The organism is Streptomyces sp. CNP082 (assembly GCF_059570535.1).
This window is the reverse complement of sequence record NZ_JCANSZ010000030.1, coordinates 1-49,455: the sequence shown is the minus strand read 5'-3', so window position 1 is coordinate 49,455 and position 49,455 is coordinate 1. Positions and strand designations below refer to the sequence as shown.

Genomic DNA, 49,455 nt, shown 5'->3' with positions numbered 1-49,455 from the left:
TTCGGTCGGGGCAGCCGTTGCGGGCGTGCTCCTCGCATGGCGGACACGGCTCGTTCTGAGGCCCGAAGCCCCAGTTGCCCTTGTGCAGTTCGGCGTGCTCCTCGCACTGCGCGCAGCGGTCGTCGTCGGCGGGCATCTCGAATCCCTCCCGTCAGATCGCGGCGAGCCCGGCCGCAGCGCCGCATCCACCGCACGACTGGGGGTTAGTGCGCCACTTGTTGCGGTCACCGCAGCGGGCGCACTCCCACCAGTCGCGGTCGCCTTCCTGAGGGCGCCGCGCAGCCCAGTACCGGACGGCCTTCTGGTGCCGTCGGTCCGCCCGCTTGCGCTGCGCATCCTCGATCCGTTTGCCCCACTTGCCCATGACTGATCTCCTCTCAGATCCGCAGTCCGTGCTTGCGGGCGGCGCTCTCGGCGCGGGCCAGTGCCTGCTCTCCGTCGCGGACCGCCTTCCGGGCCGCGGACTTTCCGGAGCCCGTCGCGGACCGAAGGGCGACCTTCGCCGCGGCGACCCGGCTACGGGCCCCCCGCACCTGCGCCTCGTGTGCGTCGGCCTCGTCCTCCCACCGCCGTTCGCCGCGGTCGTCGATGCGGTCGATCTCCCGCTCCACCCGCGGGTCGGGGAGGTGGCTGCCGTCGGTGTACTGGTCGGCGCCGCGGGTCTGCCAGCCGGCCTTCGCGACGAGCCGGGCGCGGCGGAGGCGCTCGCCGGGGGTCAGGGACATGGGCATCGGTGATCTTCCTTTCGGTCAGAGAGGGAGGCGGATTCCCTCGGCTGAGGGCTCAGTTCTGTGCTGTTTCCGGGTGCGTTGGAGGCCGCCTCCCTGTCTCCCTGACGGATTGTTTGTGCAGGTCAGGGAGAGGGAGGCACCTCAGGGAGGCGGCGGGCGCGGATCAGGGAGGACTCCCTGCCTCCCTGTCGTCCTCCCCGCGGTCCCGAGCGCGTTCTGCGAGTGCTTCGAGGACCCGGTCGCGGCTGACGACCATCACGCCGTCGGACTTGTAGGGGGCGGCGCCGACAGGCTCCAGGACGGCTTTGAGGTCCGCGAACGTCCACTCCCGGTACACGCCCGGGTTGCGCTCCTCCAGTCGGTGCAGCACCTCCTGCGTGCGCACCCGAGGCTCCTTCGCGCCGATCACCGCGGCGATGTCCGCGAGGTGGTCGGGCTTCTCCTCGGCTGGCGGTGCGGGTGCGGCCTCGATGCCCTCGCGCAGCGACAGGGCGCGCTCCACGACCGGGGTGATCTGGTCGACCTCGGCGTCCTTGCGGACCCAGTAGGTGCGGACCAGTTCAAAGCGGTTCTTGGTAAAGCCGGTGGTCAGGCAGGTGCCGATGTCCTCGGAGGGGTTGAGGGTGGTGGCGGTGATACCGGAGCTGTGCTTGCCGACACCGAGTAGCCCGTCGTTGGCGACGTGGTCGCCGACGGCGAACGCCACGTTGTTGCTGGTGTTGCGGGTGACGTCGCGCGGGATGCTGTCCTTGACCGGGGAGACCGTCGCCCAGATGATCGTGATGCCCAGCTTGCGGGCCTTCTTCATCACCTTGACGGCCAACTCTTCGGCCTCGTCCTTGTACTTCTTGTGCATGAACAGCTCGTGGCACTCGTCGAAGACGACGACGCGGGGCCGCATCCGCGGGTCGCGCTCGGCGAGTTCCCTGGTCAGAAGCACCGACTCGCCGCCGAGCGACTCCAGGAGCTTGCCGCGCAGAGTCACCTCGTCGCGCAGTTCCCGCAGCGCCTCCACGGCGGCCTCAAGCTGCTCATCCTCATCGCCCTTGACCAGCGTCCGCAGCCGGGGCTTCAACGGGTCGTAGTCGACGTTGAACGCCATGCAGTACACGTCGATCTCAACCAGCGGGTCGAGCGCGGCCCCAAGAAGAAGCTCGATGACCAGGGAAGACTTCCCCGTGCCCATGATCCCGCCGACCATGTAGTTCTTCGCCATGAGCTTCCCGGAGATCGTGTCGCCACGCTGCGAGATGCCGATCGGCACGCCCTTGAAGTAGTCGGTGACGCCCTCCGTCAGCAGCGGCCACGGCGGTACCGGCGCGGTCAAAGAGCCCTGGTCAGCGACCCAAAGGTCCAGGGTGCCGGGGTTGTCGCGCGGCCGCGTGGGCCACACCTCGATCGGCAGGCGCAGCAGGTTGTGCGCCAGCACGCTCTTCTTGTCGCTGATCATCTCGACGGTGACACCCATCGGGAGCTGCAGTTGAGCGCCGTAGCCCTTACCGACCCGCATGGGCGGCTGCTCCCACCGCGGCAGCCAGCCGTCCTTCAGCGCGCTGTTCAGCGGACCCAGACCGAGGTGCCGCAGCGCGTTGAGAATCGCGCTCTCATCAGGCACAACGCCCCGGCCGGCCTGCTGATCCTCAGGCAGCGCCCACTGCGGCGCGGCACGGTTGCGGCGGCCGACGTCCCACAGGGCTATCAGGCCCAGCAGCGGTGCGGCGATCATCAGCGGGCCCCACACGACGGTCGCGATGACCACGATCCAGCGGATCGTCTCGATCGCCAGATTCAGCGGAACCAGCAGGTCAGTGGGCTCGCGGGTGGCCACGGCCATGATCCCGCCGAGGACCAGCAGGCCGGCGGCGGAGGTGAACGTTGCCGTGGCCGCACCCTTCGCGACCTCCTGCGGCGCCTTCAGCAGCTCCATGCGCCGCTTGTGGCGCTCGTTGCGGAAGCGGTGCTCCCGCTCCTCCCACTCCGCCGCTTCGTCAGTGCGGCCCGCGGCCTCCGCTGCACGCTGCAACCGCTGGTAGCGGGCGGTCGTCCGCGCATCCCACGTGCGGCGCGCCACGATCCGCGCGCCGCCGGCGACGTACATGCCGTGGCGGGCGGCCAGGCGGGCGCCGTCGCGGGTGCGCTCATGGCGGGCCGCGTGCCACACGACGCGCGCAGTGCGCTTCCACGATGCGTCCCGCGGCGGCGGAGCCGTTGTGATGGGCGCCGCGGGCGTACCGCGCTCCACAGTGGTGACCCGGGTGATCCTCACACCGTTCGGGCGCGTCGTGCCGTTGACCGGCTTGGTCTCGATACTCACTGGTCAGCTCCCGGTCTTCTCAAACGGGCGGACGTTCTCGGTGCCCAGAGCCGCGAGCCGCGGTTCGCTGGTCTCGATCTCTGCACGGAGCTTCTGCGCGAACTGCCGGGACGTGTGGGGCGACTTGATCCGCTCCAGTTCGGCGGTCATCTCGCCCTCCACGGGGCGGCGCTCCAAGGAGTCGTAGAGCGCCCTGATGGCGTCCTTCGCATCGCCGCGCGTGGCGCCACGAGAGCGCTTTGCCGCGGCCTTCCGTGGCGCCTTCGTGGCGCCGTCGATGGCGGGTGCCATGGCGCCTTCGTGGCGGTCGCTGTGGCGCCCCGTGGCGGGGGTCTGTGGCGCCGCCGTGGCGGTCGCTGTGGCGCCACGGTCGGGGGCCGCCATGGCGGCCAACTGCCGCCGCTGGGCCTCGGCCGCGCGCCTGCGGTCCGACTCCTCGCGCTCGGCTCGCATCGCCTCGACGCGGTCACGGGCAGCCTGAGCGAGCCGTTCAGCGTGGGCAGCCTCGGCCTCCTTACGCTGCCGCTCGGCCTCGGCTTCCGCGCGCAGACGCTCCTGCTCGCGGCGCCAAGCCTCTGCCCGCGCCTGCTCCTCCGCCTGCTGCTGCGCCCGCTGGATCTCCACGAGCCGGGCCTCAGCCTCGGCGTCCGCGATGCGCTGCTGCCGCTCCCGTTCCTCCTCCAGACGGCGCTGCTCCAGCCCCCGACGCCACGCCTCCTCGGCGCGCTCAGCGTCCCGGCGCTCCTGCTCTTCCCGCTCCTCCTTCAGCCGCTGCTGCTCGGCGAGCTGCTGCTCGCGACGCTCCCCGGCCTCCCGGCGGGCCGCCTCCTGGCGCTCCTGCTCCGCCTGCCGCGCTTCCTCGGCGGCCTTCGCCGGGGCGTCCAACGTCTCCTGGATCGGCACCCCGTGGCGGGACAGCCGCAGCGCAAGCTGCTCGGTCGCCAGCTCCGGGCGGCGCCGCCACCGGCGGCCATGCTGGGCCCGCATGCGGGCCCGGAACACGGTCGCTTCCCGCCGCGCGGCCACCACGGTGCTGTAGTCGGTGGTCTCCCACAGCCGCATGTACCGCCACATGACCGCGGTGGAGATCGGCGACAGCATCCACCGGATACGCCGGATCTTCTCGATGCGGGCGCCGTTCTCCTCGGAGATATACGAGGCGTACACGTGCCCCGCGATCTCCGAGAACACCACCCAGAGCAGCGTCAGCGCCGCATGCCCGACCTGGCCAGGGAGCGTCGTGGACGCCTCCCAGTTCAGGTAGACCGTCACCCCGGTCAGCAGCCGCGGCACCCACGCCACCCACACCAGGGGCATGTCCACGCGGATCAGCAGCAAGCCGGCGAGGGTGAACGCCGGGATCGACAGGTCGATGCCGGTGGGCAGCATCCACGGCCACTCCCAGCCCCACTTCTTCGCCTGCGCCTCCAGGGCGGTGAACGACGACAGCAGGCCCAGCACCGACACCGCAGCCGCCAGCAGGCACGCGGCGACGAACAGCACCTTCTCCGCCGGCTTCAGCGGGCGACGGGCCGTCATGACCCCTCATCTCCGTCGAGGGCATCAAGGAGCCGCCCGAGGGTGATGGTCAGCGCGGTGTACGCCTCGACGAGGATGCGGCGGTCGTGGACGTCGATGCCGACGTACCGGTCGTACATCTCCCGGGCGGTGGCACGGGCGGCGGGCAGCAACGACTCCCGGTTCTCCTGGTGGCTGCGCTGCTCCGGCCGGGTGCGCGGGGCGTCGGTCAGCCAGGGGAACGGGCGGATACCGCCGCTCGCCTTGAAGACGCGGATGGCGGCGCCAGCGGGGGCGTCCGGGAGGGCGTAGACCCGGCCGCCGTCCAGAGAGGCCAGGAGGCGGGCGGCGTGGTGCTCGCAGCCGTTGACGCCCGCGTTGCGCGCGTCGATGACGGTCACGACAGGCGGGCCGTCACACGGCGTCGGGTCGTCGGGGTGGGCGGCGGGGCAGCGCGCGGTCGGGTTGTCAGCCATGACCGCCACCCCGCCGCCTCTCGGCGTCCGCGCGGTGCTTGGCCGCACGGGCGCGATGCTTGTCGGCGGACTCTCGCGCCTTGGCGGCGCGGGCCGGCGTCGCACTGCCGGCCCGGACCTCCGCACGCGCGGCGCGAGCCTCCGCGAGGGCAGCCTTCTCGTCGCTCGCGTTGCGGGCCGCGACCTCGGCGGCGTACCGCTGCTCCTCGGTCTGCTGGGACTTTCGGCCGAACATCAGACGAACCTCCCAGCGGCGGTCTGCTTCTGGACTCGCAGCCCGAGCTGGCGCAGCCCGAGGGCGGACAGCCCGGTGATCAGGGTCCACGGGGTCGTCAGCGCGTACATGGCCGTCTCCACGAGTGCGACGGTCAACTCCGGCCACGCGACGAGGAGCGCAACGATCAGAAACCAGGTGAGGAAGCGCATCTCACGCCACCGCCTTCGCGGCAGCCAGCCGCAGCGCGGTGTGCGCCTGCTGGGAGCGCCGCCGGACCGCGTCCCGCTCCGATTCCGTCGGGTCGTCCGGCAGGTCGCCGATGGCCATCGCGGCGTCGATCGCCTCCTGCGCGGTGGCGAGGAGCGCACGGTCCTGGGTGGCCATGTGCAGCGCGTCCATAGCGGAGGTGACAGCGGACCGGGCCGCGTAGCGGGCCTCGCGCGCCCCCTCGGCGTCGCGGACCCCGTCCCGACGGGCGGCGACCTTCAGCCACTGGCGCTCCCGATGGGTGACGATCGCAGCCAGCAGCGCGGGGACCGCCTCGGCGAGCTGCTGCCGGCGCCGCTCCGCTCGCTCAGTCTGCTCCCGGCGGGAGGTCGTCAGGTGCTGCATCAGCCCCGCGGTGAGTGAACCCGCGAGCGTGCCGATCACAGCGATGATCGCGGCAGTCATCACGCCACCGCCTTCGCGGCGTCGACGATCCCGCGGACGTCATCCATCAGGCGAGGCTCGCCCGGGTGCGCCCAGTCCTCGTCGGTCGCGATCAGCTCGATGTCGAGGATCGTGGCCCAGTCACCGCAGGCGACCGCCGCGCGCAGCTCGGCAAGGAGCGCGGCACGGGTCTGGGGCGGGAGCGGGGCAGGGGTGCGGACGTAGGAAGCCGCGGCGTGGGCGGCGACGTCGGCGGGCGACTTGGGGGTGGGGGTCAGCATCAGGACACCGCCTCGGGGGTCGGAGTGAGGGCGCGGGTGATGGCGGAGCGCGGGATGCGCACGCCGCTGCGTCGCTTCGTGCTGGCGCCGACGCTGAGAACCTGCAGCCGGCCAGCGTTGATCATTCGGTAGACCGTGGCGACGTGGACGCCGAGGAGCGTGGCGACCTCGTGCGGCTTGAGTGCGCCATCGAGTTCGGCCAGCACCTCCGTGAAGGGGTCGCTCCGCTCAGGCACTTGATCCTCCAAACTTGGATATCTAAGTGCGACGGTAGCGAAGCCAACATAGATATGCAAGTACTGCGACGGGGGCCCGGCACACGAGAAAGCCCCCCAACCGCAGTGCGGTTGGGGGGCTGCTCGGGCGGCGGCCTACGGGATGTCGATGACGTACCTGAAGTCGTAGCGGTCGCTCGGCAGGATGGCGTCCTGGACCTCTAGCACGTTGCCAGCGGAGTCGTAGGCGGTTCGGAACACGCGCGCGACCGGCGTGCCTTCCGCGATGTCGAGCTGTTCTACCTCGTGGGGATGAGGCATCCGGATCTTGAGGTCTTCGATGAACTGGCTGACACGCTTGGCGATCGGCCCATCGGGATCCTCGATCACACTGTGGGCGCCGCCCTTGATCCGACGAGGCACCGCCAGCCGGGTCCCTGCCGCGACCGACGCCTCGTAGTAGGAGTCGCAGAGCTGCATGGGCGTGTCAGCCTCACCCTCCGCCCCCTTCATGACGAATCGAAGGCGCCGGACGACCATCGGAGTACCGGGAGCAACTCGAAACAGCTCCGCGACGGCCTCGGGAGCCGGCGCTTCCACTACCTCGCGGATCTCCTGGCTCGCCGTCTGCCCCTGGGCCCGCGCCTCGGCGTTGAAGTTCGACTCTCCGGTGGCGCGGCGCGCCCGGTAGATGCTACCCGTCTGACGCAGGCTGACGTTGGGCCGCGTGCGCACAGTGGGCTGCTTCCCCTGACTGCTGGTGATGTGCCCCTCTGAGCGCAGTACGGCGACCGCCTTGCGCACAGTGACTCGACTCGCCCCGAATCGCTGCTCAAGCTGATTCTGCGACGGGATCTTGTCTCCTGGAGCAAGGTCGCCGCGAAGAATCTCGGCGCGGATCTCATCCGCGATCTGCCTGAAGAGAGGCAACTGAGGCGGGTTGGCTGACATGGCGCTCCTGACTACTTAGATACCCACTGTGAAGCGTAGCGGGATATCCAAGTTACGCATCAGTTGGCGCTTGCCACCCACCCTGACCAGCGATTTACCTCAATCAGGATCACCGGTCCGGCGGGCCGGTGATCCTGGTACTGCTCGTACTTAGCTTGAAGAGCTGATACAAGTTCGCTGGCGCTGGCGTTCTCCAGCACCCGGGCGCGCCCGTCAGCCCGCACCCACCAGAGACGATCCCAGTCCTCCTCGAAGTGATCGACGAGGAGCGCGACAGCGGGATTCTCCGCGATGTTGCGGAGCCGCTTCAGGTTGGTGTGGCGCTTCGGCTTGTGATCAACCGCGATGCCCACCGTGCTGCCGAGGACTGCGAAGGTCGCGGGCACGAGGTGTGGCACGCCACCAGCATCGGCCGTCGCGAGCCGCAGCGACCGAGCCCGCGAGAACCGCTCACGCGCCTGACCCTCCACCATCTCCATGATGCGACCGTACTCGGACCTGCCCGTGTCGCACGTCTTGCACGATCCGCATCCATAGCGCTACGTTCGTTGAGCCAGCCTGGATATCCAAGTTGGTTCTAGGTGGAGGAGTCGCATGCCCGAACCCGAGCGCACCGCGCTTTACAACACCACCGACTCAGGTGCTTGCGTCTGCTGCCTCTGGGGGTTCGCCGGGGGATGGGGTTGCGGCCTCGTTCGTCGGCCGGTCGTCGATGACGATGCGGGTGACCGGACGTTCCGGCTCTTCGCCATTCGATGCGGGCTGTTCGGGCATGTCGTCGCTGGGGCGTACCCGGCTGAGGGCCTTCTCGATGCGGCTGTAAATCTGTGCTGCGAGGTGGCGCGAGCCGTCACTGCCGCGGCCGGGTTGCATCGTCTCCCGCATGGCTTCAATCGCGGCGATCAGGGTGCGGCCGGAGATGTCGGCTTCGATGGTGCCGTCGCCGTTTTCATCGACGTCTGCGGGCAGCCGGAAGTGGTCGCGGCGGCTGGCCTGTTCGATGAGGAACGCCCAGGTGTCGCGGTGGCACACCATCTCGGCGTAGGCGATGCCGGCGGCCCGTCCGAGGAGGCCGTCGATGCTGCTGGTTTCTCCGTCTCCTTCAGCGGCGATCGGTGTCTGCGGCGTTGCCGCGGCGGCTCGTTCTTCGGCGGCCTCGGTACGGAGTTGCTGGATCTCTCGCCGGGCCGCGGCGGCATCGGCCTGGGCCATCTCGACGCTGCGCCGCAGTTGCCGAGTCTCTTCGAGGAACTGGCGGAGCAGTTCGGCGTTGTCGTGCCGCAGTTCTGCGAAGCCGTTGCTAAGGATGTCACCAAGCTCAGTGCGACTGTTTGCAATGTCCGTTCGGATCAGGTGGGCGTCGTTCCTCCTGGGCACGTGTTTCCCTCCCCCTCCTGTGGTGACCATGCGTGGCCACAGGAAGGCTCCCCGTGTACACCGCAGATGACGCACCACCTTTCGGCCGTTACGTACAACGAATGCGTGATTGTTTCCGGCCATCCTCGCCCCGGGCCGGACACACGCCGCGACCTCTGGAGACTCCCCGAGCCTCGTTGCGCCTCGGTCCGACTCGCTTGCCCCGCACGCGGGTTGACGACCAGCAGATTCGACCACGTCGGCGGCTTCTGGTCGGTGAACAGGAACACGCGATCGAGTGACGGCTAAAGTCCCGAGCAGCACAGCGGCCGGGTGCTGGAACACCCGGCCGCCGATTAGACCGAGCGGGCTGCGACCCGCTGATCACTTCACCTCTGGAGGGTGACTCTTATGACACTACACGCGCCTCGGTTAGGGCATAGCTCCGCTACCGGCCTGCTCGACGCTGAGCGTGCCCGTATCGCCGCGATCGTCGCGTCGCCCCCGCCGCCGGATCTGACGTTCGAGGAGCGCATGTGTGATCTTGCGATGGTGGGGCGTATGTTCCCGTCGTTGAAGGAGCGGGCGTTGGAGCTTGTCGGGGTGCTGGCGCGGATGGAAGTGGACCGCATGCGGTTGGACCACCTGGAGGTGAACGGATGACCCCCGAGGAGCTGACCTGGGCGTACCAGTCGGCGGTGGAGGCGGTGATGCGCAGCCCGCGGTTCGGTGCACGCCTGGCCGCGCTGGAGCGCGCGGCCGGCCTGGCGCCGGATGAGGCGACGTTCCGGCGCCTGGGCGTGGAGATCCGCGGCCTGCTGGATGAGGTGTTCGCCGTGGTGGATGCCGAGTGGGTAGCGGCCGGGCGGCCGGTACCGGTGCACGGAGGCGCCTGAACGCGCGCGACGAAGCCCTCTCCCCGAGCCGGGGCGAGGGCTTCAGTCTGCGAAGGGGTGGAGCAGGTTCACGACGGTGACAGTGCGCTCGTCGTCGTTGACGGTCACGACGACGATGACCGCATCGACGCCGGTGGTGCGCATGTGGACTGGTCCGGACTGCGTGCCGCTCCATGGGTCCGTCTGCCGAAACGGGTCGTCGGCGATGTCGTCGATGCGGCTGCGCAGCTCGTGCTGGAGAGGGACGGGCAGCTTTCTGATCTCCCGGCGCATGTCGGGCGGGGTGATCAGGCGGTAGCTCACGCTGCGTCGGTCTCCGCTCGCTGCAGGCTCTCGGACCACTCTTCGAGCCACCGGTCGGTCTGGCCGTCGTCAGCGTACTCGGGCGGCAGCTCCCCGTTGTGGCTCTTGGCGTATTCGAGGAGCCGGTCCATGCCGGGCTTGGAGGCTTCCCACTGCTCGGCGAGCCGACGCCAGCGGGCGATCACGTCGGGGAGCTGGTCGACAGGCGTGAGGTTGACGTCCCGCCAGAACGCCTGCCGGTTCTCAGGGTGCGGAAGTGCGTGTGCGATGGAGTCGATGGTCCACGGTGTGTCGCTGCTCATGACTCGACTCCAGACTCGTGGCGCTGTGACCTGCAGCGTCGGTGCGGCTGGCACATATTGCCGTGTGCCCAGAGAGTAGCAAACGCGACTGTCGGGTTTCCGACAGTTGGGCTTCTGTGCGACTCGGAGACGACGATGCACTGCCCCGGCCCGATGGGGCCGGGGACCCGTCACGCGGCGCTCCTCTCCGCGAGCGGCAGCTCCCGCAGCTCCGCCCACGTGTACGACGTCGAGCATCCCGCACACCGCTGCCCCTCCGTCGACAGCGTGATGGCGAGCGTCCCCCCGCAGGGGCAGACGACGCGCACCCGCCGCTCGGGCCGCTCCCCGGTGGCCTGCGCCCGGCACGCGGCGTGCACCTGCCGTATCTCGCCGACGAGTTCACCCCACGCGGGGTGGTGCTCGGCGGCCCACGGCAGGTTGCCCCGCAGCCGGCCGACGACCTGATCGAGCTGGCCCTGCAGGTCGCCCTCAAAGCGCGGGTGCAGCCAGCCAAGCAGGTCATGGAGGTCCGACAGCCACGTCTGCAGCACGGTCACCACGCCCCCGCGGGCGGCCAGCGACAGCGGCTCCAGGCGCAGCGGGAGGGGTGCGGTGCGGCTGCCGGAGACCCGTCCGTCGCCGCGGCCCGAGCCGGGGGTGAGGGCGCCGGAGAGCCGGGCGTACAGCCCGTCCGGGCCGGCGAGTTCGGCGAGACGGCGGTCGGTTGCGCGGAGGCAGACACCGCAGCCGAAGTGATCGAGTTCCGACTCCCAGAGGTTCCGGCCGCAGGCGGTGCAGCGGGGCGTGTCCGTGTCCATGGTCGTGCTCCGTTCGACGTGCGGGCGGTTCAGTGGCGGCGGGCGGGCGGCCAGTAGGGGCTCTGCCAGGCGGGCCGGTCGGTTGTGCGGGAGGGCTGCGGCGGGGCGAGCGCGAATTCATCGGGGCCGCTGCCGGCTGCCGCCCTGGCGGCTTCGGCGAGTTGCTGCATGGCCCGTCCGGCGTTCTCCATGACGGGTCGCATCGCCGCGGCCATCCGGGTCAGGTACTCCCGGATCGGCCCCACGAACTCGTCGATGACGGCTTGCGCTTCGGCGCGGGCGAGGTGCGTGTGCGGTCCATCGAGACCCGCGGCGGCTTCGTCGACGGCGTCTCCGGCTTCGAAGCTGTCGAGGCCGTGGTTGGCGATGAGCCGGCCGATCAGGTACAGGCGGGCGGCATGCCGGGCGCGCGGCTCGTCGTCCGCCACCGGCCCGCAGCGCATGGCGTCGGGGCTGACGAACGGGTCGCCGAGTGCGGCGTCGATCTGGTCGAGGATGCGGTCGGTGCCGGTCACGGGGTGACTCCCTCGGTCTTGATCAGGACTCCGTTGGGTCCGCGCCGGTAGGTGCGGGCCTGGTTCTTGGCGAGCTTGTTCTCGACCTCCAGGCCGAGGTCGATACCGGTCATCTCGGCGATGGCGACGAGGTAGAGGAGGACGTCGGCCAGTTCCTCGCCGAAGTCGGGGAGGCCCTTGTGCCAGGCGGCGAACGCCTCGCCGAGTTCGCCGGTGAGCAGGCCGAACTCCAGCGGCACGTCGGTGGTGTTGAAGCCCTTGGCGATCTTGTTTTGCCATGCGGCGGACTGGATGGCGCGGAGGGTGAGGGCGCCGTCCGCGTCGACGTGCCCGATGGCGATGTCCAGTCCGGCGGCGGTCCCGGAGTGGACGAGGGCCGTGTCGTCGCGGCGGGAGGCGCGGGCCGCGGCGTGGGCGCGGTCCCGCTCGGCGACGAGGCGGGAGCGGAGGGCGGGCGGCGGCGCTGTGGGCCCGTCTGCCGCGCCCCGAGGCTCTGTACGCCCCTGTGACGCGTTGGGACGCGCCTCTGCAGCCTGAGTCTCGCCTGAGCGCTTCTCGGCGCCCTGAGGCCCGTTGTGGCCGTTTCCCGGGCCATGATTCGGGGTGAGAGAAGATGCCGTCACCGTCCATCAGTCCCTTCTGGTGTGTTTCGTGGCGGTTCGAGGCCGAGTTGGGCGGCGGCAAGGTCGATCGCCTCGCGGATCGACAACTCGCCGTCGGACGCCGCGCGCAGAGCGAGCGCCCGCACATGCAGGTCCTCGGCGATCCGCTGCTGCTCCGGCGTCAGGGCATACGGCCCGCTACGCCGATGCGGCGCGGGCTTCCGCGACGGGCCCCAGCGGTCGACGTCGGACGTCACAACGCCCCCTTCGGGTCGCTGTTGAGTTCGATCTCGTCCAGACGCATCAGCCCTCGCCTCAGCGCCACCACCACCGCATGCGTCCGGTCCTGGGCGCCCAAGTGCCGGTAAGCCCGATCCAGCAGGTCGTTCACCGAGTTCGTGGAGATGCCCATCCGTCTCGCGATCCCCACGTTCGTGCGACCCGCGGCGGCATGGCGGAGCGCCTCAAGCTGGCGACGGGTGATCCGGGTACGCAGCACCGCGGGCCTGCGCTCGTACACACCAGCCATCGCGGCACCGCGCACCGGGGCCGTCACTGTCCGCCTCCGATCGCGCGGGCCACCGCGAGGGCGTCGACGACGCTCGGGTTGGTCTCCGGGATCGGCCGCCCGCGGACGTCCTCGCACGCATCGCAGAAGCGGGCGATCTTCCGCAGCCACACGGCGAGCGGCTCGCGGGCACGCACCAGGCCGGCCACGGCAGGAGTGGCGGTCACGGCGCCGCCGAACTGTGCCGACTCCAGCACCTCAGCCGCGGCGCGCAGTTCGGCCGCCGCGGTCACGACGCCTCCCCGTTCGCCAGGCGCAGCAGCACCGCTCCGTGGCAGTGGTCGGGCTCGCCGGGCTCGGGCAGCGGGCACCAGCACGCCAGGTCCCGGCCGTACAGGAGTTGGCCGACGAGGGCCCGCAACTCCGCCTGGCCTGGGGCGGCCAGCCACGCCCTGAACCAGACGCACGCGATGCGCCGGGCGTCCACGCTGCTGGCCCTGGTGGCGATCACCCCGCCGCGGTCGTCCAGCACCGCGAAGCCCTCGGTGCCGCGGTCCACGACGCGGAAGGGGTTCCCGAAGCGGGTGCGGCGGCCGACGTAGCGGGCGCCCTCGGGCATGCGCCACCCGCGGGAGCGGCGGCGCTGGATTCGGGTCGGCATGCGGGTCTCCTTCGGGGTCGGGGTTGTGTGCGGCTGGGTTGGCGGGGTGGTCACGCGGCGTCCCGGAGTTCGGCGCTCCACCGCCAAGCGGTGCGCTCGGCGACCTCGAGGCGGTCAGCGACGACACGGATCGACACGCCGCGGGCGAGGAGCCGCCGCCCGGCCGCGCGGCGCTCCGCGCGGGACAGGACCGCGGGGGCGGTCGGCTCGTTCACCGCCCGGTCGACGAGCACGTCGTCGAAGTGCTCGATCACGACGCCTCCCGGGCTTCGGCGAGTCGGGCGGGGTGGACGGCGCCGTCACGGAGCGGCATGCCGTCGAGGTGGCACTCGACGCCCGGCTCGACCTGGCACAGCGGGCAGCAGGCGACCGACCGCACCCACGCCGAGATCCGAGCCGGGTGAGGCAGCGGCAGTTGGCGGGAGCTGGTCTTCGTCACGCACGGCCGGTGCTCTCGGGCGGCACACCACGGGCAGGGCACCGCGCGGGCCGGATGCTGCCGGGCCCGCAGCATGTGGCGCAGGTCGTCGGGCATCGGGGCGGAGTAGCGGCGAGTCACGAGCGGGCTCCTTCGTCGACGATCTCGGCGTCGTGGATGTCGTCCTCGGGGTCGGCTTCGCGAGCGAGGTGGCGGGCGGCCATGGCACGCACCCGCGCCTCCTCGGCGGCCCGCTCCTCGGGTGTCGGTTCCGGGATGCCCTCCGCGGCCCGGACGCGGGCACGGTGGGGCCTGCCGCGCTCCTGGCCGAGCGGGCGCTTGTCGCTGCCGCCCGAGGTCTTGCAGCGACGGCCGACCGCAGCGCGGCACGCCGGCACCGGGCACACCACGCCCAGCGGGCCGGCGCGGCGCACCACCTCGCGGGCGGTCTCCTCGTCGGAGTCCGGCACAGGGCGGCCGACGCCGGCGAGCGCCTGGGCCACGTCCGGGTGCGGGCCACCGGTAAGCGCGGGCCGCTCGGTCGGGGCGGGCACCTGGCCGGAGGCGATCGCGGCGACCTGGCCGCGCAGACTGGCCAGGTACTCGGGCACCGTCTCGTCGCCGACAGGCTGGTACTGGAAGTTCTCCAACCTGCCGTTGCGGATCTTCGTGCGGAGGGTGCGGACGTGGTGCGGCAGGATCCACAGCTTCGCGTCAGGATCCTTCGGCGGCGTCGAGTAGTAGATCGCGACCGCGGCCTTCGCGTCGTCGTCGAGCGGCACGTCACTGAGGGCCGAGGCCCAGGCGATCGCGGCGCCCTGGCTGGGCTTGCGGTTGTCGAACATGGCGCAGTGGCCGAGGAGTTCGGCGGCCTCTCGCGGGTTCATGCGGAATCTCCGGTGTCGGTGGAGTCAAAGGAGGCGGCGACGGCGGCCCAGCCGGCAAGGTTCGTGTCCGGGCCGGGGAGCGGCTGACCGGGGAGCGCGAGGACGTTCGTCGGCAGCGCCGAGTTCATGGCGCCATTGACGAAGCTGGCGATGGCGGAGGGGTCGGCGCCCTTGCGCATCCACTGGGCGAGGCCGCGGCGGATGTCGTCGGGGTCGATGTCCTCGGCGAGGAGCTTCTTGATCTGCTTGCCGACGCGGCCGACGACGTTGCCGGGCGGTCGCTTAGCGCAGCGCTCCAGCCATTCGCCGACGATCGTGCTGGCGTCTACGGGCTGAGCCTCAGCAGGCGCATGTTCAGTCGCACCGACGAAGTCGGTGGGTTCCACGACGACCAGCTCGCCTCGCCCGCCCGACCCGCCCGAAGGCTCTTCTTCTGGGGTAGGGGTAGGGGCAGGGGCAGGGGAACGCGCGTGTGACGTGCCCGCGCGCCCGCGCGTTGAGGGTTTCGGACCCCCCTCGGGAAGGGTTTCGGAGGGGGTTGCCGAAGGGGTTCCGGAGGGGGTTACGGAACCCCTTCCGGAGGGGTCGTCGTCGGGGCTGCCGAACGCCTTCCGGAGGGTGTCGATGCAGTCGGAAACCTGCTGCCAGATCGACGGCCCCTGACCCCCGTTGCGGAGTTTCGTCGGCTCGCCGCTCAACTCCTCCAGCGGGATGCGGTCCATCTCGGCGAGGAGAGCCCGCTGTAGCCGGCGCGACGTCATCTCCAGCGCGCCGGACACCATCGCGCCCATGACCTTCGGCATGCGCCACACGCCGTCGTTGCGGACGAAGGAACGGATCAGGAGTTCTTCCGTGTCCTCGTCCACGACGACGAAGCGGGCGTCCTCCAGGTCGGCGATGCGCTTCTCCAACTCGGCGACCGTGAGACCGCGAGCCTTGCGCGCCCACCGCCGGAGGGTGAGGTCGAGCAGGCCGGCGTGGTTCAGGTTCGGCTGGGAGATCAGGAACAGGTAGAGGCGCTGCGCCCGCTCGTCCAGCGCCAGGAAGTCCGGGTCCTCCCAGATGGAGGTGAGGATCCTGCCGTGGCCACGTGCCATGAGCTGCTTCTTTCTGACGATTCGGATTGAGGTCAGCAGGCGCCGGTCATCGGCTGGCCTTCTTGTTGAGGTACGGCTTGTGCTCCTTCAGGAGCCGGTCCTCAAGTCGGTAGGCGTGCTCGCGGTCGCGAGCCGGATGTGCCTGCCAGCGGACGAAGTTCTTGCCTTCGCGCTGGTGGGCTGCCATGCGGGTGCGGAATGCGTCGGTGGAGCCGACGTAACAGGGCTCGTTCGAGGCGTCGAAGAGCACGTAGACCACGGCCAGCCCGCCCTTCGGGGCAGCCGACTTCTCGTCGAGCGGGTACTCGCCCACCCAACTGCCTTGAGGGCCGTTGGGCAGATGACGCGCCAGGTAGGGCAGCGCCTTCCACTTGATGTCGATGTGCTCGTCCCACCGGGTCTTCCGCCCGACGAATCCCAGAGCGCTGTAGCGGGCGTAGATAGCGACGAGGTGGTGCAGGGTGATCTCGCCTGCGCGCAAGGCGACACCAATCCGGTGCAGCACTTGGTGCTCGGCTTCGTGTCGGGCGGCCTCCAGCTTGAATTCCTTCTCTCGAAGGAGTTCGACGTGCTGGAGGCTGTCGGTGATCGACCGCCCGACGTCGCCTCCGATGTGCTCGGCGAGTTCACCGAGGCCGCTCTCGGCGGTGTGTCCGTCGTTCACGCCGCCTCCCGGTCCCGCGGCGCCCCCGGCCCCGGCTGCGGCTGCTCACGCCCGGCGAGGGCCCACGGCGCATGCCGGTCGCACCTGATTCCGCAGGCGTACAGCCGCGCCCGTTCGAGCCCGTGGGGGAACCACGGCATCCCGCACGGCGGGGTCCGGCGCCGGGCGCTCACGCCGCACCTGCCTGCGTCGTCCACTTCGCCCGCCGGCGCCGCGCCTTGTCGTCCTCCCGCGCCTGCGCGCAGAGTTCGTCGACCGGCTCGCCTTTGGCGACGTGCCGGCGGTAGGCGGCGTCGGTGCCGCAGGGTGCGAGCTTGCGTCCGCCTCCGTGGCGCCGGCCGGACTGCCGTGCTTGGCGGCGGAGGATGGTGGCGCGCTGCCTCTCGTCCAGCCCGCCCCAGATGCCGTACTCCTGGCGGGTCGCCAGCGCGAAGGACAGGCAGGCGCCACGCACGGGGCAGATGCCGCAGACGGCCTTCGCTGCCGCGGACTGCGCCCGGTCGGCGACCGGGAAGTGAAGCTCCGGATCCTCATCGCGGCAGGCGGCGGCCATGCGCCAGTCGTTGCCGCTCACGCCGCCTGCTCCGTGTCGTGCTGGGTGAGCCCGCTGCGGTTGATGGCGGTGTCGAGGGTGTTGCGCTGGACACCAAGGCGGTCGGCGGCCTGTGCGCGGGTGTAGCCCTGGGTTCGGATCAGCCACAGCGCGTCTTCGACGAGGGAGACGGACCGGGGGGTGGCCTCTCCCTGGTCTGGCTGGGCGTCGGGGTCTTCGATGCGGTCGTCGTCCCATGCCGCGGGGGGCGACCACTTGTTGCGGCGTGCCCAGCGGCGTGACCGTTCGGCGGCTGCCTTGGTGACGCCGTGGTTCTCGGGGCGTTCGTCCCAGAGGCGGTCGTAGGTGCGGGTTACCGCGGCGGCGGTGGTGGCGTAGAGCCGCGGCTGGCGGAGCAGCCGGCTGACGGTGGCGCTGGCGAGTCCGGCGTGGGGGGCGAGGGCGGACATGGGCCAGCCGATGGCGGCGAGGGCTTGGAGGCGCCGGTGTGTGCCGGTGGCGTCGACGATGCCGGGGGTGGCGGTGTCGGGTTTGATGGCGAGGATCTTGTCGGCGGTCTCGCGGGTGGCTCGCTTCTTGACGGGCCGGCCGGGTCCCGCGGGGTAGAGGAAGCCGCCGACGGTCGCCGGGTACAGTCCGGCGATCTCCGCTACGCGGGTGAAGGAGATGCCGTGGTCGCGGAGCATGAGGAGGTGCCGGCGGATGGGTTCGGCGTCGACGAAGGGCTGCCAGGTGCCGTATGCCGTCTTGCGGTAGCGGCGATTCTGGTAGTCGCGGTAGTTCTGGCGGCACGCCTGGCATTTGCAGCCGTGGTACTTGTGCCGGGAGAGGCTGCCGTGCGGGGGCAGCGGTTTCGCGGGGGTGGTCACAGCTCCTCCTTCCGGGGCTGGGTGTTGCGCCGCCTGGCGGTGCGCCGCATCCGGCGGTCCATGGCGCGGGTCCAGTCGTCGTCGCCGACGGGGGTGGTGTCGGCGGGGGTGGGCTCGGGCGGCGGCCCGAGGGCGTTGAAGAGGCGGTCGAGTCCGCGGTCGACGGCCTGCGCGGCGGCGTCTTCCGGGGTGGTGTCGGCCCGCTCCCGCTGGATGTCGCCGAGTTCGCGGCCGGCGCGGCGGATGCAGTGGACTGCCGCGGCGGCGAGCAGGGCCGCCAGCGCCAGCGCGGTGATGGCGTAGGGGGTCATGCCTCGATCACCTCCACGGGGATGCCTGCGCGCTTCGCGAGGCGGATGCAGCCGCGGGTGCCGTAGCTGGCGCCGTGGGGGACGGCGAGCATCCGGTCGGGCCGCGGCGTCTTGGCGACCATGAGTGCGTTGCGGCGGGGCCCGGCGCCGGGGCAGTAGGTGTCCAGCAGGCCGGGGTGGTGGATGTCGCCGCGCTTCTTCCACCGACGGTGGCGGCGGCCGGAGAGTGGTCCGTCGTCGGGGCATTCGGGGCCGCAGTGGTCCCAGTCGGCGGGCATGGGGTCGGCGGTGACGCGGCAGAGTTCGCCGTTGAGGCTGATGAACTCGGCGGCGGCTTGGTCGGCGGAGGTGTCGCCGGGGCAGTCGCCGTGCCGGACGATCAGGTCGCGCGGGCCGATCTCCGCGGCGATGTCGAAGATGCGGGCGCCGACGATGCCGGGCTTCGGGAGCGCGCGGGCGCCGGAGAAGAGGAGCACGAACGGGGTCATCACGCCGCCCTCCCCTGCTGTGCCGCCCGCGTCCCGCGCCACGTCCGCACCCCGCTGTGCCTGGTGGTGGGTCGGTCGCTGGCGGCCCAGCCGGCGGTACGGATGTAGCCGTCGGCGGCCAACAACTCCATGAACCGGCCCCAGTGCGCGCGGGGGTTGGGCGGGTCGGGGAGCTGGTGCTCGTCGGCGATCTCGTAGCAGGTGAAGGTGCGGCCGGACTGTGCGGCGTCTATGTACGCCTGGCGGACCTTGTCGGCCCACGTGTCGAAGTCGTCCGCTTCGGGGACTTCGGCGCCGGTGATGTCCTGCTGCCCGGGGCCGGGCTGGCGGCGGGCGGTCACCGTTCGGCCCTCGCGGTGAGCGTGCCGCTGGAGCGTCCCGGGGTGCGGCCGAGGATGCGGCGGAAGGTGTCCCCGATGGCCGCGTACAGCTCGTCGTGGAGATGCTGCCGGACGGTGTCGGTGAGGTCGTCGCCGGTGGCGATGTGCACGGCGAGTTCGATGGTGCCGTCGGGCAGGCCGTAGGCGTATGCGGGTCCGGCGACGAGGTCGTGGATCTCGACCGCGTGCAGCCACAGGTCGGTCGTCAGCGGGCGAGGGGTCTCAGTCATGGCGGTGTGATCTCCTTGTGTGGTGGGCCGTCCTGCTCGATTTGGGCGGGCAGGACGGCCCGCGGGGTCAGGCGGTGGTGTCGGGGCGCAGGCCGAGGTTGGGGATTTCGCCGCCGTGATTGGCGACGGCATCCCACAGGCGCTGCCGGGCTCGGACGCTGGTCGAGCCGTGGTCGAGGAACCCGGCCCGGATGTCGTCCAGGGGTGCGGCCCAGTCCGCGAGTGACGCGGCGTCGCGTGCGGCCTGTGCTGCGGCCCGCTCGTCGGGGAAGTTGGCAATCACCACGCCGTGCGAGAGGCCGAGCGACCAGCGGTGGGGGTTGCCGACGGAGACGTTGTCCGGCTTTTCGAAGACGAAGAGGTTCGGTGCGGCCTCGGTGGCGGTCACCGTCTCCGGGCCTTCCTGGCAGTGGATGACGAGGTTCACGGGGGACATCAGTTGCCACCTTCCGACTGAGCGGTCTCGTCGTCGGCCGCGTCGTCGCCGAGCTGCACGCTGTAGTCGGCCGCCGGCGTCGGCGCGGTGAGGGCGGCGACGGACAGCGGGGCCCGCGCGGGGACGACCTCGGCGTGGACGGTGCCCTCCAGCTCTTCTGCGACGTAGGGCATGCCGTGGAGGGCGTCGGAGGCGATGAGGCGGGAGAGTTCGCCGGTGGCGCGGGCGACGAGCATCGCCTGCGGCTGCTTCTTCCACTGGTCCTTGCTGGTGAGGCCGAGCTGAGCGGCGCGCTCGATGGTCCACTCGACGGTCTGCCACGTCTCGGAGCCCTTGCGGCGACCGCGCATGACGCAGCGGGCCGGGGTGGACTCGACGAGTTCGATTTCGTGGCCCTGCTTCTGGACGACGGCGCGCATGGCGTGCGCCCGCAGCGCCGGGGTTCCCTGGATGACGTCGATGCTCTTGAGCGTCGCCATGGGCTTCATGCCGAGTTCGGCGCCGGCGAGGATCGCCGCGGTGATGTCGCCGGGCTTCCCGCGCAGCGACTGCGGCACGAAGCTGGTCTGCGCCAGCTTCTCGGCCATCTTGTAGGCGAGGTCTGCTTCCTGCGCCCACACCATCAGCGCGGTGGTGCCGCGCGACGGCTCGGGCGCCGTCGGCTGCTGCGCCGGGGCCGCGGCCTGCTCGCGGTGGGCGAGTTCGTTGCTGGTCATCGGATGTACTCCTCTGCTTGGCGGGTGGTGTCCCAGGGCGGCATGCCGATCTCCGGGATTTCGGTGACGGGCCCGGTCCAGTCGGGCCACGTGTCGGTGGCGAGGCAGTCGGCGTAGATGCGCAGTGCCCGGCTGTTGCGGGCTCGGCCGATGGCGCGGTCCGGCTCGTGCAGTTCCCGCACGGTGATCAGGTGGGGCGGGGTCTTGGACACGAAGACGAAGAGGAAGCGGACCGTCTCGGGCTTCAGCACGATGCGGATGCCGTCGGTGTAGAGGGCGTCCTGCTGGTGGTACGAGTAGTCGCGGATCGCGCGGGACACGGCCGCGGGACTCGCGTCCTTCGTCGTCTTCAGGTCGACGGCGAGGAGCAGGCCGGGTAGCGGCTTCAGCCAGTCCGGGCGCACCCGGCAGCGGACGCCGGTGTCCGGGTCGGTCCAGTAGAGGGTGCGCTCCGCGATGCCGGTGCCGGGCGCGAAGAGCGGCCCGGCTTGTTCGTGGCGCCGGATGGCTTCGGCCATCGCGTCGACCTGGTCGCGCTCCTTCGGCAGGAGGGGCACCTTGCCGGCGTCGTAGGCGGTGTCGCGGTCAGCGCGTGCGGCGACCGTCTTGTAGTCCGGGTGCTTGATCTCGACGATCTCGTGGCCCTCGCCGAGCACCGCGGCGTGGACCGCGTTGCCGAGGTCGAACTCCCGCTTCGGCGGCCGGGGGTTGTCGCGGTCGTACTTGAACTGCGCCGGGCACCCGGGGTCGAGGAGCGCGCGCAGGCCGGTGGACGAGATCGACGACGTGTCGGCGTGGTAGTCCTCGATCGGCAGGTCGTCGACGACCTTCGCGTCGGTCTCCGGCGGCGCGACGGCGGTCATGCGGCACGCTCCACGGCGGGTTTGCCGACGACGGCGTCGAGCTGCTTACGCTCCAGGTAGCGCCGGTTCCGGTCGTTGGCGCACGGTCGACAGACGCGCCGACCGTTCGGTGCAGGCTCGGGGAGCACGTGGCCACGCGAGCAGGTCGCCTTGGCGTAATGGGCGCGGCGAGAGTTCTCCTTGTGTGTGACCGCTTCAAGGTGGCCCGGGTTCACGCACGGGCGGTTGCGGCACAGGTGGTCCGGCTCCAGGCCGTTCGGTACGGGGCCGAAGGTGATCTCGTAGGCGTAGTCATGCGCTTTGCGCTGACGCTCTCCATCCCAGAAGCGGCCATACCGCTTCTGGTCGACCGAGTTGAGCCAAGGCCAGCAGCGACCGAGTTCGGGCCGATGCGTAGGAACGGGCCCGCTCTTGTTGACCTTCTCCCAGAAGCGTTCCTCGGCGGACTTGGCGTCGGGTCGATAGGTCATCGGGTTGCCGTGCTTCTGCCAGCGGGCGTAGTGCTTCGTGCACCACGTCCGGCAGTACGCGGGCTTCTCGCAGCGGTCGATGGAGCAACGCGGCTTCATCGAGCACCACCACCAGTGACGGCGTCGTATACCGCCTTGCACCACCGTGCGTCGACGAGGGCCTGGTGGCCGTCGTCGCCCGGCGGCTCGACACCGACCGCACGGGACAGGTCGCGGGACTTCCACGGGAAAGCGACCGGCTCAAGTTCGCCATACTCCGGCTCCGGCACGCTGATGGGGCGGCCGTAGGTGCCCGCCAGCCAGCCGGCGGCGAGCGTCGCGACGTCGACGGTGCGGTAGTGCCAGACGACGCGGCGGCTGTGGGCGTGGAGGAGCTTCTTGAGGAAGGCGTCATCGAAGGCCGGGTTGGAGCCGACGATCACGGTGTCGTTCAGCGTCTCCTGCAAGTCGAACAGGAACTCGGGGAGGCTCAGCCCGAACGGCCAGCCCTCTCCGGACACGGGCAGGGTGACGGCCTCCCAACCCGAGGGCACGGCGAACCGCTCCTCGTACCGCCCGATCTTCAGCGCCTCGGGGTCGGCGTTGGTGAGGTCCGGGCGGACCTGCCAGAGCCATTCGCGCTCGTAGCCGTCGGGCTCGCGACGGATGACGGCGACCTCCCACACGTCCCCGAAGCGGGGGTCGAGGTGGGTCGTCTCGGTGTCGACGAAGGCGAGTGCGGTCATCAGAACGGCACCGCCTCGGTGCGCCGGCGCCACAGCGGGATGCGGATCCCGGCCGGGTTCCAGCAGTCGCAGATGTCGATCTCGGGGTCGCTGGTGACGGCGCCGTCCTCACGGACGGTGCCGCCGTACTCCAGGCCGCCGGCTCCGGCGCAGTCCCAGCAGTCCGGGTCAGGCCCGCGGTGGATGTAGATGGCGCGCTGGTACAACTCCGCCATCCAGCGGCCGATGGTGATCGTGCGGTGCATGTCCTGCTCTCCTTGCGGACGCGTTGATCTTGGGTGGGTGTGTGGCTGGGTGGGTTTCAGGTCCGGCTGGTTGGCGCCCGGAGCGGGATTCGAACCCGCACTGGGGCCGCTTTTAAGGCGGCTGCGTCTGCCTGTTGCGCGATCCGGGCGGGGGCTCATGCGGCGACCCCGTCGGCGAAGAGCTGTAGCTGCTCGGTGATCGCCTGCTGGCTGGCGGGCGCGGGTGTTTCAACGCTGTCGCTCGCGCCGTGCTCCTGGCCGCCGTCGAGGCGCTGGCGGGCGAGCTTGGGGTAGACGGCTTCTTCGATGGCGCGCCACACCAGCCCGCGGGATGGGTCCTCCGGAGCCTTCGGCTCGCCCCGGTTGCCGAGGACAGTGGAGACCGTGTCGCCCACGGGGGCCCGGTTGCGGTTGGCGAGGATGACGGTGGGCGTGCCGTGGCCGGGGATGTAGCACCCGGACGAGTCGATGATCCACTGCATGTCGTGTCGGCTCAGGTACTGCTCGACGTACCGCTTGCCGAACTCGCGCTTCATGAACGAGTTGGCGGTGAGCTGCGCGCACCAGCCGCCCGGCAGGAGCAGGTCGTTCGACAGGGCGTGGAACGGCAGGGACAGGGCGTACTTCATGTGGCACACCTCTGGGTACGCCGCCCGTACCGCGTCCCGCTGCTCGGTCGTCTTCGGCGTCACGTAGGGCGGGTTGGCGATGACCGCGTGGTAGTGGCCGCGCTGAAGCAGCGGCTCGTCTCGGTTGAGCAGCGCGTCGGCCGCGGCGACCTGCACGGGCCAGTCGGGGGCGGCCTCGTTGAGGCCGGCGAGGTGGCGGGCCATGGCGACGAGCCGCAGCCGGGCGATGAGCGCCGCGTAGGGGTCGAGGTCGACACCGTGCACCGTGTGCAGGGCCCGCTCCACGCTGGCCGGAGTAGCCGCGGTGCTGTCGCCGGGCGCCCAGGTGGCGGCGCGGGCGAGGGCTTCGATGAGGATGTGTCCGGTGCCGCACGACGGGTCGATCACGCGGAAGCCGTCGAGGGTGCCGTGTGCGTCAAGGGCGGGCAGCCAGGCGAGGGCGAGGAGCAGGTCGGTGATGTAGCGGGGGGTCTGTGCGAGCGCGCGATGCTTGCGGGACTCCTCGGACAGGGCCTGGTAGGCGTTGCCCAGCAGGTAGCCGCGCGGCCGGTGCACGGGGTCCGCGGGCGGGTGTTCGGCCCACAGGTCGCGGATGACTTCGGCGTCGGCGTCGCTGATGTTCTGCTCCCACAGGGCTACCGCCCCGGGGTCGGTGAAGGCGTTGAGAGCCGGGTGGGTGTCGGTGAGCCGCTTCAGGCCGTCGCGGATCCCGGCGGCGTCCGCGGCCGGGCGGGCGCCGGCTGCGATCTGGTGGCTGTCGGCCCACCAGAGGACTGCGCCTGCGTGGACCCAGGCGACCGCGGCGCGGTGCCCGATGTCCCGGGCCAGCCGGTCGACGATCCTCCCGGCGGCCTTGTCGGCGGCGGTCGGGAAGCCGGCGTGTCCGCGCTGGGCGGGGGTCCCGGGGCCGGCCGGAGTGTCACCCGCGACCGCGTCGGCGGGCTCGTAGCCGGTGTCGCCGATGACGGGGCACAGCGGCTCCCCGTCGAGGTGGGCGTGGTCCGGGATGGGCCCCCACCGGTAGTCCCAGGTCGTCGGGTGCTCGGCGCGGGCCGGCTCCCCGCACTCGGGGCAGGTGATCTCGATGCTCATGGCGGTCCTCCTCTCGGTTGTGTGGCTGGGTGGGCTCTGGCGTCCGGGCCCAGGTGTCACCGGACGCCAGAGCCCCGTCTCAGGCGGCGCCGGGCTGGGCGGTGGGCAGCGCGACGGTGTCGTCGTCGGCGGCCGACCCGAAGTGCCCGCGTCGCGCGGCCTCGGCGAGCGGCATGACCGCCACGGGCCCGTTGACGGTGCGCACGCCGTGGGGCGCGGTCGCCCGGTCGTCGGGGGCGGTGTCGTCGCGGACCATCGGCGGCACGTCGATCGCACCCAGCCGGGCGAGTTCGGCCTCGGCGGCGGCGGCCCGCTTCTCGGCGCCGGCGGTGGACGCGGGGGAAGGGGAGAGTGGTCACGCCCTGACCTCCCACTCGGCGCAAGCGGCCTCCAGCGCGTCGGCGTGCTCCCAGGAGTCGCCGATGATCCCGCCGTCCCAGCCGCGCCACGCCTCGAAGTTGGACGGGCCCCCGGGCTTGATCTCGTGAGCGATGACCTTGCGGGCGACGTCAACGACGGCGGCCGGGCTCGCGAAGCCGTACACCGGCAGCGTCGTCGGGTACCGGTTGGAACCGTCGTCGTTCAGGGCGGCGAACTCCCACGACGGGCCACGCTCGGGGCCGCCTTCCTCCAGGCCCGTGTGCCACTCCCAGGTGAGGATCAGCCCGTGCCGCCATCCGGGGGCCTCAAGGGTGATGACGGCGTTGAGGTAGCAGTACTGGCCGCGGGTCTCGGCGTCGGACGTCCAGTAGTCGGTGGCCTCCACCCCTGCGGTAGTGAGGGCGTCGGTCACGGCGGTCACGTAGGCGTCATGCGGAAGGGCGTTCATCGTGTACTCCGTTCGGGCTGAGGGTCTGGGGTGTGGGCGGCGGTGCGCCGGTAGCGGCGGTAGCGGCGGTAGCCGAGCGCGAGGACCGCGACGCACGCGGCGGCGTAGGCGGGCGGCGTAGGCGATCAGGGCGGCGGTCACGTCATGCACCACCCGGAGTCGCAGGCGCCGTCGCCCTCGTCGAACATGGGCAGCAGGTCGACGCCGTCCGGGATCGCCTCGCGGAGCGGCTTGTTGAACCGCGTGAGGTACACGTGGTCTTTGCCGAGTTCGTCACGCCGCCGATTGAGCAGCTCTTCGAGCTGGCACGACTTCTCGAAAAGCTCCGGCTCGTCACGCCGCTGGTCGTGCCAGGTCTCCGGCCGGTGGAACGGGCAGAAGAAGCACGACGACTTAGGCGGCACAGGCAGCCCCGCCTCGCGGATAATCCGCGCACAGTCGGTGCGGCGCAGCCCGAGGTCGAGCAGCGGGTAGGCGATGACCTCGTGTGGCTCGACGCGGCGGCTGTTCGCCCGGTGGATCTCGTCGACCGATATGCCGATGCCGATGACGGCCGGGTTGTCGGGGCTGGCGCCACGGCGCTTCAGCTCCCGCCCGATGGTCTTGATTTTGAAGTCGACCGTGCAGGACCGGGTACCGGGCGCCCCGTTGGACATGCGCACCGGGATAGGCAGCGACCGGGAGCCCTCACGGGTGAGGCGACCCCACAGGGTCTCCACACTGCCGTCCCGCTTCACGCGGTCGAGGACGACCAGTTCGATGCCGTGATCGGCGGCGAACGGGCGGGCGTACTCGTCGACGTACCGCAGCGTGGCGGGGTTCTCGGAGTCGTCCCCGACGTTGGCCATGAGGAACAGCGGGAAGTCGATGCGGCCCTGCGCGGCGAGCACGAGGAGCGCAGTGGACTGGACACCGCCGCCGAAGCTGACGGAACGAAGCGCGTTCACGACGCCACCTCCCCGCGCCGCGCCCGCACCTCGGCGATCGGCTGCGCCGCGGCGGCGACCTTCGCGTTCAGCGCGAGCCGCGCGTCGTAGGCGTCGAACGGCTCCGTCAGCCCGGCGTCCATGGACGCGGCGAAGTCGGCAGCGGCACGGCGCTTGGCGTTCACGGCCAGCGCGTCGGGCAGCAGCGCCTCCAGCCGCGCCAGGCGGGCGGTGAGGTCGGCGACCACCGCGGTCAGGTCGTCGTGCGCCGGGGCGGTCACGAGGCCGCCCCCGTCGGCTCGAAGCGCTCGATGTCCTCGCCGGTGAGCGCTTCCATCGCCATTGCGACGAGGTCGCGTGCGGCGTTGGCCGTGACTGCGTTGCCGAGGAGTTGGACGCAGGTGCGGTCGTCGTTGGGGGTGAGGATGTAGTCCGCCGGGAAGTCCATGAACGCCTGGTATTCGGCGACGGACAGCATCCGGAATCCGAGGTCGTCCACACTGTCCACGGGGCCGCCGTACAGAGCGGCGTGGCCTTCGACGGTGGTGACTGTGCTCAGCGGCTGCGCAGCGGGCCGGGCGTTGGAGTTGCTGAAGTACGGCAGCACCATGTCGGGTGCCATGACGACGCCGTGGTTCTTGCCGCCCGCGGTGACGGTGGCCAGCGGCTGCGTGACGTTCCGGTGCGAGGACGAGCCGCCGCGGAGTTCCACCATGTACGGGTGGACGGCGAGCCCGGTTTCGTTGCGGGTGGAGCAGGTACGCATCGGGGTGTCGATGCTCATGGGCTTCTTGCCGTCGCGGCCTTCGACGGGGACGAGGAACGGCTTGGCGAACTCGTCGAAGCCGGCACGGATGCGGCGCATCGTGTTGGGGGCGAGCGGGTCGAGTCCGGCGTCACCACGGTTCTTGATCGCAACGGCGGGCCGCTTCCAGTCGATGAGTTCGGCGGCGGCGCGGACGGGCACGGTCACGACGCTGTTGCGGCAAGCCGTCTGCGGGCAGCGCCACACGTACTGGTTGCGTGCGCCGTACTTGCCCCAGGGCTTGAGGGGATGGCACAGCTTGGTGGTCTTCCAGCCCTGGATGGCTCGCACCGGGCCGTGGGTGGCGCAGTGCGCCCAGGGCCGCAGCCACTTGTCGAAGTCGGGGGTGCGTCCGAGCGACTCGTGGGTGAAGAAGTCGTACTTGCGGTCGCGGGACTGGGCCGCGGGGTCGCCGAGGGCGGCGGCGTGCATGCTGTTGAGGTAGATGGCGCGGTGCCGGTAGCCCCACGCCTTCATGACGCCGAGCCAGGCGTCGTAGACGACGCCGCGGTTGTGCTTGGGGCCCCACCAGCGGGATTCGACGACGTTCTCGACGATGATGATCGGGTACTGGTGGGCTTCGGCGAAGCGGGGGACGTCCCACATGGTGGCGCGGGAGCGGATGGCGGCTTCGTCGGTGCCGTCGGGTGCGAACAGCCCGTCGTCCCACTCGCCGTGTTCGCGCCTGGTGCCCTTGGCGTTGGAGTGGTTGGTGCACTCGGGAGATGCCCACAGGATGTCGGTGCGAGGGTAGCGGCGGGGTTCGACTTGGGAGATGTCGGCGCAGTCGTGGTCGGTGTCGGGGTGGTTGGCCTGGTGGGTGTCGATGGCGTGCCGGGAGTGGTTGGCGGCCATCACGACCTTCATGCCGGGGATGCGGATGGCTCCTGTGCTGACGCCGCCAGCACCGCAGAACAGGTCGGTGAGCGTGCACGCGTGGTTGTCGTGGTGGTACATCACACGCCTCCCGCTGGCTCGTACCAGCGCCCATTGGCCGGCCCGTGCGCGACGAGCAGCCCGGCGCGGAGGAAGTCGTCGCGGTCACTCCGCGCGGTGGTGCCCTTCGGCGCCCCGAGCCCGCGGTTGACGGTCCGGATGTCGCCGGTGGTGACCGTCTTGCGGTCGCACAGCGCGGCCCACAGGCGGTGCTGGCGGGGGTTGAGGGCGTTCATCGGGACGCACCCCCGTCCCGGTCGGTGTAGAGGAACCGGAACAGGGCCTGCTGGAGGTCGACCATGTCGAAGGCGTTGTCCGGGCCGATCGGCGGGTACCCGTGCCGCTCAAGCACCTCGGCGACGTCGATCACGAGGCCGCGCGTGAACCGGGGGTCGTCGTCGGGCTCCGGCCGGATCGGGTAGTGGCGCTCGGTCATCACGCCACCTCCTGTACGGCTTGCTCGTCGTGTTCGCGGAGGGCGACGCGGACGGCGGTGACGCCGAGGGCGTAGCCCCACGCCTCCAGCTCGTCGGCCCGGCTGCGGGCATCGCGGGGCATGATCCGTTCGGTGATCTTCAGCGTCTTCAGGGAGCAGCCCGCGGCAGCGTCGATGACTGCCTGCCGGTGGCCTTCGCGGATCCGCGGGTACTCCTCCGGGTCACTGATGACCTTCGCGCGCCGCAGCGGGGCGAACGCGGGGTCGGACTCGGGGAGGTCCATCAGCCAGAAGCGGGCGATCATGAGTCCCCCTTCGGCGGCCGGGGGTAGCCCGGCGTGGGGTAGGCGGTGTCGCTGTCGGCGTCGAGGAAGGCGTGCATCTGGCTGAGGAACGCCGGCTTCTCGCCGGCGCGGGCGGCCTGCTTGTCGTGGAGGTCAGCGAGGACCGTCTCCAGCGGCACGTCGAGTGCGTCGATGCGGCGGGTCTGCGGGATGGCCATCACGACTCACCACCCGGGAACACCTCGGGGTGCGCGGCCTTCCAGTCGAGCCAGTTGCGCATCGGCTTGCCGCTACCGAGGGTGTGGGTGCGGTCCATGACCTGCTCCAGCGTCAGCGGGCCGCCGCTTGCCTCGTCCGGGTTCCGCTCGCGGATCGCCGGTGGCGGGGGGGACGAAGGTGGGCCCGTACTGCCACGACACCTGGCGGTAGCCCCAGTCGCCGGTGCCGTACTTGATGAACACCGTGGTGTTCCAGCCGGAGTCGACGTCCAGCGGTCGGCGGTCCATTTTCCGGGCGTAGCCCTCGTTACCGAACCAGTAGTGCCGGTGCTCCAGCAGGAACGACACCAGCATCTGCGACTCGGCGTCGGTGGGCCGCTCCATGCTGCCGAACGGCGGGCCCTTCAGGTGGTCGGGCCCGTCCGTGACGACGCCCAGGTACGCGGCGACGTAGAACCAGCGCGGGTTGAAGCTGCTGACGACCGGGATGCGGAGCTTCGTCAGCGGGTCGTGCTCGTCGGCGTCGACGCCGAACGGCCAGTCGGTGCTCATGCGTCGCTCCCTCGTCGGAGCCAGCGGAGGAGTGCGGCGATGGGCCGCGGGGGGCGCCGGGTGTCCAGCGCGTGGGCCAGGTCGGCTGCGGCAGCGTCGAGCAGCGGGGCGGGCGTGGCGTCGAGGGCGTCCATCAGGCACCGCCCTGCTCGTCGGCGCAGCGGAGGGAGGCGTCGACCATCCGGGAGTCGGAGTAGTGGTCGATCAGCAGCTCCCGCAGCGGGCCGCCGTCCGGCATCTCGTTCTCCAGGCGGCAGAGCTTGCGCAGCAGCTCCCTAAGGTGCGCCAGCTCGCCCGGGTACTCCTCGATGGAGGCGGCGTAGACCTTGGCCGACAGCTCGCCGATCTCGGCGAGGAGGGCAGCCGCGTCGCTGGAACGGACAGCGCCCGTCGCCTCGTACCGGGCCCGAATCTCCGTCAGTTGCTCGGGCGACAGCGGAAGCTCAGTCCATAGGTCGCGGGAGGTGCGGACCTCGGAGAGGAGCCGGGCCCGGCGGGGGTGGAGGTCAGCCACGGTCCCCACCCCCGTGGAGCACGTCGGCGAGGCGGGCGATGTCGTCCAGCAGCCCGGCGGGCATGGGGTCCCCGTAGCGGCGGTACTCCCGGTACGCGGCGAGCCTGGCGGTCAGTTCGGCCTTGACCGGCTGCCGGGCCTTCTCGTGCTCGTCGTGGACGGCGGCCTGCCAGTACACGTAGAACAGCTCGTCGCGGGCCTGACGCTGCTCCTCCTCGGTCAGCCGCTCCCAGGCGATCCGGCCGATGTCTTCACCGAACGCCTCGTCTACACCGTTCGCCTTGAGGTCGGTCTCGGACTCCTCCCACACGACCCGCCACAGCGGCGTGTGGTCCAGGTTCTCGGCGATCGCATCGAACTCCAGGTCACTCACCGGAACCACCGCCCGTCTGCTTCTGGTGCGGGCAGTCGGACGCGGGCTGCTTGCCGAAGCAGCGGCAGCAGCACCCCGGGTTCTGACACACCGGACACACCGGCGGCTTCGCCTCACCGCCCGTCTGGGCGGCGCGCGCCTCAGCGGCCATGGAGCGCACAGCGTCGGCGTCCTCGTCGCTGGTGATCCCGGCGGCCCGCAGCGTCGCGCACGGCCACAGTTCCCCGCCGCCGACGGTGTGCTCGCGGCTGCGGCACTCCGGCGGGTGCCCCTTGCAGAGCTTGGGGCGGCCACAGCAGCCGTGCGTGGGGTTCTCGGTCTTCGGGTGCAGGTCCAGCAGGGCCAGCCGCACACGCAGCAGCTCGTCCGCCGCCTCGTCCAGCACGGCGGCGCGGGAAGCGGCAGCCTCGGCGCGCAGGCGGTCGACCTCGCACCACGGGCACCCGCGGCTGTCGTCCGGCGCGCGGAGCCACGTCGGGTGGTCCGGGTCGTCGCACGAAGCCGAGACGCGGCCGTCTACGGCGCCAAGGTCCAGCGACCGGTACGCCGCCACCTCGGCACGCAGCGCGGGCACGTCCTCCGGGCCACCTTGAGCGGGGAGAGCGGCGAGGTTGTCAGGGCGGACAGCGCCACGGGCCACCTTGCTGGCGAGCACCCCGATCACGTCAGCCTGCTTCGCGTACTGCGGGCCGCGCGCCCGGTGCTCGCGCGCCTTCTTCACCAGCCAGGCGACGAACTCTTCCGTGAGGGTCGCCCGGATCTCCTCCAGCCGCTCCGGCTCGGGCTGGCGGGCGCTCACCGGGGACCACCCCGGAAGACACGCCGGATGCGCGCGGTCAGCTTGCGGTCGGCCTCGTCCTGCTGGGCCGTGCGGAAGTTCCTGGAGCTGTGGGCCGACGACCAACGCTGCGAACAGCGGGCGAAGTTGCGCTCGGCGGCGGCTCGATCAGGCTCGCCGTCAGCGGCGAGGAAGTCCGTGAGCGCGCGGTCGCCCTGGCCCGACGCGGCGTCCTTCCGGCGGACCTGCTCCAGCAGGAACCGGACCTGCGTGCGCAGGCGGTCGATCTCACACCAGGGGCAGGTGTGGGTGTCCTCGGAGTCGACAGCCCAGTCCGGGTGCACACCCTCCGGGCACTGCTGCGGGGTCAGGTCGTCGAGGGGTTCGGGTACGGGAGTTGCAGATGAGACCATGAGACTGGTCCACCTCTCTGTGATTCGGGATGCGGGTGGATCACGCGGCGTGAGCCGCAGTGGCCCCGGCTGCCGGTGTGTCAGAGCCCGGCGGTTGGGGCCGCATCGCCGCTCAAGCGGCGGAGGTGCGGCGGGGGCGCTTGAGGCCCGCGCGGCTCTTGCGGCCGGCCTGGTGGATCCGCTTCCGGTCGGCGGCACTGGTTACGATCCGGGCGCCCGGTGTGGATCTGATGCCGAGCTGCTTGATGCGCTGCCGGACGGTCGTGACGCTGATGTGGAGGACGTAGGCGGTCTCCTGGACCGTCATGTACTCCTGGTTGATGTCGGTGGGCGGTGTCGGTCGGCCGTACCTCTCGTACTTCGTGCCGGCCATGTCACTCCTTCGGGGAGTCGGTACTCGGTGGGGCGAGCAGTAGCTCGGTCTTTCCGGCTCCCAGTGCGGCCCTGAGTGCTGCGTACCTGCTGGGTCGCATCCGCCGGCGGGTGCCGTTTTCGAGGTGGCTCAGGTAGCGACGACTGATCCCGGCCTTCTCGGCAAGCTCCTCGGTGTCCAGTCCGAGGTCCATGCGCTTCTGCCGTATCGCGTCCCTGTCCACTTCGAAGAAGGGTTGGGGTCTGTGCATGGGTAGAAGCTAGCGGACTCTAGCGGCCATGTCTAGCGGTGGTTAGCAGGTAGTTTGGCGGGAGTTAGCGGAATGCAGCGGGCGAGTCACGCCAGGTGGGCTGATACGTTTAGGCCGAACCCAGGGGTGGACCTAGCTGGACCTAGCGGGTCCTGGCAGACTCTGTGACATGAGCACCCCCCGCGACCTGGACCGGCTGGCAAGAGCAGTGAAGACACGCCGCCTCGAACTAGGCCTCGGCGTCGAGCCGGCGGCACGCAAAGCAGGCATCAGCAAGGACACGTGGAAGAAAGTCGAGCCGGCCGACTACCCCGACACAGCCCCCCGCTCGGTCTGGGACCGCAGTTACGCGAAGATCGATCGCGCACTCGGGTGGGAGATCGGTAGCTGCACCGCCATCGCCGAGGGCGGCGAGCCCACGAAGGTGCGGCAGCCCGCAGCAGCTAGGCCCGCGCCCAGCAGTCCGGCACAGGAACCCGTCTTCCGTGACCCCCGCTACCAGGCGATCATCGATTCCTCGCTGCCTTACGAGGAGAAGGAGCGGATGATCCGCGACCTCGTGGAGGCCGATCTCCGCCGCGCCCGCGACTCCGAGCTACCCGGAGAGCGTGACGCCGGGTAACAGGCAGATTCAGCCATTTGGGGGGTTCACGCGCACAACCGCTTGCGGTAGCCACGTATCTAACACCTGGGACGGGTGGAGTTCTACGTGAGTCGCGGGGGTGGTGGCACGTGGCCGAGGTTCTATGGTTCGCGACGGCTTGGGTGCTGGGGTCGCTGGCGACCTTGGTGGTGATGCTCTACCGGAGGGTGGGCCGGGCCGAGAGGCGCGCATCCCTGGTCGGCGAGCAGTTGGCCGATCTGCGGCGGGACGTCGAGCGGGAGCGGCTGACTCGCCTGGTCCCCGTAAAGAACAACGGGGACCCCGGGCCGGACGAGCCGGACGACGGCAAGCGGCGCCTGCGGCTGGTCCCGCCCATCGGCCTGGGTATCGGCGCCGTCATCGCCGGCCGGCTGCGGCATACGTTCGAGACGCACACGGCGACCGCCACGACCGTCACGGCGACCGCGGCCGGCCTTGCCGCCGCGACCTTACTGTGGGGCGTGAGCACGGTCATCGACCCCGGCAGCGAGGAAGACCGGCCGGCCGCAGCACCGACGGCGCCGCACACCCCGAGCGAAGAAACGATTCCCCCCTCGCCCGCGCCAACCCCCTCACCGCGCCCGACGAACCCGCCAGCGTCGGGCAGCCCTTCGCCCACCTCATCGCCGACCGGCCCGGCGGATACCGGACCCATAGGCGAGCCCGGGCCGACGGAGCCGGCCGCGGTGAACGAGCCCACGCCAGCCGGCGACAGCGACAGCACCGCACCCGGCACGGAAGGCGGGGGCAGCGGGCAGCCCACGGACGGCGCTGTCGGCGGAAGCAGCGGCGGCACGGGGGGCGACGAGCCTCCGCCCGGCGATGACACCGGCGGCACGAACGGAGGCACCGACGGCGGGACCGACGCGGGCGGCCCCGCGACCGGAGGCGGCGATCCGCCCGAGGAGCCGGCGCCCGACGGCGGGCTGCTGTGCCTCACCGTCAACCTCAATCCGATCCTCCACATCGACGGCCTCTGCCTGCTGTAACTGCTCCATAATGGGAGACGAGTTGGGCAGTGACGTGCACGATCGAGGAATCGAGGGGCTGTATGCCTTCTGTCGAGATCCGCGGGGGCAGCATCCGTGTCAAGTGGTGGGGCGGCGAGTATCACCTCGATGACGAGGGCCGCCCCACGAAGCGGAAGAAGTACGAGTCCGCCTCCGGGCCCGCCCCGGGTGTGAGGTTCGAGTCCGAAGAGGAGGCCTACGACTTCGGGCTGGACCGCGAGCACGAGGTCCGTCACGGCAAGCACATTCGTCGCGCCGATGCCAAGACGCTCATGAAGGACTACTGCTGGATGTGGCACGAGGCGCAGCAACTGCGGCCCATGTCCATGGGCCGCTACGCCTCCCGGCTGCGAGCACGCATCGTGCCCTACTGGGGTGAGCATGCCGTGGGCGAGATCACCGCATGGGAGTACGAGGCGTGGAAGAACGGCTTGGATGCGGCCGTGACCAGGGGGGAACTATCGCAGCACTACGTCGATCAGTTGCTGGGCCTGTTCCGCATGCTGATGACGGACGCGGTGGTGAAGTACAAGCTGCGCCCCGAGTCTCCGGTGATCACGCAGCGACGGCGGGGAAAGTACCGGAAGAAGCGGCGCGAGTCGAAACGGCCGCAGGAGATGCGGGTGCTCCACCAGCTCGCCACCAACGCCTACACGGTGTGGGGCTTCGCCGGATGGACCTACATCTGGACGCTCGCCTTCACCGGCATGCGCCCGCCCGGGGAGACCTTCGGGATGCGGCGCGAGTTCGCCTCCGCGACCTGGCCGGCGAGTGACCCGGATGAGGAACGGCGCGGCGAGGCGGCCGAGCGATACGGTCCCGGCAGGATGCCGGCGCTGCGGGTGCAGTACCAGAGCCAGGTCGTCGACGGCGAGCGGGCCCTGGTGGGGCCGAAGTACGAGTCGCAGCGAACGCTGGTGCTGCCGCCTTTCCTGCATGAGATGCACTGCGCGCTGCTGGCGTCCCACGACAGCGAGTGGATGTTCGTGGGTAAGACGGGCGGGCAGATGACGTCGCAGTGGTACGAGGGCTACTGGTCGGCGATCCGGGACGGGTCGAAGGAGTGGAGCAAGCGGCGGGATCGGCTGCGGCCGGCGATCCCGGCGGTGAAGGAGATGGCGGGCAAGCGGATCTATCTGCTGAGGCACGGGCACCGGGAGTGGCTGGAGGAGGACGGGCACAGCCAGACGGCGATCGAGACGCGGATGGGGCATGAACTGGCGGGGGTGCGGGGGCTGTATTCGAACCTGACGCCGGGCATGGAGATCCGTATCATGGAGACGTTGCAGGAGCGCTGGGAGAAGTTCATGGGCTCCGAGGGGGACCAGTGGCAGCCCCCATTTCCCACCTCTCCCCCAGTGGATCACTGCGCCGAGGGTAATCCGCAGGTCAGGGCCAGATAGGGCCATCAACCACGGGCATGGTCGTGATGCTGCTCGCCCTCTGACTCCCCGGTGTCGTCCGTCACTTCAGGGGCCCGCACGTACCGGCCGGCGTCCCCGCTCCGTACGCTGACCTCATGGTGATCCCGCTCACGCTGCTGGCCTTCGCCGCCCTCATCGCCGCGGTCGCGCCCCGGCTGCTGACCCGCGCCGCGTGGGCGGACCGCGAGCCGGTGCTCGCGCTGTGGGTGTGGCAGTGCGTCGTCGCCGCCGTGCTGCTGTGCTGCGGTCTTGCCATGTCGCTGAGCGCCGCCGTGGCCTGGGCACAGGTGCACAGCGGGGTCTTCGCCCCGGCGCCGGCCGCGGTGCGGGACGCGTACGGCGGCACGACCGGCGCACCGTGGGCCGCGGCGCTCGCCGTGGCGCTGGCGGCGGGCGGGCTGTGGACGGCCGTGATGTTCGTACGCGAGGTGCGTACCGCACGCGCGCAGCGCCGCAGGCGCCGCGAGGAACTGCGCCGCCGGGCACCGCTGCTGCCCGGCGAGGACACCGGCACCGAGCGGCTGGTGGTGCTGGAGGGCGAGCGGCCGGACGCCTGGTGGCTGCCCGGCGGCCAGGCCGACCAGCTCATCATCACCACCGCCGCGTTGCGCCGGCTGAAGAAGCGCCAACTCGACGCGGTGCTCGCGCACGAGCTGGGGCACAGCCGGGCCCGCCACCACTGGCTGCAGCACTGCGCGGGCGCGCTCGCGGGCGTGCCGCGCATGCCGGTCTTCCGGGCGTTCTGCGACGAGGTGCACCGGCTGTGCGAGCTGGCCGCCGACGACGTCGCCTCGCGCCGGTTCGGACGGATGACGTTCGCCACCGCCCTGCTCGAACTCAACGAGGAGCGCGGCGTGTTCGCGCCCGGCCCCGGCCACGGCCACCACGCCCACGTCCCGCAGCGCGTCGACCGGCTGCTCGCCGCGGCGCCGCGGTTCACCCCGGGCCGCCGGCTGCGGCTGACGTTCGCCGCGCTGGCGGCGCCCGCCGTACCGCTGCTCGTGACATTCGGCCCCGGGCTCAGCGCGCTCGCGTAGGGTCGGCCGCGTGACAGCCGCCGCGCCGCGCCGCCCCTCCCCCGTCCCGCGCACCACCGCCGCCGTTCTCACGCTGCTGAGCGTCCTGCTCACGGTGCTGGTGGCCGTCTCCTGGGAGCCGTTGACGGACGCCGACCGGAGCGTCGCCCGGGAGCTGCACTCCGCCGCCGTCGCCGAACCCGGCCTGACGGAGGCGAACCGGGTGCTGACCGACTGGGTCTGGGACCCCGCGACGATGCGCCTGCTGATCCTGGCCGTGATCCTCTGGCTGCTGTGGCGCGGCGCGCGGCTGCTGCCGCTGTGGCTGGCCGGGGCCGCCGCGGTCGGCTGGGTGCTGCAGTACGGCCTGAAGGCGGCGGTCGGCCGCGACCGGCCGCAGTGGCGCGACCCGGTGGACTCCGCGTCCCACGCCGCGTTCCCCTCCGGGCACGCCATGACCGTCGCGCTGGTCTGCGGGCTGCTGCTGTGGCTGCTCAGCCGCGCCGGCCGCGTGCCCGCGGGCCTGAGGTACGCCGCGTGGACGGCCGCGGCCGTGTCGGTGGCGGGCGTGTGCTTCACCCGGGTCTGGCTCGGGGTGCACTGGCTGAGCGATGTGGTGGGCGGCACCCTGATGGGGGCCGCGGTGGCGGCGATCGCGGCGGCGGGGTACGACGCGGTGGCACCGGCCGCGCGCGACGAGCGGGCGGAGGTCCGCGGTTGAGCCCCGGGGCCGTGCTCTTCGACTTCTCCGGGACGCTGTTCCGCGTCGAGCCCGCGGTGCGCTGGCTGCGCGGCGTGCTCGACGCCGCGGGGATCGCCGCCGGCGACGCCGAGTGCGCGCGCCACGCCGCCGCGCTGGAGCACGCCGGAGCGCTGCCGGGCGGCAGGCCCCCTGCGCGCGTACCGGAAGCGCTGGAGGCGGTGTGGCGGACCCGGGACCGGAGTATGGAGCAGCACCGGGCCGCGTACACGGGCCTGGCCCGGCTGGTGCCGCTGCCCTGGTCTGACGGGCTGTCCGGCGGGCTGCCCGACAGGCTGTACGACGCGCTGTACGAGCGGCACATGACGCCGGCGGCGTGGGACCCGTACCCCGACGCGCGGGACGTGCTGCGGGAGTTGCGGGAGCGCGGCGTGCCGGTGGGGGTGGTCAGCAACATCGGCTGGGACCTGCGGCCGGTGTTCCGCGCGCACGGTCTCGACGCGTACGTGGACGCGTACACGCTGTCGTACGAGCACGGGGTGCAGAAGCCGGACGCACGGCTCTTCTCGACGGCGTGCGAGGCGCTGGGGCGGGCCCCGCGGGACGTACTGATGGTCGGCGACGACCGCCGCGCCGACGGCGGCGCCACGGCGGTGGGCTGCGGCTACTACCCGGTGGACCACCTGCCGGCCGCCGACCGCCCGGACGGGCTGCGGCCGGTGCTGGGGCTCGTCGGCTGAGCCGGGGCGTACGGCCGCCGCCCGCACGGGACTTCAGCTTCCGGCGGCCGGCATCTCGGCGGCCGGGTGGATGGCCAGCTTGAACTGGGCGTGGGTGATGCGCGCGCTGCCGGCGCCGTTGTGGCGGACGAGGAACCCCAGCGGGGTGCGCGGCCGGACGAAGATCTCGTGGTGCTTGTGGCGGTACTCGCCGCCGGGAGTGCCGGCGTGGTCCTCGGTCGCGGTGGCGTCGTAGCCGCCGGCAAGGCCGAGGGGGTCGCGGACGAACCGGTCGCGGACCTCGGTGAATGCGCCGTTCTCCCAGTACACCATCGCCGTCAGCGACCCCCAGCCCTCCCGGCTCGGCCAGATCAGGCCGGAGCGGCGGTCGGGATAGGAGGAGCGCTCGCCGTCGGGCTGGGCCGCCTGGTGCATGCCGTGGGCGTCGAAGGACTCGTGGCTTCCGTAGGGGAAGCGGACGATGTGGTACTCGCCGTCACCGGGTATGACCTGGGGATCGTTGACGATGAGCGAGCAGATGTAGACAGCCATGCGACTCCCGTCCGGGGTGGGGAAGTGCACGGAACAGTGGACTCCGTGAAGCGCACCTGTCAAGGAGTGGCGCCGGACTCCGCGAGGACGGCCGGGATGCGGGAGCGGACGTAACGGCGTGCCATCATGGCGCGGCGCAGCCGCCAGTGCGGGGCGGTACGGGCCGGGTGTTCGGCGTAGCGGCGGTCGCGGATGTCGGCGACGAGGCGGGCGGGGGCGCCCGCCGCGGCGAGCACGTCGAGAGCCTCGCCCTTGGTGATCAGGCGGCCCTCGCGCAGGGTGACGCCCGCGCGGGCGACGGTGATCATTCCGAGGTCGACCCACACGTCGCGCAGCCACAGCCGCCGCTTGGCCGTCACCGGCAGCCAGTACTCCCCGAGGTCCTTGCGGATGTACGCGGCGAGCTCGCCGTCCGACAGCGGCGGCAGCAGTCCGCCGGGCCCGGGGCCGTGCAGCACCAGCGCACCGGTGTGCAGCTCGCGGCGGGTGACCGGGGAGACGGTGCGGCTGTACAGCTCGGCGTGGGCCCAGGTGACGTGGTCGAGGCCGGCGTCGGCGAGCCGGTCCGCGGCCATGTACGAGCAGTGCAGCTTCGCGGCGAGCGGCACCTCGCGGTGGAGGCTCTGGTGAAGCTCCTCCAGCCGCCGGCGGGCGGCGGGGCCGGGGTCCTCGCGGACGACGGCGATGAGGTCGAGGTCGCTGCGGTACGGGCGGTAGTCGCCGAGGGCGAGCGAGCCGTGGGCCCACAGCGCCTCAAGCGGCACGGCGGTGCGCAGGCCGGCAAGGAAGCGGTCGAGGAGCGGCCGGGCGGCGTCGCGTGCGGTCACGTCAGCCGGCCAGCAGCTCGTCGAAGCCGGCGCGGGCCAGCTCCTCCAGCTCGTCGAGCGCGGCGCGGGCGCGGGCGGCGGTCCCGGGGTCCCGCTCGGGCAGACCGCTGGCGGTGAACTCGTCCTCGTCGAGCCGGAGAAGGGTCTGCCGGTCGCCGGAGAGCCAGAGGTCGAGCTCCAGGTCGTGCACGGTGACCCGGTCGTCCTCGATGCGGGCGGGCCGGGCCACGTCGCAGTACCAGCCCTTGATACGGCCGTCGGCTGCGTGGATCTCCTTGACCGAATACCAGCGGTCGCGCCAGAAGTGCTCGGTCCACACGTCGCCCCGCTCGAACCGCACGTACCCGGCGTCACGCTCCTCCGGGCCCGCCCACGGAGCGCGCACGACCGCGTGGTCACCGTCGTCGCGGACGACGACGGCCGGGTAGCTCAGACCCGGCCGGAGCTGCTTGACCAGCGTGACCTCGACCTCGCGGCCCGGTGTCAGCATGCGCTTCCCTCCGTACGCGTCCCCCCCGGGGCACGGCGCCGGAGAGGATCCGGCACGGCAATTGGTGAGGCCCCGCGACGGGGGAGCGCGGGGCCTCACATCGTCAAACGGCCGATGTGCGCTCCGGGTTCCCGGCGGGATCAGAAATCTCTGCTCCGAGGCATGGCGGGCTCAGGCGATCCCCCGCATCGCCCGAGCCCGCCTCCCGGCACTGGACGTGCTCGCCTCGGTGCCGGAAGCTTCACTGAGTATACTGGCTCTCAGCCAGTGAAGGCAGGAGTTTCAGGATGTCCCCCCGCAGGCCCGCAGTCAATGAAGAACTCCGACGCCGTTCCCGGGAGCGTCTGCTGCAAGCCACGGTGGAGCTGGTCGACGAACGGGGCTTCGAGGGCACGACCCTGGGAGACATCGCGCAGCGCGCAGGTTCCGCCCGCGGCCTCATCTCGTACTACTTTCCCGGCAAACGCCAGTTGGTGCAGTCGGCCGTGCACAGGCTGATGCATCTTACGCTCGCCGCCGCCCTGGAGCGCCGGCCGCACACGGACGACGGACAGGAGCTGCTGGCCCGCGCCATCGACGCGATTCTGGGCCTGTCGCAGGACCACCCGGTGCTCATGCGGCACCACATGGCCGGCATCCTCCAGGCCGACGGCTTCATCCAGTGCGCGGAGCAGCAGCGGCTCGCGGTCCTGCTGCGCGACACCGTCGCGAGCTGGGGCTCGCCCGACCCGGACACCGAGTACCCGATGCTGCGCGCACAGCTCATGGGCGCGGTCTTCGCGCTGCTGCTGCCCGGGGTGCCGATGCCGCTCGACCGGCTGCGCGGCGAGCTGTTCCGGCGCTACGGGCTCGACTGGCACCTCGGTGTCCCGCCGGAGGGCGTGCTGCCCTCCGACGGGACACCGGTCAAGGCCGCACACCAGCGGTAGCCGCGGGACGCGGCTGCCGCCGGGTGTCCGGACCGGACGGTACGCGGACCGGCCGGGTGCCGGTCAGCGGTGCGTGCGGATCAGCGGATCAGCGGTAGTCCGGCTGCGTCTGCGTGTTCAGCTCGGGCAGCCGCACTCCGTTCGCGCTGTCGGTGCGCCGGTCGTTGATCTTCAGGACGTCGAGGCCCTTGGCGATGTCGTTGGAGTAGACGTAGCCGTTGTAGTAGTACGCGGACCAGGCACCGCCGGTGACGAGTTCGCTGTCCGAGAGCGGGCCGCGCTCGAAGTAGGCGATCTCCTTCGGCTTGCGGGAGTCGGTGAACTCCCAGACGGAGACGCCGCCCTGGTACCAGGCCTGCACCATGATGTCGCGACCGCCGGCCACGGGGACCAGCGAGCCGTTGTGCGCGACGCAGTTCTCGGTGTCCGCCTGGTGCCGCGGGATCTTGTAGTAGCTGCGGAAGACCAGCTCGAAGTGGTTGCCGCGCCGCTTGAGGTCGTAGATCCCGTTGGCGCCCTGCTTCGGGCCGATCTCCTCGTTGCAGGTCGCGGCGCCGCCGCCGCCGAGTTCGTCGGTGAAGACGACCTTCTCGCCGTCCTGGCTGAACGTCGCCGAGTGCCAGAAGGCGAAGTTCTCGGAGTCACGCACCTGGTCGATGACTTCCGGCTGCGCCGGGTCGGAGATGTCCATCAGGATGCCGTCGCCCATGCAGGCGCCGGCCGCGAGGCGCAGCTTGGGGTAGGCGGTGATGTCGTGGCAGCCGGTCGTGGCCGACTTGCCCGTGCTCCCCGGGTTGCCGCCGTCGGGGAACAGCACGGGGAAGTCGATGACCTCCGAGCGCTCCGGCGCGGACCGCGGCACCTTGACGATCGAGATGCCGTCGTGCGGCGGCTGGCAGTCGGGGAAGGTGTCGCTGGGCGAGTACGAAGAGACGTAGATGTAGACGTTCCTGCGCTCGGGCACCAGCGTGTGGGTGTGCGAGCCGCACGCGGTCTCCACCGCGGCGACGTACTCGGGGTTGCGCTTGTCGCTGATGTCGAAGACCTTCATGCCCTCCCAGGAGTCCTTCTCCGTGGCGGGCTGGGTGGTGCTCTCACAGGAGTCGTCGCTGCGCGACGAGTCCGTGGACAGGAACAGCAGGTCGCCGGAGACCGACACGTCGTTCTGCGAGCCGGGGCAGAGCACCTCGCTGACGATCTCCGGGCTCTCGGGGTCGGCTATGTCGTAGATGACGAAGCCGTCGTAGTTGCCCGCGAAGGCGTAGCGGCCCTGGAAGGCGATGTCGGAGTTGGTGCCCTGCAGGGCGCGCTTGTCCAGGTGGGCGACATGCTCGATGTTGTCGCTCTTGTCTATCTCGTCCACGCCCGGCACGTCACCGCGCTCGATGGCGGCCTGGGCCTGGGACCGCTCACTGCTGCTCACCTTCCCGGGGACCTGCGGCCCGTCGCCCGGGTCCGGGACGGCCGCGGCAGAACCGGCGGTCAGCAGCGAACCCACGAGCCCGATCAGGGCCGCGGTCGCGGCCAGGCCTCTGCGCCGCGTGCGTGATCTGTGCAACGACGTCACGTGATTCCCTCCCAGTGGTGGGGCCTCGGCAGTTGAAATCACGTCAGTATCTCGCCAAGCATGTACAGAACAAAAGACGGGAAACACAAATGACAGGTTCTGGAGACGTCCTGGCAGGCCCTGCCGGGACGCATCCGGCACTCGTCGGAACGACCTGTACGGAGGTCACTTTGCGGCACCGCCGGGCACTCGCCTCCCTTGTCCCGCTCACGGTCGCGCTGCTCCTCGCGGGCTGCACCGGAAGCGACTCCTCCGATGACCCGGGGGGCGGCGAGGCATCCGTCATCGCCCCCCGGAAGCCGGGCGAACAGGCCGCCACGATCCCCGCCGACGAGGTCGGCGAGGCGCGGGGTGAGGACGGGCCCAACGCGGCCGACACTGCGTACATGCGCGACATGATCGAACACCACGGGCAGGCGATCGTGATGACCGGCCTCGCCGAGAAGCGCGCGGGTTCCGAGGACGTACGCGGGATCGCCCGGCGGATCGCGGCCGGGCAGCAGCCGGAGATCGCGGTGATGGAGGCGTGGCTGGAGGAGAACCCGGGCGACGGCGGCGGCCATGCGGGCGGCCACAAGGGCGGCCACGAAGCGATGCCCGGGATGGCGAGCGAGGCGGATCTCAGCCGGCTGCGGGCGGCGCGCGGCGAGGAGTTCGACGCGCTGTTCCTGAAGCTGATGACCGCCCACCACGAGGGCGCGGTGACGATGGCCGAAGAGGTGCTCGGCAACGGCAACAACGAGTACGTCGAGCAGTTGGCGACCGGCGTGATCGCGCAGCAGTTGAGCGAGATCGGGCGGATGGAGAAGCTGGCCTAGCCCCGGCCTGCGGCGCTGTGCGTCCCGTGGGCGGTGTCAGTGGCCGGGTGCACACTGGCCCGTACTCGACGACGATGTCACACGGAGGTGGTTCTCGATGCAGGACGTGGTGCTGGCGGTCGGAACGCGCAAGGGACTGTTCCTGGGACGGCGCCGGGGCGGTGCGTGGGAGCTGCAGGGGCCGCACTTCAGGGCCCAGGCGGTCTACTCGGTGGGCATAGACACGCGCGGGGCGGCGCCCCGGGTGCTCGCCGGGGGCGACAGCGCGCACTGGGGCCCGTCGGTCTTCCACTCCGACGACCTCGGCGCCACGTGGACGGAGCCCCGGCAGCAGCCGGTGACGTACCCGAAGGACACCGGCACGTCGCTGGAGCGGATCTGGCAGTTGCAGCCCGCCGGGGCCGAGGCCCCCGGTGTGGTGTACGCGGGCACGGAGCCCGGCGGCCTGTTCCGGTCCGCGGACGGCGGCGAGACGTTCGAGCTGATGCGGTCGCTGTGGGACCACCCGACGCGGGAGAAGTGGGAGCCGGGCGGCGGCGGGCTCGCGGTGCACACGGTGGTCACGGACCCGCGGGACGCCGGGTCCGTGACGGTCGCCGTCTCCGCCGGCGGGGTGTACCGCACCGGGGACGGCGGGGCGAGCTGGGCCCCGTCGAACTCCGGGGTGCAGGTGGTCTTCCAGCCGGACAGGTACCCGGAGTTCGGCCAGTGCGTGCACAAGGTCGCCCGGGACGCGGTCGACCGGGACCGGCTCTACCTGCAGAACCACTGGGGCGTCTACCGCAGCGACGACGCCGGGGCCACCTGGACCGGCATCGGCGCCGGGCTGCCCTCGGACTTCGGCTTCGCCGTCGCCGCGCACCCCTCCCGCGGCGACACCGCCTACGTCTTCCCCGTCACCGCCGACGACGACCGGGTGCCCGCGGAGAACCGCTGCCGGGTCTACCGCACGCAGGACGCGGGGGCGAGCTGGGAGCCGCTGTCGGCGGGGCTGCCGGAGGAGGACCACTACGGCACGGTGCTGAGGGACGCGCTCTGCACCGATGACGCCGACCCGGCGGGGGTGTACTTCGGCAACCGCAACGGGGAGGTCTACGCCAGCGCCGACGAGGGGGAGAGCTGGACGCAGCTCGCCTCGCACCTGCCGGACGTGCTGTGCGTACGGGCGGCGGCGGTCTGAGGGGGCGCACGCCCCGGGGCCCGGCGGGCGTCCGGGCCGCGGGCGGCCGAGGTGTGGCGGGAGGGGGGTCGCGGAGCCAGTAGAGTGACCGGCCATGGCTGGACGTCCTCTCCCCGACATCGTCGAAGCCGGCTGGGCCAAGGCCCTGGAACCGGTCGCCCAACAGATCGCCGCCATGGGCGACTTCCTGCGCGCGGAGATCGCGGCGGGGCGCACCTATCTGCCTGCCGGGCCGAACGTGCTCCGCGCCTTCCAGCAGCCGTTCGACGAGGTGCGCGTCCTCGTCGTCGGCCAGGACCCGTACCCCACGCCGGGCCATGCCGTGGGCCTCAGCTTCTCCGTCGCCCCCGACGTGCGCCCGCTGCCCGGCAGCCTGGAGAACATCTTCCGCGAGCTGCACAACGACCTCGGCCACCCCCGCCCCGCCAACGGCGACCTCACCCCCTGGACCAAGCAGGGCGTGCTGCTGCTCAACAGGGCGCTCACCACCGCGCCGAGGCGCCCCGCCGCACACCGCGGCAAGGGCTGGGAACAGGTCACCGAGCAGGCCATCCGGGCGCTCGCCGCCCGCGGCCGGCCGCTGGTGGCGATCCTGTGGGGCCGCGACGCGCGCAACCTGCGCCCCATGCTCAGCGACTACCCCGCCATCGAGTCCGCCCACCCCTCCCCCATGTCTGCCGACCGCGGCTTCTTCGGCTCCCGCCCCTTCAGCCGGGCCAACGAGCTGCTGCAGCAGCAGGGTGCCGAGCCGGTGGACTGGACGCTGCCCACGAACGGATAGCCGCCATGACCAGCGACACGGCCCGATGGGTGCTCGGCATCGACTCCGGCGGCTCGGGGCTGCGCATCGCCGCTGCCGCCCTGACCGCGGACGGCGGCGGCCCGGCGGAGAGCACCGCCGCCGCCGGGACCGAGACCGCCGGGCCCGTCGCCACGGGCGACAACGGGCTCGACGCCGACGACCTCCTCGGCAAGGTGCTGCCCGCCGCGCACCGGCTCCTTCACGACCGCGGCGCCGAGTCGTTCGCCGCCGTGTGCGTCGGCGCCGCCGGCATGGCCAGCCTCGGCGACGATCTGCGCGCCCGGCTGCCGCACGCCCTCAGAGACGCCCTGGGCGTACGGCACCTGGCGCTCGCCGCCGACGGGGTCACGGCGTACGCGGGCGCCGTCGGGCAGCACCCCGGCGCCGTCGTCGCCGCCGGCACCGGCATGATCGCGGTCGGCACCGGGCTCGACGCGGCGGGGTGGCGGCGGGCCGACGGCTGGGGGCACCTGCTCGGCGACTGCGGGGGCGGCGCGTGGATCGGGCGGGCGGGGCTGGAGGCGGCGATGCGGGCGTTCGACGGCCGCCGCGGGGGCTCCGCGGCGCTGCTGGCCCGGATGGAGGCGGTGTTCGGGACCGGCACTCAGATGCCCGGCCTGCTGTACCCGCGGCCGGACCGCCCGGCGGTGCTCGCGGCGTTCGCCCCCGAAGTCGCCCGCTGCGCACCGCACGACCCGGTCGCGGCGGGGATCCTCGCCGAGGCGGGCGAGCACATCGCCGCCGCGGCCGTCGCGGTCTGCCCCGCGGACCCCGGCAGCACGGTCGCCCTCACGGGCGGGCTCTTCGGCATCGGCGAGCCCCTGCTCGCGCCGGTGCGCGCGGAGCTGGCGGTACGGCTTCCACGCGCCCGGGTGTCGACCGCGACGGGTACGCCGCTGTCGGGGGCGCTGCGGATCGCCGCCGCGCTGGCGGCCGGGGAGCTGGCCCTGCCCGTGGAACGGGGCATGCTCGACGTCTGGTAGGCCGGGTTGTCCGGCCGGCGGCCGGCCCGCCCCGGCGACCATGCGTGGCGGCGCGGAGACGGTCCGTACGAGGTCCGTCACCGCCTGTCCGCCGGTGTGCTCCGGTGGTTACGCCCGGAGACCAATGGCGACCCCGGGCATGTGGCGGACCGCGGTGACGCGTTAGCATGCGGCGCCATGAGCTCTGCCGATGGACACGCAGCCGGTCTGCCCGTACGTATGCCCCGCCGTCAGCCGGGGCGGCATCGCAAGCCGGAGCGGCCGAGCGCGCCCGAGGGCGCGCCGGCGCTGGTTCTGGCCGTGCCCGGGGAGCCTTCCGCGGCCATCCGCAGCATGGCCGAGGAGGTGCTCAGCATCGCCCGCTCCGACCTTCCGGGGCTCGACGGCCGGGTTGCCTATGTCGAGGGCGACAGCGAGGAGTTCCCGCCGCTGACCGCGGTCCTCGCGCAGGCCGCGGCGCAGCGCGCCGCGCTCGCCGAGGCCGGGACGCTGGAGGTGGCGGAGGACGTGCCGGTGGCCGTCGTGGTGCCGCTGCTGGCGGGCCCGGACCCGGTGGTGCTGGACCGGCTGCGCGAGGCGATAGCGACGAGCGGGACGGCGGTCGGGCTCACCGACGTCCTGGGGCCGCATCCGCTGCTCGCCGAGGCGCTGCACGTGCGGCTTTCGGAAGCGGGCCTCGCCCGCGCGGACCGGGCGCGGCTGTTCACCGTCGCGACGGCGGCGGACGGCATCGTCCTCGGCGCCGTGGGCGGCGAGGAGGCCGTGCAGGCGGCGGGTGTGACGGGCATGCTGCTCTCGGCGCGGCTGGCGGTGCCGGTGATGGCGGCGCCGCTGGACCGGGCGGGCGCGGTGGCCGAGGTCGCGGAGTCGCTGCGCAGTGCGGGTTCCGCGCGGCTCGCGCTCGCGCCGTACGCGCTGGGCCCGGAGCTGCCGGCGGAGATGCTGGCCACCGCGGCGCGGGAGGCGGCGTGCGAGGCGGCGGAGCCGCTGGGGCCGTACCCGTCGGTGGGGCAACTGGCGCTGACGCAGTACACGATGACGCTGGGCATCGCGCCGCAGCCCGCCGGGTCGCCGGCGCGCTGACGCAGACGTACGGGCGGGGCGCGGGCCCCGTACACGACTGAGAGGGAGCCGCCGGCACTCACCGGCAGCTCCACCGCGTCACCGGCCCGGGGTGCCGGGCGGGCCGGGCTCAGGCGAACACGACGCACGAGGCCGCCGGCACGGCGGCCGAGCCGGCGGGGATCGGGGTGCCGGTCTCCGCGTCGATGTCGAACCAGGTGACGTCGCCGGAGTGTTCGTTGGCCGCGTAGAGGTGGCGGCCCTGCGGGTCGATCGCGAGGTCCCGCGGCCAGACGCCGCCGCAGGGCACGTCGGAGACGGGTGCGCGGACGCCGCCCTCCTCGTCGAGCGCGAGGGTGGCGATGACGTCCGGGCCGCGGACGGCGGTCCAGCAGAAGCGGCCGTCCGGCGAGACGACGATGCCGGAGGCGTACGGGGTGGCGTCCGGCTCGGCGGTCAGCATCGGGGCCTCGGCGAGCGGTTCGAGGGTGCCGGTGGCGGCGTCCCAGGAGCAGACGGTCACGACGGGCTCCAACTCGCAGGCGACGTAGACGCGGTGACCGTCGGGGTGGAAGGCCAGGTGGCGCGGCCCGGTGCCGGGGCGCAGCGGAACCTCGTGGTTGAGGCGGAGGGAGCCGCGGTCGGCGTCGAGTACGCAGACGAGCACGGAGTCGGTGCCGAGGTCGACGCCGAGCACCCAGCGCCCGCTGGGGTCGGGGACCACCTGGTGGGCGTGCGGGCCCTCCTGGCGGTCGGTGACCGGACCGCCGCCCTCGTGCTGCAGCAGTGCGGCGGGTCCTGCGAGTGCGCCGCCGGAGGTGACGGGGACGGTGCTGAAGCTGCCGGAGCCGTAGTTGGCGGTGACGACGTGACCGCCGGTGAGCGCGAGGTGGGTGGGGTGGTCGCCGCTGACGGGCACGGGGTCGCCGACGGGCTCGGGCTTGTCGGCGGTGAGCCGGTACGCGGCGACGCTGCCGCCCTCGGTCTGGCTCACGGCGTAGAGCAGGCCGCCGTCGGCGACGGCGAGGAACGACGGGTCCGTGACGGCGTCGGCCGAGTGCCGCGGGGTGAGGGCGCCCGAGTCCGGGTCGACGTCGGCGACGGTGATCCCGGCACCGCCGCGGCTGGAGAACGAGCCGACACAAGCCCGAAGAACCGATTCACCCATGTGCTTTCCCCTTCCAGCAGGTCCGGAGCCGATTCGGGCGACCCTACCGGACGATCTCCCGCCCGTCCGGCCGACTCCGTACGCCGCCGCCACGCGCAGCGCCCCGCACGGCGGCGGCGTGACGGCCCCGTACCGCGTGCGGCACGGGTGCAGGACAATGCTGTACGCGCAGGGGCCGCGCACCGTGAGACCGCCGGACGCGAGGAGAGAAGAGCATGCACGGAGCGCACCTCACCCGTATCGCGGGCACCCTGTTGTCCGCCGCCGCCCTCCTGGGCGGCATCCAGACGACGGCCGCCGCCCGGCCCGCGGACGCCGCCGAGGTGATCGACATGGCCACCGCCGACGAGTTAGAGGCGGCGCTCGCCGCCGCCGGCCCCGGCGACACAATCCGCCTTGCCGACGGGACGTACCGGGGCAACTTCGACATCACCGCCTCCGGCAGCGGCTCCGCACCCGCCGCCCTCACCGGCTCCGCCGACGCCGTGCTGGTCGCCGGCGGAGGCTACGGGCTGCACCTGGACGGCGCCTCGTACTGGAAGCTGACCGGATTCACGGTCACCGGCGGCCAGAAGGGCATCGTGCTGGACGCCGCCGACCACGTGGACATCGCCTCCGTCACCGTGCACGACCTGGACATGGAGGCCGTGCACTTCCGCAACTCCAGCTCCGACGGCTCGATCACCGACTCCCGGATACACGACACCGGGCACGACGGCCGCGGCATGGGCGAGGGCGTCTACGTCGGCAGCGCGGGCGGTACCGGCGACCGCAGCGACCGCATCCTGATCGAGGGCAACACGATCGGCCCCGGCGTCGGCGGCGAGAACATCGACGTCAAGGAAGGCACCACCGGCACCCGGATCATCGGCAACACCTTCGACGGCAGCGGCCTGACCGGCGCCAACTACGACGACTCGTGGGTCGACATCAAGGGCAACGACGTGCTCGTGGCGGACAACACCGGCCGCGGCACGACCAACGACGGCTACCAGACCCACGAGGTGCAGGACGGCTGGGGCTGCGGCGCGACGTTCCGCGGCAACAGGTCCGACCTCAGCGGCGCGACGGGCCCGGACCAGTACGCCGTCAACGTCACCGACTACGACGCCCGGGACTGCCCGGTGACCGTCTCCGGCGACAACACCGTCACCGGCGGCCGTGGCCTGGTCAACCCCGGAGTCCCGGTCACCGGCTGACCTCCCGCGGTCCGCGGACCCGCGCCGGGTGCCGCATCCCCGGCTTGGCATGCTTGCCGCATGAGTAGCCCTGTGTCAAGCCGCGTTCGGTTGATCTTGGTTGAGGAGGGTCTGGAGGGCTCTGTGCCGGGTGGGGTCGTAGGCGACGCCGTCTTGCCAGCAGTGCCAGATCACGAACAGCCAGGCGCGGGCGAGGATGCGGACGGCGTGTGGGTGGTCGTGTCCGCGGGTTCGGGCGCGGTTGTAGAGGCTGGCGGCCCAGGGGTTGGCGTGGCGGGAGTCTGCGGCGAAGTCGCAGACGGCGTCGCG

78 protein-coding genes and 1 tRNA gene (1 of these 79 only partly in view) are annotated in these 49,455 nt (G+C 71.8%); 14 read left to right on the top strand and 65 right to left on the bottom strand.

Going from position 1 to position 49,455, the window contains the following annotated elements; translation table 11 throughout:
• The 14 genes from B124_RS22855 to B124_RS22790 all read right to left on the bottom strand — a co-directional run.
• Positions 1–136 carry the 5' portion of a hypothetical protein gene (locus B124_RS22855; RefSeq protein WP_496504793.1) on the bottom strand. 20 nt of this gene lie to the left of the window's left edge, so only the first 136 of its 156 coding nucleotides appear in the window; the start codon lies at positions 134–136; its stop codon lies off the left edge, out of view.
• A 15-nt stretch (positions 137–151) separates the two neighbouring features.
• Positions 152–364, bottom strand: coding sequence for a hypothetical protein (locus B124_RS22850; protein WP_496504792.1), 213 nt, complete (start codon positions 362–364; stop codon positions 152–154).
• 13 nt (positions 365–377) lie between these two features.
• Entirely contained in the window at positions 378–731 is a 354-nt protein-coding gene (locus B124_RS22845; protein ID WP_496504791.1) for a hypothetical protein, read from the bottom strand.
• Between the two features lie 163 nt (positions 732–894).
• A complete protein-coding gene (locus B124_RS22840; RefSeq protein ID WP_496504790.1) occupies positions 895–3,045 on the bottom strand; it encodes an FtsK/SpoIIIE domain-containing protein in 2,151 nt (716 codons plus the stop codon).
• Between the two features lie 3 nt (positions 3,046–3,048).
• Positions 3,049–4,584 carry a DUF2637 domain-containing protein gene (locus tag B124_RS22835; protein ID WP_496504789.1) on the bottom strand — a complete coding sequence of 512 codons (1,536 nt, stop codon included), beginning with the start codon at positions 4,582–4,584 and terminating at the stop codon, positions 3,049–3,051.
• Positions 4,581–5,039: a hypothetical protein gene (locus B124_RS22830; protein WP_496504788.1), complete on the bottom strand. Its 459-nt coding sequence runs from the start codon at positions 5,037–5,039 to the stop codon at positions 4,581–4,583. The genes B124_RS22835 and B124_RS22830 overlap by 4 nt, the downstream gene beginning before the upstream one ends.
• A complete protein-coding gene (locus tag B124_RS22825) occupies positions 5,032–5,274 on the bottom strand; it encodes a hypothetical protein (protein WP_496504787.1) in 243 nt (80 codons plus the stop codon). Before B124_RS22825 ends, B124_RS22830 begins: the two co-directional genes overlap by 8 nt.
• The gene (locus B124_RS22820; protein ID WP_496504786.1) at positions 5,274–5,465 is read right to left on the bottom strand and encodes a hypothetical protein; all 192 of its coding nucleotides are present in this window, start codon (positions 5,463–5,465) and stop codon (positions 5,274–5,276) included. The genes B124_RS22825 and B124_RS22820 overlap by 1 nt, the downstream gene beginning before the upstream one ends.
• A gap of 1 nt (position 5,466) precedes the next feature.
• A complete protein-coding gene (kilB, locus tag B124_RS22815) occupies positions 5,467–5,928 on the bottom strand; it encodes a plasmid transfer protein KilB (RefSeq protein ID WP_496504785.1) in 462 nt (153 codons plus the stop codon).
• Complete coding sequence (locus tag B124_RS22810; protein WP_496504784.1) at positions 5,928–6,188, bottom strand: hypothetical protein; 261 nt, start codon at positions 6,186–6,188, stop codon at positions 5,928–5,930. Before B124_RS22810 ends, kilB begins: the two co-directional genes overlap by 1 nt.
• Positions 6,188–6,424 (bottom strand): helix-turn-helix domain-containing protein, encoded by a 237-nt coding sequence (locus tag B124_RS22805; RefSeq protein WP_496504783.1) that lies wholly within the window; start codon positions 6,422–6,424, stop codon positions 6,188–6,190. Before B124_RS22805 ends, B124_RS22810 begins: the two co-directional genes overlap by 1 nt.
• A 135-nt stretch (positions 6,425–6,559) precedes the next feature.
• Positions 6,560–7,354, bottom strand: coding sequence for a GntR family transcriptional regulator (locus B124_RS22800; protein ID WP_496504782.1), 795 nt, complete (start codon positions 7,352–7,354; stop codon positions 6,560–6,562).
• A 59-nt stretch (positions 7,355–7,413) separates the two neighbouring features.
• Positions 7,414–7,833, bottom strand: coding sequence for a TIGR03668 family PPOX class F420-dependent oxidoreductase (locus tag B124_RS22795; protein WP_496504781.1), 420 nt, complete (start codon positions 7,831–7,833; stop codon positions 7,414–7,416).
• Between the two features lie 157 nt (positions 7,834–7,990).
• Positions 7,991–8,731: a hypothetical protein gene (locus B124_RS22790; RefSeq protein WP_496504780.1), complete on the bottom strand. Its 741-nt coding sequence runs from the start codon at positions 8,729–8,731 to the stop codon at positions 7,991–7,993.
• Positions 8,732–9,369: 638 nt separating this feature from the next.
• Between B124_RS22790 and B124_RS22785 the strand changes: the two genes are divergently transcribed.
• The gene (locus B124_RS22785; protein WP_496504779.1) at positions 9,370–9,606 is read left to right on the top strand and encodes a hypothetical protein; all 237 of its coding nucleotides are present in this window, start codon (positions 9,370–9,372) and stop codon (positions 9,604–9,606) included.
• A gap of 42 nt (positions 9,607–9,648) precedes the next feature.
• On the opposite strand, the gene B124_RS22780 is transcribed toward B124_RS22785, so the two are convergent.
• The 45 genes from B124_RS22780 to B124_RS22560 form a co-directional block, all read right to left on the bottom strand.
• A complete protein-coding gene (locus B124_RS22780; RefSeq protein WP_496504778.1) occupies positions 9,649–9,909 on the bottom strand; it encodes a type II toxin-antitoxin system RelE family toxin in 261 nt (86 codons plus the stop codon).
• A complete protein-coding gene (locus tag B124_RS22775) occupies positions 9,906–10,211 on the bottom strand; it encodes a hypothetical protein (protein ID WP_496504777.1) in 306 nt (101 codons plus the stop codon). Before B124_RS22775 ends, B124_RS22780 begins: the two co-directional genes overlap by 4 nt.
• A 170-nt stretch (positions 10,212–10,381) precedes the next feature.
• Positions 10,382–11,011: a hypothetical protein gene (locus B124_RS22770; protein WP_496504776.1), complete on the bottom strand. Its 630-nt coding sequence runs from the start codon at positions 11,009–11,011 to the stop codon at positions 10,382–10,384.
• A 29-nt stretch (positions 11,012–11,040) separates the two neighbouring features.
• A complete protein-coding gene (locus B124_RS22765) occupies positions 11,041–11,526 on the bottom strand; it encodes a hypothetical protein (RefSeq protein ID WP_496504775.1) in 486 nt (161 codons plus the stop codon).
• Positions 11,523–12,149 carry a nucleoside triphosphate pyrophosphohydrolase family protein gene (locus B124_RS22760; RefSeq protein WP_496504774.1) on the bottom strand — a complete coding sequence of 209 codons (627 nt, stop codon included), beginning with the start codon at positions 12,147–12,149 and terminating at the stop codon, positions 11,523–11,525. Before B124_RS22760 ends, B124_RS22765 begins: the two co-directional genes overlap by 4 nt.
• Complete coding sequence (locus B124_RS22755; RefSeq protein WP_496504773.1) at positions 12,146–12,385, bottom strand: hypothetical protein; 240 nt, start codon at positions 12,383–12,385, stop codon at positions 12,146–12,148. Before B124_RS22755 ends, B124_RS22760 begins: the two co-directional genes overlap by 4 nt.
• Positions 12,382–12,684 (bottom strand): response regulator transcription factor, encoded by a 303-nt coding sequence (locus B124_RS22750; RefSeq protein WP_496504772.1) that lies wholly within the window; start codon positions 12,682–12,684, stop codon positions 12,382–12,384. The genes B124_RS22755 and B124_RS22750 overlap by 4 nt, the downstream gene beginning before the upstream one ends.
• A complete protein-coding gene (locus B124_RS22745) occupies positions 12,681–12,929 on the bottom strand; it encodes a hypothetical protein (protein ID WP_496504771.1) in 249 nt (82 codons plus the stop codon). Before B124_RS22745 ends, B124_RS22750 begins: the two co-directional genes overlap by 4 nt.
• Positions 12,926–13,297: a DUF4326 domain-containing protein gene (locus tag B124_RS22740; RefSeq protein ID WP_496504770.1), complete on the bottom strand. Its 372-nt coding sequence runs from the start codon at positions 13,295–13,297 to the stop codon at positions 12,926–12,928. The genes B124_RS22745 and B124_RS22740 overlap by 4 nt, the downstream gene beginning before the upstream one ends.
• A 50-nt stretch (positions 13,298–13,347) precedes the next feature.
• On the bottom strand, positions 13,348–13,551 hold the full coding sequence (locus B124_RS22735) for a hypothetical protein (RefSeq protein ID WP_496504769.1): 204 nt from the start codon (positions 13,549–13,551) through the stop codon (positions 13,348–13,350).
• A complete protein-coding gene (locus B124_RS22730) occupies positions 13,548–13,856 on the bottom strand; it encodes a zinc finger domain-containing protein (protein ID WP_496504768.1) in 309 nt (102 codons plus the stop codon). Before B124_RS22730 ends, B124_RS22735 begins: the two co-directional genes overlap by 4 nt.
• Entirely contained in the window at positions 13,853–14,602 is a 750-nt protein-coding gene (locus B124_RS22725; RefSeq protein ID WP_496504767.1) for a hypothetical protein, read from the bottom strand. The genes B124_RS22730 and B124_RS22725 overlap by 4 nt, the downstream gene beginning before the upstream one ends.
• Positions 14,599–15,699 carry a hypothetical protein gene (locus B124_RS22720; protein WP_496504766.1) on the bottom strand — a complete coding sequence of 367 codons (1,101 nt, stop codon included), beginning with the start codon at positions 15,697–15,699 and terminating at the stop codon, positions 14,599–14,601. The genes B124_RS22725 and B124_RS22720 overlap by 4 nt, the downstream gene beginning before the upstream one ends.
• Before the next feature lie 46 nt (positions 15,700–15,745).
• Entirely contained in the window at positions 15,746–16,363 is a 618-nt protein-coding gene (locus B124_RS22715; RefSeq protein ID WP_496504765.1) for a GIY-YIG nuclease family protein, read from the bottom strand.
• A gap of 169 nt (positions 16,364–16,532) precedes the next feature.
• Positions 16,533–16,937 carry a WhiB family transcriptional regulator gene (locus B124_RS22710; RefSeq protein WP_496504764.1) on the bottom strand — a complete coding sequence of 135 codons (405 nt, stop codon included), beginning with the start codon at positions 16,935–16,937 and terminating at the stop codon, positions 16,533–16,535.
• Complete coding sequence (locus tag B124_RS22705; RefSeq protein WP_496504763.1) at positions 16,934–17,785, bottom strand: hypothetical protein; 852 nt, start codon at positions 17,783–17,785, stop codon at positions 16,934–16,936. The genes B124_RS22710 and B124_RS22705 overlap by 4 nt, the downstream gene beginning before the upstream one ends.
• Positions 17,782–18,096, bottom strand: coding sequence for a hypothetical protein (locus B124_RS22700; protein WP_496504762.1), 315 nt, complete (start codon positions 18,094–18,096; stop codon positions 17,782–17,784). Before B124_RS22700 ends, B124_RS22705 begins: the two co-directional genes overlap by 4 nt.
• The gene (locus tag B124_RS22695; protein WP_496504761.1) at positions 18,093–18,584 is read right to left on the bottom strand and encodes a hypothetical protein; all 492 of its coding nucleotides are present in this window, start codon (positions 18,582–18,584) and stop codon (positions 18,093–18,095) included. The genes B124_RS22700 and B124_RS22695 overlap by 4 nt, the downstream gene beginning before the upstream one ends.
• Complete coding sequence (locus tag B124_RS22690) at positions 18,584–18,925, bottom strand: hypothetical protein (RefSeq protein ID WP_496504760.1); 342 nt, start codon at positions 18,923–18,925, stop codon at positions 18,584–18,586. Before B124_RS22690 ends, B124_RS22695 begins: the two co-directional genes overlap by 1 nt.
• A complete protein-coding gene (locus B124_RS22685; protein WP_496504759.1) occupies positions 18,922–19,194 on the bottom strand; it encodes a hypothetical protein in 273 nt (90 codons plus the stop codon). Before B124_RS22685 ends, B124_RS22690 begins: the two co-directional genes overlap by 4 nt.
• Before the next feature lie 67 nt (positions 19,195–19,261).
• Positions 19,262–19,630 (bottom strand): hypothetical protein, encoded by a 369-nt coding sequence (locus B124_RS22680; RefSeq protein WP_496504758.1) that lies wholly within the window; start codon positions 19,628–19,630, stop codon positions 19,262–19,264.
• Positions 19,630–20,346, bottom strand: a complete 717-nt coding sequence (locus tag B124_RS22675) for a hypothetical protein (protein ID WP_496504757.1) — start codon at positions 20,344–20,346, stop codon at positions 19,630–19,632. The genes B124_RS22680 and B124_RS22675 overlap by 1 nt, the downstream gene beginning before the upstream one ends.
• Positions 20,343–21,209: a PD-(D/E)XK nuclease-like domain-containing protein gene (locus B124_RS22670; protein WP_496504756.1), complete on the bottom strand. Its 867-nt coding sequence runs from the start codon at positions 21,207–21,209 to the stop codon at positions 20,343–20,345. The genes B124_RS22675 and B124_RS22670 overlap by 4 nt, the downstream gene beginning before the upstream one ends.
• Positions 21,206–21,778, bottom strand: coding sequence for an HNH endonuclease signature motif containing protein (locus tag B124_RS22665; protein ID WP_496504755.1), 573 nt, complete (start codon positions 21,776–21,778; stop codon positions 21,206–21,208). The genes B124_RS22670 and B124_RS22665 overlap by 4 nt, the downstream gene beginning before the upstream one ends.
• Complete coding sequence (locus B124_RS22660; RefSeq protein ID WP_496504754.1) at positions 21,775–22,404, bottom strand: 3'-5' exonuclease; 630 nt, start codon at positions 22,402–22,404, stop codon at positions 21,775–21,777. Before B124_RS22660 ends, B124_RS22665 begins: the two co-directional genes overlap by 4 nt.
• Positions 22,404–22,649 (bottom strand): hypothetical protein, encoded by a 246-nt coding sequence (locus B124_RS22655; protein ID WP_496504753.1) that lies wholly within the window; start codon positions 22,647–22,649, stop codon positions 22,404–22,406. Before B124_RS22655 ends, B124_RS22660 begins: the two co-directional genes overlap by 1 nt.
• 71 nt (positions 22,650–22,720) lie before the next feature.
• Positions 22,721–22,798 (bottom strand) — tRNA-Leu (locus B124_RS22650).
• A 6-nt stretch (positions 22,799–22,804) separates the two neighbouring features.
• The gene (locus tag B124_RS22645) at positions 22,805–24,370 is read right to left on the bottom strand and encodes an Eco57I restriction-modification methylase domain-containing protein (RefSeq protein ID WP_496504752.1); all 1,566 of its coding nucleotides are present in this window, start codon (positions 24,368–24,370) and stop codon (positions 22,805–22,807) included.
• Between the two features lie 79 nt (positions 24,371–24,449).
• Positions 24,450–24,635: a hypothetical protein gene (locus tag B124_RS22640; RefSeq protein WP_496504751.1), complete on the bottom strand. Its 186-nt coding sequence runs from the start codon at positions 24,633–24,635 to the stop codon at positions 24,450–24,452.
• Positions 24,636–24,725: 90 nt separating this feature from the next.
• Positions 24,726–25,199 carry a hypothetical protein gene (locus B124_RS22635; protein ID WP_496504750.1) on the bottom strand — a complete coding sequence of 158 codons (474 nt, stop codon included), beginning with the start codon at positions 25,197–25,199 and terminating at the stop codon, positions 24,726–24,728.
• Positions 25,200–25,336: 137 nt separating this feature from the next.
• Entirely contained in the window at positions 25,337–26,146 is an 810-nt protein-coding gene (locus tag B124_RS22630; protein WP_496504749.1) for a phosphoadenosine phosphosulfate reductase, read from the bottom strand.
• Positions 26,143–26,406 (bottom strand): hypothetical protein, encoded by a 264-nt coding sequence (locus B124_RS22625; protein ID WP_496504748.1) that lies wholly within the window; start codon positions 26,404–26,406, stop codon positions 26,143–26,145. Before B124_RS22625 ends, B124_RS22630 begins: the two co-directional genes overlap by 4 nt.
• A complete protein-coding gene (locus B124_RS22620; protein ID WP_496504747.1) occupies positions 26,403–27,887 on the bottom strand; it encodes a DNA cytosine methyltransferase in 1,485 nt (494 codons plus the stop codon). The genes B124_RS22625 and B124_RS22620 overlap by 4 nt, the downstream gene beginning before the upstream one ends.
• Positions 27,887–28,102 carry a hypothetical protein gene (locus B124_RS22615; RefSeq protein WP_496504746.1) on the bottom strand — a complete coding sequence of 72 codons (216 nt, stop codon included), beginning with the start codon at positions 28,100–28,102 and terminating at the stop codon, positions 27,887–27,889. Before B124_RS22615 ends, B124_RS22620 begins: the two co-directional genes overlap by 1 nt.
• Positions 28,099–28,302 (bottom strand): hypothetical protein, encoded by a 204-nt coding sequence (locus B124_RS22610; protein ID WP_496504745.1) that lies wholly within the window; start codon positions 28,300–28,302, stop codon positions 28,099–28,101. The genes B124_RS22615 and B124_RS22610 overlap by 4 nt, the downstream gene beginning before the upstream one ends.
• Positions 28,302–28,607 (bottom strand): hypothetical protein, encoded by a 306-nt coding sequence (locus B124_RS22605; protein ID WP_496504744.1) that lies wholly within the window; start codon positions 28,605–28,607, stop codon positions 28,302–28,304. Before B124_RS22605 ends, B124_RS22610 begins: the two co-directional genes overlap by 1 nt.
• The gene (locus tag B124_RS22600) at positions 28,604–28,804 is read right to left on the bottom strand and encodes a hypothetical protein (RefSeq protein WP_496504743.1); all 201 of its coding nucleotides are present in this window, start codon (positions 28,802–28,804) and stop codon (positions 28,604–28,606) included. The genes B124_RS22605 and B124_RS22600 overlap by 4 nt, the downstream gene beginning before the upstream one ends.
• 72 nt (positions 28,805–28,876) lie before the next feature.
• On the bottom strand, positions 28,877–29,356 hold the full coding sequence (locus B124_RS22595) for a hypothetical protein (RefSeq protein WP_496504742.1): 480 nt from the start codon (positions 29,354–29,356) through the stop codon (positions 28,877–28,879).
• Positions 29,353–29,490, bottom strand: coding sequence for a hypothetical protein (locus B124_RS22590; protein ID WP_496504741.1), 138 nt, complete (start codon positions 29,488–29,490; stop codon positions 29,353–29,355). The genes B124_RS22595 and B124_RS22590 overlap by 4 nt, the downstream gene beginning before the upstream one ends.
• Positions 29,490–29,870: a hypothetical protein gene (locus B124_RS22585; RefSeq protein ID WP_496504740.1), complete on the bottom strand. Its 381-nt coding sequence runs from the start codon at positions 29,868–29,870 to the stop codon at positions 29,490–29,492. Before B124_RS22585 ends, B124_RS22590 begins: the two co-directional genes overlap by 1 nt.
• Complete coding sequence (locus B124_RS22580; protein WP_496504739.1) at positions 29,863–30,243, bottom strand: hypothetical protein; 381 nt, start codon at positions 30,241–30,243, stop codon at positions 29,863–29,865. Before B124_RS22580 ends, B124_RS22585 begins: the two co-directional genes overlap by 8 nt.
• Positions 30,236–31,042, bottom strand: a complete 807-nt coding sequence (locus B124_RS22575; RefSeq protein ID WP_496504738.1) for a hypothetical protein — start codon at positions 31,040–31,042, stop codon at positions 30,236–30,238. The genes B124_RS22580 and B124_RS22575 overlap by 8 nt, the downstream gene beginning before the upstream one ends.
• Positions 31,039–31,434, bottom strand: a complete 396-nt coding sequence (locus tag B124_RS22570; RefSeq protein WP_496504737.1) for a hypothetical protein — start codon at positions 31,432–31,434, stop codon at positions 31,039–31,041. Before B124_RS22570 ends, B124_RS22575 begins: the two co-directional genes overlap by 4 nt.
• Before the next feature lie 112 nt (positions 31,435–31,546).
• On the bottom strand, positions 31,547–31,807 hold the full coding sequence (locus B124_RS22565; protein WP_496504736.1) for a DNA-binding protein: 261 nt from the start codon (positions 31,805–31,807) through the stop codon (positions 31,547–31,549).
• Between the two features lies 1 nt (position 31,808).
• Positions 31,809–32,057, bottom strand: a complete 249-nt coding sequence (locus B124_RS22560) for a helix-turn-helix domain-containing protein (RefSeq protein WP_496504735.1) — start codon at positions 32,055–32,057, stop codon at positions 31,809–31,811.
• Between the two features lie 169 nt (positions 32,058–32,226).
• Here B124_RS22560 and B124_RS22555 point away from each other — a divergent pair, with 169 nt between their 5' ends.
• The 6 genes from B124_RS22555 to B124_RS22530 all read left to right on the top strand — a co-directional run bounded on the left by B124_RS22555 (position 32,227) and on the right by B124_RS22530 (position 37,590).
• Positions 32,227–32,679, top strand: coding sequence for a helix-turn-helix domain-containing protein (locus B124_RS22555; RefSeq protein WP_496504734.1), 453 nt, complete (start codon positions 32,227–32,229; stop codon positions 32,677–32,679).
• A gap of 110 nt (positions 32,680–32,789) precedes the next feature.
• Positions 32,790–33,689 (top strand): hypothetical protein, encoded by a 900-nt coding sequence (locus B124_RS22550; RefSeq protein WP_496504733.1) that lies wholly within the window; start codon positions 32,790–32,792, stop codon positions 33,687–33,689.
• Positions 33,690–33,751: 62 nt separating this feature from the next.
• Positions 33,752–35,113 (top strand): site-specific integrase, encoded by a 1,362-nt coding sequence (locus B124_RS22545; protein WP_496504732.1) that lies wholly within the window; start codon positions 33,752–33,754, stop codon positions 35,111–35,113.
• 116 nt (positions 35,114–35,229) lie between these two features.
• On the top strand, positions 35,230–36,171 hold the full coding sequence (locus B124_RS22540; RefSeq protein WP_496504731.1) for a M56 family metallopeptidase: 942 nt from the start codon (positions 35,230–35,232) through the stop codon (positions 36,169–36,171).
• Positions 36,172–36,181: 10 nt separating this feature from the next.
• A complete protein-coding gene (locus B124_RS22535; RefSeq protein WP_496504730.1) occupies positions 36,182–36,871 on the top strand; it encodes a phosphatase PAP2 family protein in 690 nt (229 codons plus the stop codon).
• Positions 36,868–37,590: an HAD family hydrolase gene (locus tag B124_RS22530; protein ID WP_496504729.1), complete on the top strand. Its 723-nt coding sequence runs from the start codon at positions 36,868–36,870 to the stop codon at positions 37,588–37,590. The genes B124_RS22535 and B124_RS22530 overlap by 4 nt, the downstream gene beginning before the upstream one ends.
• Positions 37,591–37,623: 33 nt before the next feature.
• Here B124_RS22530 and B124_RS22525 read toward each other — a convergent pair whose 3' ends face one another.
• The 3 genes from B124_RS22525 to B124_RS22515 are packed head-to-tail and all read right to left on the bottom strand — an operon-like array spanning position 37,624 to position 39,438.
• The gene (locus B124_RS22525) at positions 37,624–38,121 is read right to left on the bottom strand and encodes a hypothetical protein (protein WP_496504728.1); all 498 of its coding nucleotides are present in this window, start codon (positions 38,119–38,121) and stop codon (positions 37,624–37,626) included.
• A gap of 59 nt (positions 38,122–38,180) precedes the next feature.
• Entirely contained in the window at positions 38,181–38,948 is a 768-nt protein-coding gene (locus tag B124_RS22520; RefSeq protein ID WP_496504727.1) for a nucleotidyltransferase domain-containing protein, read from the bottom strand.
• 1 nt (position 38,949) lies between these two features.
• Positions 38,950–39,438: a ribonuclease FAU-1 family protein gene (locus B124_RS22515; RefSeq protein WP_496504726.1), complete on the bottom strand. Its 489-nt coding sequence runs from the start codon at positions 39,436–39,438 to the stop codon at positions 38,950–38,952.
• A gap of 287 nt (positions 39,439–39,725) precedes the next feature.
• Between B124_RS22515 and B124_RS22510 the strand changes: the two genes are divergently transcribed.
• A complete protein-coding gene (locus tag B124_RS22510; protein WP_496504725.1) occupies positions 39,726–40,367 on the top strand; it encodes a TetR/AcrR family transcriptional regulator in 642 nt (213 codons plus the stop codon).
• Positions 40,368–40,455: 88 nt separating this feature from the next.
• On the opposite strand, the gene B124_RS22505 is transcribed toward B124_RS22510, so the two are convergent.
• Positions 40,456–41,934 carry an LVIVD repeat-containing protein gene (locus B124_RS22505; RefSeq protein WP_496504724.1) on the bottom strand — a complete coding sequence of 493 codons (1,479 nt, stop codon included), beginning with the start codon at positions 41,932–41,934 and terminating at the stop codon, positions 40,456–40,458.
• 170 nt (positions 41,935–42,104) lie between these two features.
• Here B124_RS22505 and B124_RS22500 point away from each other — a divergent pair, with 170 nt between their 5' ends.
• The 5 genes from B124_RS22500 (at position 42,105) to B124_RS22480 (ending at position 46,800) form a co-directional block, all read left to right on the top strand.
• Positions 42,105–42,752: a DUF305 domain-containing protein gene (locus tag B124_RS22500; RefSeq protein WP_496504723.1), complete on the top strand. Its 648-nt coding sequence runs from the start codon at positions 42,105–42,107 to the stop codon at positions 42,750–42,752.
• 97 nt (positions 42,753–42,849) lie between these two features.
• A complete protein-coding gene (locus B124_RS22495) occupies positions 42,850–43,932 on the top strand; it encodes a WD40/YVTN/BNR-like repeat-containing protein (protein ID WP_496504722.1) in 1,083 nt (360 codons plus the stop codon).
• A 94-nt stretch (positions 43,933–44,026) separates the two neighbouring features.
• Complete coding sequence (locus B124_RS22490; protein ID WP_496504721.1) at positions 44,027–44,713, top strand: uracil-DNA glycosylase; 687 nt, start codon at positions 44,027–44,029, stop codon at positions 44,711–44,713.
• A gap of 5 nt (positions 44,714–44,718) precedes the next feature.
• Positions 44,719–45,717 (top strand): N-acetylglucosamine kinase, encoded by a 999-nt coding sequence (locus B124_RS22485; RefSeq protein ID WP_496504720.1) that lies wholly within the window; start codon positions 44,719–44,721, stop codon positions 45,715–45,717.
• 177 nt (positions 45,718–45,894) lie between these two features.
• Positions 45,895–46,800, top strand: coding sequence for a sirohydrochlorin chelatase family protein (locus tag B124_RS22480; protein WP_496504719.1), 906 nt, complete (start codon positions 45,895–45,897; stop codon positions 46,798–46,800).
• 109 nt (positions 46,801–46,909) lie between these two features.
• Here B124_RS22480 and B124_RS22475 read toward each other — a convergent pair whose 3' ends face one another.
• The gene (locus tag B124_RS22475) at positions 46,910–47,947 is read right to left on the bottom strand and encodes a lactonase family protein (protein ID WP_496504718.1); all 1,038 of its coding nucleotides are present in this window, start codon (positions 47,945–47,947) and stop codon (positions 46,910–46,912) included.
• 215 nt (positions 47,948–48,162) lie between these two features.
• Here B124_RS22475 and B124_RS22470 point away from each other — a divergent pair, with 215 nt between their 5' ends.
• Entirely contained in the window at positions 48,163–49,146 is a 984-nt protein-coding gene (locus B124_RS22470) for a right-handed parallel beta-helix repeat-containing protein (RefSeq protein ID WP_496504717.1), read from the top strand.
• A 75-nt stretch (positions 49,147–49,221) separates the two neighbouring features.
• Here the strand turns inward: B124_RS22470 and B124_RS22465 are convergent.
• A partial coding sequence (locus tag B124_RS22465; RefSeq protein WP_496502056.1) for a hypothetical protein occupies positions 49,222–49,455 on the bottom strand: 234 nt, incomplete at its 5' end.

What these genes read in the sequence shown, in the direction of transcription:
- B124_RS22850 (WP_496504792.1), bottom strand. Translation starts at nt 364, where the DNA reads ATGGGCAAGTGGGGCAAACGGATCGAGGATGCGCAGCGCAAGCGGGCG.
- B124_RS22845 (WP_496504791.1), bottom strand. Translation starts at nt 731, where the DNA reads ATGCCCATGTCCCTGACCCCCGGCGAGCGCCTCCGCCGCGCCCGGCTC.
- B124_RS22835 (WP_496504789.1), bottom strand. Translation starts at nt 4,584, where the DNA reads ATGACGGCCCGTCGCCCGCTGAAGCCGGCGGAGAAGGTGCTGTTCGTC.
- B124_RS22830 (WP_496504788.1), bottom strand. Translation starts at nt 5,039, where the DNA reads ATGGCTGACAACCCGACCGCGCGCTGCCCCGCCGCCCACCCCGACGAC.
- B124_RS22825 (WP_496504787.1), bottom strand. Translation starts at nt 5,274, where the DNA reads ATGTTCGGCCGAAAGTCCCAGCAGACCGAGGAGCAGCGGTACGCCGCC.
- B124_RS22820 (WP_496504786.1), bottom strand. Translation starts at nt 5,465, where the DNA reads ATGCGCTTCCTCACCTGGTTTCTGATCGTTGCGCTCCTCGTCGCGTGG.
- kilB (WP_496504785.1), bottom strand. Translation starts at nt 5,928, where the DNA reads ATGACTGCCGCGATCATCGCTGTGATCGGCACGCTCGCGGGTTCACTC.
- B124_RS22810 (WP_496504784.1), bottom strand. Translation starts at nt 6,188, where the DNA reads ATGCTGACCCCCACCCCCAAGTCGCCCGCCGACGTCGCCGCCCACGCC.
- B124_RS22800 (WP_496504782.1), bottom strand. Translation starts at nt 7,354, where the DNA reads ATGTCAGCCAACCCGCCTCAGTTGCCTCTCTTCAGGCAGATCGCGGAT.
- B124_RS22795 (WP_496504781.1), bottom strand. Translation starts at nt 7,833, where the DNA reads ATGGAGATGGTGGAGGGTCAGGCGCGTGAGCGGTTCTCGCGGGCTCGG.
- B124_RS22785 (WP_496504779.1), top strand. Translation starts at nt 9,370, where the DNA reads ATGACCCCCGAGGAGCTGACCTGGGCGTACCAGTCGGCGGTGGAGGCG.
- B124_RS22775 (WP_496504777.1), bottom strand. Translation starts at nt 10,211, where the DNA reads ATGAGCAGCGACACACCGTGGACCATCGACTCCATCGCACACGCACTT.
- B124_RS22770 (WP_496504776.1), bottom strand. Translation starts at nt 11,011, where the DNA reads ATGGACACGGACACGCCCCGCTGCACCGCCTGCGGCCGGAACCTCTGG.
- B124_RS22740 (WP_496504770.1), bottom strand. Translation starts at nt 13,297, where the DNA reads ATGCCGACCCGAATCCAGCGCCGCCGCTCCCGCGGGTGGCGCATGCCC.
- B124_RS22725 (WP_496504767.1), bottom strand. Translation starts at nt 14,602, where the DNA reads ATGAACCCGCGAGAGGCCGCCGAACTCCTCGGCCACTGCGCCATGTTC.
- B124_RS22720 (WP_496504766.1), bottom strand. Translation starts at nt 15,699, where the DNA reads ATGGCACGTGGCCACGGCAGGATCCTCACCTCCATCTGGGAGGACCCG.
- B124_RS22700 (WP_496504762.1), bottom strand. Translation starts at nt 18,096, where the DNA reads ATGACCCCCTACGCCATCACCGCGCTGGCGCTGGCGGCCCTGCTCGCC.
- B124_RS22695 (WP_496504761.1), bottom strand. Translation starts at nt 18,584, where the DNA reads ATGACCCCGTTCGTGCTCCTCTTCTCCGGCGCCCGCGCGCTCCCGAAG.
- B124_RS22685 (WP_496504759.1), bottom strand. Translation starts at nt 19,194, where the DNA reads ATGACTGAGACCCCTCGCCCGCTGACGACCGACCTGTGGCTGCACGCG.
- B124_RS22680 (WP_496504758.1), bottom strand. Translation starts at nt 19,630, where the DNA reads ATGTCCCCCGTGAACCTCGTCATCCACTGCCAGGAAGGCCCGGAGACG.
- B124_RS22675 (WP_496504757.1), bottom strand. Translation starts at nt 20,346, where the DNA reads ATGACCAGCAACGAACTCGCCCACCGCGAGCAGGCCGCGGCCCCGGCG.
- B124_RS22670 (WP_496504756.1), bottom strand. Translation starts at nt 21,209, where the DNA reads ATGACCGCCGTCGCGCCGCCGGAGACCGACGCGAAGGTCGTCGACGAC.
- B124_RS22665 (WP_496504755.1), bottom strand. Translation starts at nt 21,778, where the DNA reads ATGAAGCCGCGTTGCTCCATCGACCGCTGCGAGAAGCCCGCGTACTGC.
- B124_RS22660 (WP_496504754.1), bottom strand. Translation starts at nt 22,404, where the DNA reads ATGACCGCACTCGCCTTCGTCGACACCGAGACGACCCACCTCGACCCC.
- B124_RS22655 (WP_496504753.1), bottom strand. Translation starts at nt 22,649, where the DNA reads ATGCACCGCACGATCACCATCGGCCGCTGGATGGCGGAGTTGTACCAG.
- B124_RS22645 (WP_496504752.1), bottom strand. Translation starts at nt 24,370, where the DNA reads ATGAGCATCGAGATCACCTGCCCCGAGTGCGGGGAGCCGGCCCGCGCC.
- B124_RS22635 (WP_496504750.1), bottom strand. Translation starts at nt 25,199, where the DNA reads ATGAACGCCCTTCCGCATGACGCCTACGTGACCGCCGTGACCGACGCC.
- B124_RS22620 (WP_496504747.1), bottom strand. Translation starts at nt 27,887, where the DNA reads ATGTACCACCACGACAACCACGCGTGCACGCTCACCGACCTGTTCTGC.
- B124_RS22615 (WP_496504746.1), bottom strand. Translation starts at nt 28,102, where the DNA reads ATGAACGCCCTCAACCCCCGCCAGCACCGCCTGTGGGCCGCGCTGTGC.
- B124_RS22610 (WP_496504745.1), bottom strand. Translation starts at nt 28,302, where the DNA reads ATGACCGAGCGCCACTACCCGATCCGGCCGGAGCCCGACGACGACCCC.
- B124_RS22605 (WP_496504744.1), bottom strand. Translation starts at nt 28,607, where the DNA reads ATGATCGCCCGCTTCTGGCTGATGGACCTCCCCGAGTCCGACCCCGCG.
- B124_RS22600 (WP_496504743.1), bottom strand. Translation starts at nt 28,804, where the DNA reads ATGGCCATCCCGCAGACCCGCCGCATCGACGCACTCGACGTGCCGCTG.
- B124_RS22595 (WP_496504742.1), bottom strand. Translation starts at nt 29,356, where the DNA reads ATGAGCACCGACTGGCCGTTCGGCGTCGACGCCGACGAGCACGACCCG.
- B124_RS22590 (WP_496504741.1), bottom strand. Translation starts at nt 29,490, where the DNA reads ATGGACGCCCTCGACGCCACGCCCGCCCCGCTGCTCGACGCTGCCGCA.
- B124_RS22570 (WP_496504737.1), bottom strand. Translation starts at nt 31,434, where the DNA reads ATGGTCTCATCTGCAACTCCCGTACCCGAACCCCTCGACGACCTGACC.
- B124_RS22565 (WP_496504736.1), bottom strand. Translation starts at nt 31,807, where the DNA reads ATGGCCGGCACGAAGTACGAGAGGTACGGCCGACCGACACCGCCCACC.
- B124_RS22560 (WP_496504735.1), bottom strand. Translation starts at nt 32,057, where the DNA reads ATGCACAGACCCCAACCCTTCTTCGAAGTGGACAGGGACGCGATACGG.
- B124_RS22555 (WP_496504734.1), top strand. Translation starts at nt 32,227, where the DNA reads ATGAGCACCCCCCGCGACCTGGACCGGCTGGCAAGAGCAGTGAAGACA.
- B124_RS22545 (WP_496504732.1), top strand. Translation starts at nt 33,752, where the DNA reads ATGCCTTCTGTCGAGATCCGCGGGGGCAGCATCCGTGTCAAGTGGTGG.
- B124_RS22540 (WP_496504731.1), top strand. Translation starts at nt 35,230, where the DNA reads ATGGTGATCCCGCTCACGCTGCTGGCCTTCGCCGCCCTCATCGCCGCG.
- B124_RS22525 (WP_496504728.1), bottom strand. Translation starts at nt 38,121, where the DNA reads ATGGCTGTCTACATCTGCTCGCTCATCGTCAACGATCCCCAGGTCATA.
- B124_RS22515 (WP_496504726.1), bottom strand. Translation starts at nt 39,438, where the DNA reads ATGCTGACACCGGGCCGCGAGGTCGAGGTCACGCTGGTCAAGCAGCTC.
- B124_RS22510 (WP_496504725.1), top strand. Translation starts at nt 39,726, where the DNA reads ATGTCCCCCCGCAGGCCCGCAGTCAATGAAGAACTCCGACGCCGTTCC.
- B124_RS22495 (WP_496504722.1), top strand. Translation starts at nt 42,850, where the DNA reads ATGCAGGACGTGGTGCTGGCGGTCGGAACGCGCAAGGGACTGTTCCTG.
- B124_RS22490 (WP_496504721.1), top strand. Translation starts at nt 44,027, where the DNA reads ATGGCTGGACGTCCTCTCCCCGACATCGTCGAAGCCGGCTGGGCCAAG.
- B124_RS22485 (WP_496504720.1), top strand. Translation starts at nt 44,719, where the DNA reads ATGACCAGCGACACGGCCCGATGGGTGCTCGGCATCGACTCCGGCGGC.
- B124_RS22480 (WP_496504719.1), top strand. Translation starts at nt 45,895, where the DNA reads ATGAGCTCTGCCGATGGACACGCAGCCGGTCTGCCCGTACGTATGCCC.
- B124_RS22475 (WP_496504718.1), bottom strand. Translation starts at nt 47,947, where the DNA reads ATGGGTGAATCGGTTCTTCGGGCTTGTGTCGGCTCGTTCTCCAGCCGC.
- B124_RS22470 (WP_496504717.1), top strand. Translation starts at nt 48,163, where the DNA reads ATGCACGGAGCGCACCTCACCCGTATCGCGGGCACCCTGTTGTCCGCC.